Origin of the sequence: Synechococcus sp. BO 8801, assembly GCF_002252675.1 — a bacterium.
Taxonomy (GTDB): Bacteria; Cyanobacteriota; Cyanobacteriia; order PCC-6307; family Cyanobiaceae; genus Cyanobium.
In genome coordinates, this window is record NZ_NQKY01000017.1 from 1 (window position 1) to 55,477 (window position 55,477).

The window sequence follows — 55,477 nt, forward strand, 5'->3', positions numbered from 1 at the left end:
CAGCCGATCCGGACGTCGGACGGTGCGCCGCAACGGCGCCCGCCCCCCCTGGCGCAGGGCGAGGGCGGTGGCGCCGGCACTGAGGGCCGCCCCGCCGCCGGCGGCCGCCGCCATCCACAGGCCGATCGGCAGCGACGGGGTCTGCCAGGTCAGCAGCCGCAGGGCCAGGGGGGGGCTGGGGTTGAGGGCTGCCACCAGCAGGGTCACCAGCAGCGGCGAGAGCAGGGGCAGCAGCAGCAGGCGTTGCAGCACGGTCCGGAGCGTCAGGGGGTAGAGACTTCGTCCGGAGCGGACCGGCCCACGGGCCCCTGCCAGCGCTGCAGGGAGCCGAGCTGGAGGCCGAGGGTGTCGAAGACGCGAATCACCAGGAAGTCCACCATCTCACCGATCGTGGTGGGCTGGTGGTACCAGGCCGGAACCGGGGGGGCGATGCGGGCCCCGGCCTCGGCCAGACGGGTGAGGTTGCGCAGGTGCACCAGGTTCCAGGGCAGCTCCCGCGGTGCGATCACCAGGGGCCGTCCCTCCTTGAGGTGGACATCGGCGGCCCGTTCGATCAGATCCAGGGCTACGCCGGAGGCGATCCGGCCGACGGTGCCCATGCTGGCCGGCAGGATGACCATGCCGCGGGTGAGGTAACTGCCGCTGGCGATGGCGGCGGCCTGGTCGTTCCAGCGGTGGCAGTGCAGCCGGCCGGAGCTGCAGCCGGTGCGTTCACGCCAGAAGCGTTCCTGGGCATCGGGCTCCGATGGCACCCGCAGGCCCATCTCCGCCTGCCAGACCCCGATCGCCCCCCGGCTGGTGACCATCTCGACCGGCAGGTCCTCCTCGAGCAGCAGCTGCAGCGCCCGCTCGGCCAGGGGCTGGGCGGAGGCGCCGGACACCGCCAGGACGACGGGAAGGGAGGAGGGCGCCATCAGCGGCTCAGCCCTCGTCCGCGGCGCCGGGGGCGTCATCGGCATCGTCATCCGGGGTGCCATCGGCGGCACCCTCCTCCACCCGTTCGAAATCCTCGGGCTGGAGCACCGCCAGGTCGATCTGGTGGCGCAGGGCGTCCACCTTCTGGATCTCGACATCGACCCCGTCGCCGACCATGTAGGTGCGACGGAACTTGCGCCCCACCAGGCGGTTCTGGCGCGAGCGGTACTCGTACCAGTCGTCCTTGAGGGAGCTGACGTGCACCAGTCCCTCCACCTGGGAGGGGGGAACCTCAACAAAGAAGCCGTAGCTCTGCACGCCGCTGATCACCCCGGGCAGGGTCTGGCCGACCAGGGGCTCGGTGTGGCGGGCCTGGGCCAGGGCCAGCACATCGGCCTGCAGCTCCTGCAGGAAGCGGCAGCGGCCGTTGAGGCGCTGGGCCAGACCGTGCTCCAGGCCCTGCTGGTAGGGGGCCAGCTGGCCGGGGGTCAGCAGGGGCCAGTCGGTGCTGCCGTGGCAGGCGTCGCTGGCCAGGTCGGTGCTGACCTTGTGGCGCACGCTGGGGCGGTCCTTGCCATCCACCAGCAGGCTGACCAGGAGCTGCTGGTTCCAGATGTCGGCGTAGTGGAGGGCCGGGCAGCACCAGGGCGCCACGGCGGTCTCCTCGCCTGCCACCGCATGGGGACCGGCTTCGGCCGCCAGCTGCACCGGCCGCAGGGCGTCACGCAGCTGCTGCTGCAGGGGCCGGCCGCGATCGGTGGCGGCGAAGACGGCGGCGAGCTCGGCGGCGCTGGCGTTGCCGTCGGCACTGAGCTCCATCGGGATGTCGAGGGCCAGGGCCGCCTTGGCGACGTCGTTGATGTCGGTGGCCTCCGCCGCCGGGTTGAGGGCGAACAGGGCGGGCAGCTCCAGGGCCAGCAGGTGACGGCCCAGGGCCCGGTGGGCCACCAGCACCGCCTCCCGCAGGATCGCCACCGGATCATCGGCCGGCAGCTCCACCAGCCAGCCCTGCAGGGCCGCATCCGGGGCGGGGACCCGCAGGTCGCCGAGGCTGTCGATGGCGGGCATCGGCAGGTCGAGATCGATCGAGCCGGCCCCGAGACGCCGCTGGAGCAGCAGGCCGCTCAGCTGGACCAGCTGCTCCAGCAGGGGCAGGTGGTCCTTGAGGGCCTTGAGGGCGGCGGGCACGGTGCGGGCCTTGGGCTTGCGCTCGGCCAGGGCCTGCATCGCGGCCCGGTCCACCCGGGCATCGGGCGTGATCTGGCTCAGGCTGAAGCGGAAGTGCTCGAGGACCCCCTCGGCGTCCAGCTCCAGGGCGACCGAGACCGCCGCCTGGCTGTCGCCCGGGCGGAAGCCGCAGGCCTTGGCGAGGGCGGAGGGCAGCAGGGGCAGCCAGCGCCGTCCCAGGCAGATCGCCTCGCCCTGGTCCCGCAGCCAGGTGTCGAGGCTGTTGCCCATGCCGATGCGCTCGGCCACGGCGGGACTGTGCACCCACAGCCGCCAGCCGCCCTCACGCTCCTCCAGGGAGATGGCGGGGAGCGCCGGGGCCTCACCGCCCTCCCAGGCCTCCAGGATCAGGGTGGGCAGGGCCGTCAGGTCGGCGCGGCCCTTGGCGGCGGGCTGCTTCAGGGTGGCGCGGGGGGAGGCCGGACGCTCCTGCAGGCGGTGCTTGGCCAGCAGCAGGTCGGTGTCGGCCGCTTCACCGCCGTGCACCGGCAGGCTGCGGGCGACATGGCCGGCCGGACCGAACTGGGCCACGGGGAAGCGATCGATCTTCACCTCCACCACCGCCTCCTCGGCGGGGTCGAGATGGACCGCGTCCTCCTCGGGCAGGGCGACGGCGGTGAGCAGCCGGTCGTCGAGGGGGACGGCGACCAGCTGGCCGTCCTGCCGCTCGACCTGGGCCAGCAGGCTGGGGGTCTGGCGCTCGAGGATGCACTGCACACCCCCCTCCGGCGAGCGGCGGCGGCCGCCCTCGCGGGTGATCTTCACCAGGACCCGATCGCCGTTCCAGGCATGGTTGAGCTGGTGGTCACGGATGTAGATGTCCTCACCGCCGTCCTCCCGCAGGGCGAAGCAGAAGCCCTTGCTCGAGCAGCGCAGCCGGGCAGGGATCAGCTCGGGGGTCTCGCGGGCGCGGAGCCCTTCGCCGTCCTCCTCCACCAGCCCCAGCCGCAGCAGGGCATCCAGACCGATGCGCAGCTGCTGCTTGCAGGTCTTGGTGGTCAGGCCCAGCGACTTCTCCAGCTTGGCCAGGGCCACCGCATCGGTCGTGGAGAGGTGGTCGAGCAGATCGGCGACCGTGAACTTCATCGGATGGGACATACGCGGAGGATGGCACTGCCGGAGCAGCGCGGTGACCAGGGTGGTCCGGAGCGCCAGGGGGGTCGTCGGCCTCCTTGGACGGGGGATGGCCCGGCAGCGCCCGCCGTCACGGCGAACGTCACCCGGGGACTCTAAGGAGCGGGGGTCTCGCCATCCTCGCCAGCGGCCTCGGTGGTCGCGGCGGGGGCCTCGCCGCCGTCCGCGCCGGAGCGCAGGATCAGGCGGGTGCCGATGATCAGGAAGCCGGCGGAGGCCGCCAGCTGCAGTCCATCGGTGGGGATCACGCTCGAGAGAGAGCCCCCTGCCGCCGCCCCCACCAGGCTGGCCAGCACCAGGGCGAAGGCGCTGCCGGCGAACACCGCCCCGGGCCGGTTGGAGGTGCCGCTGATGCTGACGATGGCCAGCTGGGTCTTGTCGCCGAGCTCCGCCAGGAAGACGGTGGCGAAGGTGGAGGCGAGCAGGGCGAACGGCATGGTGCGGCGGGCGACGGACTCAGGCGTTGAGGAGGTGGAGCGGCGCCAGGTGCAGCACCGCCTGGCGGCCCAGCCACAGCCCCAGGGCAACCATCAGGATCCCCGCCGCCCGCTCCAGCTGGTGGGGGGGCATGACGGTGGACAGCCAGCGCCCCAGCAGCACCCCCACCAGGCTGGAGCAGATCAGGGCGAGCGAGGCGCCCACGAACACGACGACCGGTCGGCCCGACTGGGCCGACAGCAGCAGGGCGGCCAGCTGGGTCTTGTCGCCGAGTTCGGCCAGGAAGACGGTGGTGGCGGTGCTCAGGAACACCGTGATCCAGCTGGAGGGGGCTGGAGTTTCGGGGGTGCTGCTCATGTGGGCTGGCGGATCGTCCGCAGGAAACGGCGCATCACCGGGTGGCGGCCGCCCAGCTCGGCGCGGATCTGCTGCCGGCAGGAGGCGATGGCCAGGGCATCGGGATCGTCACCGGGCTGACCGAACAGCGCGACGAGCTGATCCACCCGGCAGAAATCGGGCCGCTCCGCATAAATGCGGCAGCGGCGTGAGCCGGTGTCGAAATGGCGGCACCAGCCGTCCTCCCCCACCATCGAGAAGTACAGCTCCTGCTGGTCGGGATCGAGGGCCTCGATCGCGTCGCCCCGCAGGGCCGGGTCGAGGCGGCAGCAGGAACCGCAGCCGCTGATGCACTGCCAGTGCTCGGGTCGGGGCACGGGGACGCCACGGGGTCGTTCCATTCACTCACACCCGACGCCGTCTTCCCAGCCCGACGGCGTCTTCCCAGCCCAGGTCCGGCGCCAGCCATGACAACCGATCACGGCCACAGGGGCGGGGCCCTGAAGCGGCCGCCGGGCGACCTACACTCCTGGCCGATTGTCCCCCTCGCCGGCAGCCGCACCATGGGTATCGATTTCCATCTCATCTCCAACTTCGGCGCCCTGGCCCTGATCACCCTGGCCGGTCCGGCCGTGATCTTCATCCTCTACTACCGCCGCGGCGCCCTCTGATCGCTCCGGCACCAGCAGGTCGGCCAGGGCGTGGTACACGGGTCGGCGCTGGATGGCCTGGCCCGTGTAGGCCGCGATCACAGCGGCGGCCACCAGGCCGGGCATGAGCTGCTGGTCGCCCGCCATGCGGATGGCGAAGGCGATCGTCATCACCGGCAGCTGGGTGGCTCCCGCCAGACCCGCCGCCATGCCCAGGGCCAGGCCGAGGTGGGGATCCCCCGCCAGGGCCCGCACCACCCCTGAGCCGAACACCCCCCCCACGGCGAAGGCCGGATCGATCAGCCCTCCGGGAATCCCCGTGGAGAGCGCCAGCACCGGTCCGATCAACCGCGAGACCAGGAGAACGACCCAGCCGGCGTCGATGGTGGTGTCCGCGTCCTGATCCAGCATCAGACGCATCAGGGTCTCGCCATCGCCGCCGCTGGCGCCACCGGTGAACAAGGTCAGCAGGGCCAGGGCCAGCCCGGCTGCCAGGCCGAGGCGCAGGGGCTGCCGCCGGGCGATCGGGGTGATCAGGCCCGTGGCACGCACCAGCAGCCAGGCGAACAGGCCGCCGAGGGCCCCGCCGCCGAGGCCGATCGGAATCGCCCAGAGCAGCTGCTCGGTCTCCGCCACCGGGCTGGCGTTGATCCCGAGGGCGAACATCGGCTGGCCGCCGAGGCCGCTGACCAGGGCCGCCGCGCTGGTCAGCACCAGCGCCGGCCACACCAGCCGCTGCTGGAAGCTGCCGGTGAGCTCCTCGACCACGAAAACCATCCCCATCAGGGGGGTGTTGAAGCCGCCGGCCAGCCCGGCCCCCGCCGCTCCGGCCAGCAGGTGGCCCCGGCTGGCCCGGTGCAGCAGGCCGGGCCAGCGGCGCAGCAGGGCCTGACCCACGGCCGCACCCACCTCCACCACCGGGCCCTCGCGGCCCAGGGGCAGCAGGGCCAGGCTGGCGACGGTCCAGAGGCCCAGCCGTTCCCCGGTCGGGGCGGCGGAGAGCAGCTGGGCACCCCGGTGGGGATCCTCCAGGCAGAGCATCACCTGGGGAATGCCCGAGCCGGCCCCGCGGCGCCAGGGTCCCCGCTGGAACCAGAGCAGCAGCGGCACCAGGGGGATCGGGGCCAGGGCCAGCAGCCAGCCACTGGCGCTCCAGCCGCCGCCGCTGAACGCCGGCAGGGTGGAGAGCAGGCGATCCTGGAGCAGGTCGATGCGGTTGAGCGGCCAGCAGGCGAGCCCCACCACGGCCCCCAGCAGCGCCAGCAGCACCAGGGAACGCACCGGTACCAGCGGGGAGCGGCTCATCCTTCGACCATCCCCAGGGCCATGGCCGCCTCCCGCATCAATCCCTGAACGTAGGGGTGGGGCGGATCCCCGAGGGCGGCGGGGCCTGTGCCGTCGGATGGGATGGCGGAGCGCAGCTCCTCGCCGGCGGCGTTGCGGATCACCAGGCTGTCCCCCTGGCGGCGGCACCAGTAGGTGCGGTCGCGGCGCTGCAGAACCACGGTGTCACCGCCGCTGGAGCGGATCGCCTCCAGCTCCAGCTGGAACCGCTCCACCCCCTGCCAGTCATCGCGGCGCAGGCGATAGGCCACATCCACCGGTCCCGCCCACTGGTCGGGACCCTGCCAGCGCCAGCCGATCGCCCGCAGCCGCGTCTCCCCCTGGGCCAGCTGCAGCTGCAGGTGGCCGCCGCGCAGCAGCTTCTGCTCCACCACCTGGCAGCGGCTGCTCCAGAACAGGGGGGTGGGATGGCCGATGCCGAAGGGGGCGAGCCGCTGGAGCTGGCGCCAGAACTCCCGGTCGATGCGCTCCAGCCGCAGCAGGGCCTCGGGCTCCACCATGCGGCCATCGCCCGCCGACTCCAGCCAGCCGCTGGCCAGGGCGTCGAGCCGTTCCTGCAGCGCCGTGACGTTCTCGGCCCGCACCGTGAAGCCACCGGCGGCGGGGTGGCCGCCGTGGCGCTCCAGCAGCTCGGCGCAGGCCGTCAGGGCCCCATCGACGGCGAAGCCCTTCGGGGCCCGCACCGACGCCCGCAGCCGGCCTCCCCCTTCGCCGGCCAGCAGGGCCACGGGACGGCCGAAGCGCTCCACCAGCCGGGAGGCGACGATGCCGATGACGCCGTGGTGCCAGTGGCCCTGGGCCAGCAGCAGGAAGGCGGGCCGGCGGGGACCATCGGCCTCCAGCAGGGCCAGGGCCTCCGCCTCGATCGCACTGCAGAGTTCCCGCCGCTGGCGGTTGAGGGCTTCGCAGGAGCGGGCCAGCTCCAGGGCCTCCTCAGGATCCTCCGTCGTCAGCAGGTCCACCACCAGCTGGGGGTCCCCCAGCCGACCGACGGCATTGATGCGAGGGGCCAGCTGGAAGCCCACCGCCTCGGCATCGACCCGGTGCTTCTCCAGGCCCGCCAGCTGCTGCAGGGCCTGCAGGCCGGGCAGGGGGCTGCGGCCCAGCAGGGGCAGGCCATCGAGCAGCCAGCGGCGGTTGACCCCTTCCAGGGGGGCCATGTCGGCGATGGTGCCGATGCAGAACAGGTTGAGGGCGATCTCCAGCCCGTGGCGGTGGCGCAGGCGCCGGCAGAGGGCGGTGGCCAGGACGTGGGCCAGTCCCACCCCCGCCAGGCCCCGGTAGGGGGAGCCCTCCGGGGTGACGGCCGGGTGCAGCAGGGCCAGGTGCGGCGGCAGCTGGGGGGGCAGGGTGTGGTGGTCGGTGAGGATCACCTCCACCTCCAGGGCCGCGGCGCGCTCCAGGGCTTCGATGGCGGCCACGCCGTTGTCGACCGTGATCAGCAGCCGCACCCCGTCGGCCGCCAGCCGCTCGACCATGGCGGCGTTGAGGCCGTAGCCGTCGTCCATGCGGCTGGGGATGGCGGCCCGCGGGCGGGCGCCGAGCCGCTGCAGGACCCCCACCAGCAGGGCGGTGCTGGTCATGCCGTCGGCGTCGTAGTCGCCGCAGATCGCCACCGCCTCCGCCCCCTGGCAGCAGCGCACCAGCCGCTCGACCGCCAGCGCCAGAGCCGGGAAGTGGGCCTCCGGATCGGGGGCCGCCTCCGGATCCAGCAGCTGGCGCACCGACTCGGCCGTCACCAGGCCGCGACGCCGCAGCAGGGCCAGCAGCTCACAGGGGAGGTCGGTTTCCGGAGCCCCGGCCGCCTCGGCGGGGCCGTCGCCGCCGAGGGGGGAGGGCAAAAGCCAGCGTCGCTCGTCGACGGCAGAGAGCAACGAGGGGCAGGCGGGGCCCCCGCATTGTGGAAGCCGGGGCCGCAGGGCGCACCCCTTAGCCTGACTCCCTACACAAGCGCGGCGTCCGATGGCCCCGGCCCTGTCGGCCCTGCTCTGGGACGTGGACGGCACCCTGGCCGAGACGGAGTTCGAGGGCCACCGGGTGGCCTTCAACCGCAGTTTCGAGGCCTCCGGGCTGCCCTGGCGCTGGGACCGGCCCACCTATGGGCGGCTGCTGGCGGTGGGCGGCGGCCACGAACGGATCACCGCCTTCCTGGAGCAGGTGGAGGGCCGCACGCCGGAGCGGGGGAGGGTGGAGCAACTGCAGCGCCGCAAGCAGGCGATTTATGCCGAGCTGGTGCAGCAGGGCCGCCTCGCCCTGAGGCCCGGGGTGGCCCGGCTGGTGGCGGATGCTGCGGCGGCAGGCCTGCGGCAGGGGATCGTCACCACCAGCGGCCGCAGCGCGGTGCAGGCCCTGCTGGAGGGGGCCCCGCCGGCCCTGGCCCGGGCCTTCGACTTCTGGGTCTGCGGTGACGACGTTGCCCGCAAGAAGCCCGATCCGGAGGCCTACCGGCTGGCGCTGGCACGGCTAGCCGGAGCGTTGGGTGGCGTGATGGTGCTCGAGGACTCCCCGGCCGGGCTGGCGGCGGCCACCGGCGCCGGGCTGCCCTGTCTGGTCTGCCTGAGCGCGGCGACGCGGGAGGAGCCGGAGGCTCGCTTCAGCGCCGCCAGGGCCGTGGTCGAGAGCCTGGAGGAGCCCGGGGCCACGGTCGTGGTGCGCCGGGGGCCACCTTGCCCCGAGGGCCAGGTGACGCTGTCGTGGCTGGAGCGCCTGCTGGACACGCCATGACCCGCCTCCCCGTGCAGCGCACCCGTTTCCAGGGGCTGGTGAGCCGGCTGGGGAACCGCGCGGTCGGCGTGGCGCGGCGCAGCTGGCGGGCCGGCAGCCTGGCCGCCCTGGCGCTGCTGCTGGGCTTCTTCGCCGGTCAGAACCTCACCAGCCTGCTGCTCTTCACCACCCCGGGGGGCCGCCCGGCGGTGGTGCTCGGTCTGCTGCTGACCTTCGAGACGCTGGTGCGGCTGCGGACACGCTTGGTGCGTGCCGAACCTTCCCTGGCCTGGGTGATCATCGACAACCTGCGCATCGGCGCCACCTACGCCATCGTGCTCGAGGCCTTCAAGGTGGGGACCTGAGCGGGTGGTGCCACCAGAGCTCTCCATGCCCTCGGAGCCAGCTCCGGATGCCTGGGACGGGCGGCTGGCCGGGGCAGGGGATCTGGGCCCGGTGCACCCCAGCCTGCTGCGGCTCCTGGCCCTGCCGATGCTGCGGCGGCTGGAGAGCATCCTGCGCGACGGAGTGGTGACAAGGCGGCCCGTGCTCGCCCTGAACGGGCCGGTGGGCGCCGGCAAGACGAGCCTGGGCCGTGCCCTGGAGCGCCTCGCCACCCTCGGGGGCCTGCGGCTGACGGTGGCCTCGATCGACGACCTCTACCTGCCTGCCGCCGAACGCCGCGCGCGGCTGGCGGGCAATCCCTTCGAGGTGGGCCGGGTGCCGCCCGGCAGCCACGACCTGCCCCTGCTGCTGGAGGCGCTGGCCGCCTGGCGGGCCGGGGGGATGCTGCGGCTGCCCCGGTTCGACAAGACCCTCGCCGGCGGGGACGGCGACCGGAACGGCTGGCGGGAGGAGCCCGCCGAGGCGCTGGTGATCGAGGGCTGGCTGATGGGCTGCCGGGCCCTCGGCGCCCAGGCCCTGGGCGAGAGGATGGGCTGCGGAGCGGGGCTGGAGGAGCTGAACGAATCTGAACGCCGCTGGCTGCCCCGCTGGGACGACCACCTGGCGGCCTACGACCAGCTCTGGAAGGCCTGTGACGGCCTGTGGCTACTGCGTCCGGAGCGTTGGAGCCTGCCCCGCCGCTGGCGCTTCCAGGCGGAGGCCCGTCAGCGACGGGCCGGTGGCGGATGGCTCAACGGCCGTCAGCTCGACGCCATGGTGCGGGCCACGCTCCACTCCCTGCCGCCAGCGCTGTACCAGGACCCACTGCTGGGGCCCACCGGCTCAGGGATTCCGTTGCAGGGTGGGGTGATCCTGGACGGCCGCAGGCGTGGCCACCCCCTCGGGATTCAGCTCTCTTCGCCCGTTTCGGCCTCTTCGGCGATCGGATAGACAAAGCCCTGGGCGCGGCCGCTCAGAACAGCCTTGCCGAGCGACATCGCCTTCTGGGCTGCCACACCGGCCTTCGCCTTCCAGTGGGCGTGGCGCTGGTTGCGCTTGCCCTTGGAGGTTTTCTTCTTGGGAACGGCCATCCCGCCAACTCACTGCCAAACGATGATCCTGCTTCGCCGACTCGCCTTTCGTCAAATCGCTACAGTCGACTTCCGATAAGCAACTCCTGAAAAGGACGCCAGGCCTGTGAGCAGCAGTTCTCCTCCGGAGCCGGCCAAGATCTCCGCCGCCCTGGCCGCCCCCGGGACCGTTGTGGCGCAAGGCACCGAGGCCGGAGCGTCCTCCACCCCGGCAGCCCCGGCCAGTCCTGCGCCAGCCAAGCCGGCCCCGCCGGTGCGTCCCGGCTTCAGCCTGGGGGACCAGGGGGCCGGGGCGCCCTCCTACAGCCAGCTGCTGCGGGACATCGAAGCCGGAAAGATCAAGAGCCTGGAGCTCGCTCCTGCCCAGCGCGTGGTGACCGCCACCTTCCAGGACGGCCGCAGCCGCCAGGTGGCGGTCTTCAGTGACAACCAGCAGCTGCTGCGCACCGCCGAGCAGGCCCGGGTCCCGCTGACCGTGCGGGACGAGCGGCGCGACGACGCCATGGCCGGTCTGGTCACCAACGGCCTGCTGGTGGCCCTGCTGATCGCCGGCCTGGTGCTGCTGGTGCGCCGCTCCGCCCAGGTGGCCAACAAGGCGATGGGCTTCGGCCGCAGCCAGCCCCGCCTGCAGGAGGAAGGGGCCATCACGGTGCGCTTCGAAGACGTGGCCGGCATCGCCGAGGCCAAGGAGGAGCTCCAGGAGGTGGTGACCTTCCTCAAAACCCCCGAACGGTTCACCTCCATCGGCGCCCGGATTCCCAAGGGGGTGCTGCTGGTGGGCCCCCCCGGCACCGGCAAGACGCTGCTGGCCAGGGCGATCGCCGGTGAAGCCGGCGTGCCCTTCTTCTCGATGGCTGCCACCGAGTTCGTCGAGATGTTCGTGGGCGTGGGCGCCAGCCGGGTGCGGGATCTGTTCCGCCAGGCCAAGGCCAAGGCGCCGTGCATCATCTTCATTGACGAGATCGATGCGGTGGGGCGCCAGCGGGGGGCCGGAATCGGCGGAGGCAACGACGAACGGGAGCAGACCCTCAACCAGCTGCTCACCGAGATGGATGGCTTCGAGGACAACTCGGGCGTGATCCTGCTGGCCGCCACCAACCGTCTTGACGTGCTCGACACGGCCCTGCTGCGGCCAGGCCGCTTCGATCGCCGCATCAGCGTCGACCTGCCGGACCGGTCCGGCCGGGAGGAGATCCTTTCAGTCCATGCCCGCACCAGGCCCCTGGCCGAGGAGGTGTCCCTGGCCGACTGGGCCCGCCGCACCCCCGGTTTCTCCGGCGCCGATCTGGCCAACCTGCTCAACGAAGCGGCCATCCTCACGGCCCGTCGCCAGAAGAGCCAGGTGGATGACCAGTCCATCGGCGATGCCCTCGAGCGCATCACCATGGGACTGACCGCCGCCCCACTGCAGGACAGCGCCAAGAAGCGGCTGATCGCCTACCACGAGATCGGCCACGCCCTGCTGACCACGCTGCTGCCCCACGCCGACAGGCTCGACAAGGTGACGCTGCTGCCCAGGGCCGGCGGGGTGGGTGGCTTCGCCCGCACCATGCCCGATGAGGACATCATCGATTCCGGACTGATCAGCAAGGCCTACCTGCGGGCCCGGCTGGTGGTGGCCCTCGGCGGCCGCGCCGCCGAAATGGTGGTGTTCGGCCCCAGCGAGGTGACCCAGGGGGCCAGCAGCGATCTGCAGCTGGTGCGCCGCATCTGCCGCGACATGGTGCTGCGCTACGGCTTCTCCAGCCTCGGCCCCCTGGCCCTGGAGGAGGAGGGGGAAGAGGTCTTCCTCGGCCGCGACTGGATCCGCTCCAGCCCCCACACGTCGGTGCGCACCGGCAACCGCATCGACGAACAGGTGCGCCAGCTGGCCTTTGAGGCCCTGGAGAAGGCCGTCGCCGTGCTCACCCCCCGGCGCGAGCTGATCGATGAGCTGGTCAACCAGCTGATCGAGCTGGAAACCATCGACGGGGACAGCTTCCGCGCCTTGGTGGAGGCCCATGAGGCCAAGGGCGGTTCAGCCCTCGCCGCCCAGGCCGGAGGCAAAGCGGATGTCCAGGCTGCGCAGGTAGGTGTGTAACCCGGCGTCCTGAATCGGCAGCAGCCGGGCTGGATGGCCGCTCTCATTGACATGGGAGTGCCAGTGGCCCGGCGGGGTCACGAAGGCGGCGCCCGGCTCCCATTCCATCCGCAGAGGGTTGCGGATCGTGCCGTCGGGGTTGAGGTCGGGACCGGAGAGGGTGGCGCAGCCAGGCTGGCAGTCGATCACCAGGTCGAGGGCGACGGACTGGTGCCGATGGGGGGGCTGGACCGCGCCGGCCGGCACCAGTCCGTACATGGCCCAGAGGGTGTGGGTCACGGTGCGGCTCGCCGGCAGGGCACGGTTGGCCATCAGGAGGCTGAGGCGGTTGCTGCGGGCGCTGCTGGGATCCGCCGCCAGCGCCGACAGCTCCTCATCGAGCCAGGCGGCCGGGTAGTGGCTGGGGGCGAAACGGGGTGATTCGGCCCGCACCCCGAGGAAGGTGAGCAGGGGCCCGTCGTGGATCCAGTAGAGAACGCTCTCTTCGGAAGCCTCCATCCGAGGCTCCAGCCCGGCCGGCAGCACGAAAAGATCCCCGCGGCCCCAGCCCAGATCGAGGGGTTCATCCCCGGCACCGGAGGGGCAATGGCAGCGGCCAGAGCCCCGGTACACGTAGAAAAGCGAGCTGGTGGCGTTGGCGGCCACCCCGATCGATTCGCCAGGGAGGATCCGCACGAAGTTGGCGCTCAGGGCCGGGCTTGTGGCGGGGGAGGGGCAGCCCAGACGGGCGCTGAGATCGAGGGGAAGAACCGCCGTCGGACCCGTGGCGTGCAGATCGGGGCCCCAGCGGCCCTCAGGAATCGGCTCGGTGAGACCGGAACGGATCGGGTTGGCGGCCTGGCGGTAGTCGAACAGCAGGGTTTCAGCGTGCCAGTCGTGGCCCCCGGCGATGGCGGCGGGGCTGGGGGGCCTGGACGCTTGGATCTGCCCCATGGGATCAGGTTGCAATCGTTGACAGATCTTATGGATTTCTTTCCATCGTTGCCGCTCTCCCGGCAGGGGGGCGCTCTCCCGGCAGGGGGTGCGTTCAGCCGCCGGCGACGGCCGGCACGATGCTCACCTCGTCACCGTCGCTGAGGACGGTGGCCTGGTTGTCGAGAAAGCGGATGTCCTCGCTGTTGACGTAGAGGTTGAGGAAGCGGCGCAGCTTGCCGCTCTCGTCGCAGAGGCGCGCCTGGATGCCGGGGTAGCGGCCTTCGAGGGCCTGGAGCAGGCCGTCGATGCTGGTGGCCTCAAGGCTGACGCTGGCCTCGTCGTTGGTGAACTTCTGCAGGGGGGTGGGGATCAGAACCTGGATGGCCATGGAATGGGTCGGTGGGGCAGTGAGAGAGAAACGGGGCGGCCCGATCGGGCGGTGATCAGGCCCGGGGGGCGGCACCGCCGTGGGAAGCCTGGGAGCGCTCCCAGGCTTCGTGGAAGCTGGCCAGCTGGGGCTCGATCGTGTAAGGGGCGCCGATGGAGGAGGCGATCGCTTCGGTGGTCTTGAGGCCGTTGCCGGTGATGTAGGCGACGGTGGTTTCCGAGGGGTCGATCTTGCCCTGCTCCACCAGCTTCTTGAGCACGGCGATGGTGGTGCCCCCGGCGGTTTCGGTGAACACCCCCTCCATCTCGGCCAGCAGCTTGATGCCGTCGATGATCTCCTCATCGGTGACCGCCGCGATCGTGCCGCCGGTGCGGTTGGCGATGTCGATGGCGTAGGGGCCATCGGCCGGGTTGCCGATGGCGATCGACTTGGCGATCGTGTTCGGCTTCACCGGGGTGATGAAGTCACGGCCGGCGGCGAAGGCCTGGGCGATGGGGGAGCAGCCCTCCGCCTGGGCACCGCTGAAGCGCACCGGCTTCTCGTCGACGAGCCCCACCTTGATGAATTCGTCGAAGCCCTTGCGGATCTTGGTGAACAGGGAGCCGGAGGCCAGGGGAGCCACGATGTGGTCGGGAAGCTGCCAGCCGAGCTGCTCGATCACCTCGTAGCCGAGGGTCTTGGAGCCTTCCGAGTAATAGGGGCGCAGGTTGATGTTGACGAAGCCCCAGCCGTAGGTGTTGGCCACCTCGGAGCAGAGCCGGTTGACCTGGTCGTAGTTGCCCTTCACCGCCATCAGGGTGGGGTTGTAGACGAGGGTGCCCAGCACCTTGCCCAGCTCCAGATCACTGGGGATGAACACGCAGCACTCCAGGCCGGCGTGGGCGGCGATGGCGGCGGTGGAGTTGGCCAGGTTGCCGGTGGAGGCACAGCTGACGGTGGTGAAGCCCAGTTCCCGGGCCCGGGTGAGGGCCACCGAGACAACGCGGTCCTTGAAGGACAGCGTCGGCATGTTGACGCCGTCGTTCTTGATGTAGAGGGAGGAGAGGCCGAGACGGCGGGCGAGGCGGTCCGCCTTGAGCAGGGGGGTGAAGCCGGTGCCCACGTCGATGGGGTCACCCTCGACGGGCAGGAATTCCCGGTAGCGCCAGATCGAGGTGGGGCCGGCCTCAATGGTGGCGCGGCTGACGCGGCTGCGGATGGCGTCGTAGTCGTAGACCACCTCAAGGGGGCCGAAGCAGACGTCCTCACAGACGTGGCGGGCGCCGGCCTCGTAGGGATGACCGCATTCCTTGCAGCGCAGGCCCGTGAAGGTGGAGCGGGAAAGGGTGGCGGTCAAGGGAATCCCGGTCACTGGGTGGCACGCTAACAGTGGTGTCCGGTCCCTGGCGGCAAAGCCGACCTTCGGCATCGGGTATGTCATCGAGGCCGGCACTTGTCGCCCGCAGGGTTCTGCCTACGCTCCGTTTGTGCCCGTTCCCACCCCTCTGCCGTCCCACCGGAGGCCCCACCTCGCCATCGGCCTGGCCATCGCCTTCGCTCTGCTGCTGGCCCTCTGGGCGGGGGCCCGGCTGGCCATCGAATGGCTCTGGTTCAGCCAGTTCGACTTCCAGCAGATCCTGCTGCGCCGCTGGATGCTGCAGATCGCCGCCTTCGCGGCGGTCTTCGGCCTCGGTTCGGCCCTGCAGCTGGCCCAGCTGCAGCGCTGCTGGCGGCTCAGGGAGCAGGGGCCCGAGGCGCCCCGGCCGGGGGCGCCCCTGCTGCGGCTGGGCAACGGCGCCCTGGTGGCGGTGCTGATCGGCCTGGTGCTGCTGCTGGCCGGCGGCCTCAGCTACCTGCTGGTGCAGGCCCGGGGACTGATCGCCAACCCCTTCAACGGCGACGTGATCACCGGCTTCTCCGTGCTGCGCGATCTGCCGCCCCTGCTGGTGGCGGGCCTGGCGGGGGGCCTGCTGCTGCCGCTGCTGCTCTGGCCCCTCACCACCCTGCGGATCACCCTGGCGGCCGCCCTGGCGGGCTCGGCCACGGCGGTGGCCCGGGGCTGGAGCCTGTGGCTGCCGGCCCTGCTGGCCACCCCCTTCGGCGAAGGGGATCCCCTCACCGGTCTGGACCTGTCGTTCACGGTGCTGCGCCTGCCGGCCCTGCGGCTGCTGCTGAGCGTGCTGCTGGCCCAGGGCCTGGTGGGGCTGGCGGCCTGCCTGCTGCTGACCATCGGCAAGGGCCGCAGCCTGAGCGATCTGCGTTTCGACGGGCTCAGCAAGGCCCAGCAGCGGGTGCTGCAGCCCCAGGTGGCGGCCCTGGCCGTCGTCATGGCCCTCAGCAATGCCCTGGCTCCCTTCGATCTGATGGTGCAGGGCAGCGGCGTGGCCTCGGGGGCGGGCTACGTGGATCTGCACGTGCGCCTGCCCCTGCGGCTGCTGTTCGCGCTGCTGCTGCTGCTCACGGCCTGCGCCCTGCTGGTGCCCCTGCCCCGGGGCTGGGTGCGCCGTGGCGCCCTGCTGCCCCTGGCGGGCTCGGCCGTGCTGGTGCCGATCAGTGAATGGGTGATCACGCCCCTGGCCCAGCGCTTCTGGGTGCAGCCGCGGGAGCTGGCGGTGGAGGCCCCCTATCTGGAACGCAGCATCCGGGCCACCCGCCGCGCCTTCGGCCTCGAGAATGTGCGAACCATCCGGCTGGAACCCAACCAGGGCCTGACGAAGGCGGATCTGGCCAGGGCCCCCGGCACCCTCGACAACATCCGCCTCTGGGACAGCCAGCCCCTGCTGGCCGCCAACCGCGAGCTGCAGCAGCTGCGGCTCTACTACACCTTCCCGTCGGCGGCGGTGGATCGCTATCCGCTGCAGGGCAAGTCGGCCCGCGACGGCTCCCAGCAGGTGCTGATCTCGGCCCGGGAGCTGGACAGCAGCGCCCTGCCACCCGGCTCGCGCACCTGGCTGAACCGCCATCTGGTGTTCACCAACGGCCACGGCTTCACCGTCTCGCCGGTGAATGCCTTCGGCTCCGACGGCCTGCCCCTGTTCTTCGTCAAGGACCTGGGCAGCAGCGGCCGGGTACAGGGGATCCCCGAACTGGGCATCACCGACAAGGAGGCCCGGGCGGCGCTGCCGGTGGGCAGCCCGAGCCTCTACTTCGCCTCCGGGCCCTCCCCCTACGCCATCGCCCCCACCAAGGTGAAGGAGTTCTCCTATCCCGAGGGGGAACTGAACGTCTACACCCACTACACCGGCACCCGGGGGATTTCCCTCGCCCCTCCCCTCAACCGGCTGGGGGCGGCGATCTACCTGCGGGAACCGCGGCTGCTGTTCACCGGCTCCTTCACCGACCGCTCCCTGCTGCTGCTGCGGCGCCAGGTGAACCAGCGCCTGACGGCCCTGGCGCCTTTCCTGCGCTTCGAAAGCCAGCCTTACCTGGTCACCGCCCGGGTGGCCGGCAGTGAGGGCTACCGACCGGAGCAGTACCAGTACTGGCTGCTGGACGGCTTCACCACCAGCCGCTCCTACCCCTACAGCGATCCCAATCCCCAGGGCCTGCGCTACTTCCGCAACCCGGTGAAGGCGGTGGTGGATGCCCACGACGGCCGGCTCTGGTTCTACGTGAATGACGCCAGGGATCCGGTGCTGCGCACCTGGGTGCGTGCCTTCCCGGAACTGTTCCGGCCGCTCTCGGCCATGCCCCGGGCCCTGCTCGCCCACATCCGGGTGCCCAAGAGCCAGTTCGACATCCAGGCGGAGCGGCTGCTGCGCTACCACGTCACCGACGTGCGCACCTTCTACAACGGCGACGACGTCTGGGCGGTGCCCAACGAGATCTACGGCGAAAGCACCGTGCCGGTGTCGCCGTACCACCTCACCCTGCAGCTGCCCGGCGAGCAGCGCTCGGAGTTCGTGCTGCTGCTGCCCTTCACGCCGCTGAAGCGCTCCAACCTGGTGGGCTGGCTGGCGGCCCGCAACGATCCACCCCACTACGGGGAGCTGATGCTGGTGCGCTTCCCCCAGCAGCGGCTGCTGCTCGGCCCCCAGCAGATCACGGCCCTGATCGACCAGGACCCGACGATCAGCTTCCAGTTCGGCCTCTGGAACCGGCTCGGCTCGCGGCTGTTCCGCGGCAACCTGCTGGTGCTGCCGGTGGGCGAGGGCCTGCTGTACGTGGAGCCGATCTACCTGCAGTCGAAGAGCAACGACCTGCCCACCCTGGTGCGGGTGGTGGTCACCGACGGCCGCCGCTTCGTGATGGAGCGCAGCCTGCGCCGCGCCCTGGAGCGGCTGGTGGACGCGGCCCCCACCGCCAAGGAGGAGGCGGCGACCGCCAAACCGCCGCTCCCCGACGGCACGCCGCTGCCCCTGCCGCTGCCCTGAAGGCCCTGAACAGCCATGAAAAAGGGGGCCCTCAGGCCCCCGATGGATCGATGCTGGATCGCTGGTGAGACGCCGATCAGGCGGCGACAGCGGTCTTGGGATCGAGGGCACCCTTGGCGTAGAGGGTGGCGTAGTAGTTGATGTCGCGCTGCTTGATCTTGCTGGCGTTGCCGGCACACCAGAACTGCTGGTAACGATCCAGGCAGACCTTCTTCATGTAGGCCCGGGCGGGCTTGTTGAAGTGGCGGGGATCGAAGTTGGCGGGATCCTTGGCGGCGGCTTCCCGGACGGCGGCGGTGAAGGCGAGGCGGTTGTCGGTGTCGATGTTGATCTTGCGCACGCCGTTGCGGATGCCTTCCTGGATCTCCTCGACGGGGACGCCGTAGGTCTCGGGGATGGCGCCGCCGTACTTGTTGATCATGTCCAGCCATTCCTGGGGAACGGAGCTGGAGCCGTGCATCACCAGGTGGGTGTTGGGGATGGCCTTGTGGATCTCGGCGATCCGGGAGATGGCGAGCACCTCACCGGTGGGCTTGCGGGTGAACTTGTAGGCGCCGTGGCTGGTGCCGATGGCGATGGCCAGGGCGTCGACCTTGGTCTTGGCAACGAAGTCGGCGGCCTCGGCGGGGTCGGTGAGCAGCTGGGAGTGGTCGAGGGAGCCCTCGAAACCATGGCCGTCCTCGGCCTCACCCTTGCCGGTCTCCAGGGAACCCAGGCAACCCAGTTCGCCTTCCACGCTCACGCCGATGGCGTGGGCCACATCCACCACTTCCTTGGTGACGGCCACGTTGTAGTCGTAGCTGGCGGGAGTCTTGGCGTCGGCCTCGAGGGAGCCGTCCATCATCACGGAGGTGAAGCCGTTGGCGGCGGCGCCGTAGCAGGTGGCGGGGCTGTTGCCGTGGTCCTGGTGCATCACCACCGGGATGTCGGGATAGGTCTCGACCGCGGCCAGGATCAGGTGGCGCAGGAAGCTTTCGCCGGCGTACTGACGGGCGCCGCGGGAGGCCTGCAGGATCACCGGGCTGTCGGTCTCGTAGGCAGCCTCCATGATCGACTGCACCTGCTCCAGGTTGTTGACGTTGAAGGCAGGAATGCCGTAGCCGTTTTCTGCGGCGTGATCCAGCAGCAGGCGAAGCGGTACGAGCGCCATGGGAAATCTCGCGGTTTTTGGGTGGGTACGGTTGCGGAGAACCGTGGTCGAAGGACGGCTGGCGGGGTCGTCCCGCCGGGTCTGCCGGGGAGTCTAGGGGATGCCCTCCAGGGTTCCTGCTCCCTGGCGGGCCCAGTCGCAGCACCGCTGGCTGGCCACCGCCTCCGACAGGCCCGGCAGCATCGGTCGCCGCTCCCGCACCGCCTGGGACCACCAGCCGAGCAGCCGCCGCACCGGCGCGATCCGGCCGTCCTCCCAGGTGCGGCCGTAGGCCAGCGCCGGATCGGCCGCCACGGGCCGGAGGGCCTCGCCGGGGCGGGCCATCCACAGCTGCATGCCGTGGACGTAGTCGGCCTGGTTGCTGGAGCCCAGCACCAGGGTGGCCTCGCTGCCGTAGAGCTCGATCCAGTAGCCCCGTCCCGCCCGTGCCACCGAGGAGAGGGCGAGCTGGGCGGGCACGGGGCGGCCGCGCCGGTCCTCGAGGTCGAGCTGGATCAGGGCGCTGTCCTCGGCATCCACCACCCCCATGGCGCCGGAGCCCGGGATGGGGCGCTCGGCGATGGCGGTGCTGAGCCGGGCGGTGAGACTTCGGCTGGGGCCGATCAGCCAGTGGAGGGTGTCGAAGGCGTGGGTGCCGAGGGCGCCGAGCACACCGCCCCCGGCGGCCGCCTGGGAGTACCAGCTCCAGGGGCGGCTCGGATCGGCGCGGCTGGACATCAGCCAGTCGAACTTGACCAGCCAAGGATCCCCCAGCACCCCCGCCTCGAGCAGGGCGGCCAGTTGCTGCACATGGGGCACGGCCCGGTATTCAAAGTCGACCGCCACCACCAGGCCCCGCGCCATGGCGAGGCGCTGCAGCTCCTCCACCTGGCCGAAGTTGAGGGCCACCGGCTTCTCCAGGAACAGGTGCTTGCCCGCCTCCAGGGCGGCGCGGGCCAGGGAGAAACGGGGCTCCGGCGGCGTGGCGATCACCACCGCCTCCACGGCAGGATCGGCCAGGAGGGCGGCGAAATCGTCGAAGGCGGGCAGCTCCGCCGCCTTGCCCGCAGCGGCGGCCCGCTCCGGCCGGGGGTGCCAGAGCGCCACCGGCTCTGTGCCCGGGGCGTCCCGCAGGGCCGTCAGGATCACCTTCTCGCCGAAGCCGAGGCCGGCGACGGCGACCCGCAGGGGCGCCTCAGGCCGTCGCATCGCTCTCCTGGTTCCGGCGGGCGGCGTCGCAGGCGGCATGCAGCACCCGGATCGTGAGGTTGTCGCCGGCGGCGGCCTGCCAGGTGGCTCCCCAGCGGGGCAGGCCGTTGACGGCGGTGTCGCGATAGAGCTCCTCGTCGCAGTCGAGCTGCATCACGTACAGCTGGCCCACGGGGGGACGGGCGTCCTCGGCCGCATCGGCGGCGGCGGCGGGCTGGAAGCGGCTCAGCACCGAGAGACGGCCCTCGCGATCGAAGCGGAGGCTGCCGGAGTCCCACCACTGGCGGCCCTCAGGGCCGGCCTCCACCTCCTGCCAGTCGACCGGGCCGGCCATGGCGGCGGCGGGAGCCGCCAGCCAGCAGCCCAGCACCAGCAGCACCACCAGCAGAGCGGCGGCGAACGGGGCGCGGCCACCTCTCATGACACCGCTCATGGCACCGCTCATGGCACCAAGGACACGGCCGGCCGCAGGCTGCCGTGCAGCCGCAGCAGGGTGGCCAGGGTGCCGCGCAGCTCAGGCCGGGGCACGATCGTGTCGACGAAGCCGTGGTCCTGGAGGTACTCGGCGGTCTGGAAGCCCTCGGGCAGCTTCTCGCCCAGGGTCTGCTCGATCACCCGGCGGCCGGCGAAGGCGATCATCGCCTTGGGCTCGGCCAGGATCAGGTCGCCGAGCATGGCGAAGCTGGCGGTGACCCCACCGGTGGTGGGATGGGTGAGCAGGGGCAGGTAGAGCAGTTCGGCGCTGCGGTGGCGCTGCAGGGCGCCGGACACCTTGGCCATCTGCACCAGGCTCAGCATCCCCTCCTGCATGCGGGCGCCGCCGGAGGCGCAGACGATCAGCAGCGGGTAGCGGCGGGCGGTGGCCAGCTCCACCAGGCGGGTGAGCTTCTCGCCCACCACCGAGCCCATGGAGCCGCCCATGAAGCGGAAATCCATCACCCCCAGGGCCAGGGGCATACCCTCCAGGCGGCAGAGGCCGGTGACCACCGCATCCCGCAGGCCCGTGGCCCGCTGGCTGTCCCGCAGCCGGTCGGCGTAGCTGCGGCGGTCCTTGAAGGCGAGGGGGTCGGTGGGGGCCAGATCGGCATCGATGGGCTCAAAGCTGCCCTCATCGGCAATCAGGCGGATGCGCTCGGCGCTGTCGATGCGGTGGTGGTGGCCGCAGCCCTTGCAGACACTGGCGTTGGCGATCAGATCCTTGCGGTAGACCACCAGGCCGCATTCGGCGCACTTGCTCCAGAGGCCATCCCCCTCGTCGGCCTCAGGGCCCTTGCTGGCCCGAACGGCAGGGGCGTTCTTGCGGCGATCGGCGAACCAGTCGAACAGGGACATGGGGCGACGGCGGCGACGGGGAACGGAGACCAGTGGCCATTAAAGACCCAGGCCCCAAAGGCGCAGCCAGGGGCCGTGGCCGCCGATCCAGACCGCCAGGGCGGCGGCGGCGAGGAAGGGGCCGAAGGGGAAGGGCTGCTGGCGGCCGAGACGGCCGCTGAGGCGGGCGATGCCCCCGATCAGGGCACCGCCGAGCACCGACAGGCTCACGGCCAGACCCAGGCCCAGGGGTCCGAGCCAGGCGCCCATCAGGGCCGCCAGCTTGGCGTCTCCCAGGCCCAGGGCCGGCCGGCCCATCGCCTTCTCGGCCAGGGCGCTGAGGGCCTCGAAGCCCAGCAGACCGGCGGCCACCGCCAGCAGGTGGGAGAACAGCAGCGCCCGGCCCACTTCGGCCCCCTGCGGGAAGCCGATGCCGGCGGTGGCCGCCAGGCCGAGCAGCACGCCCCAGCGGCAGAGCGGCTCCGGCAGCCAGAGGCTGTCGAGATCGATCAGGGCCAGGGGCAGCAGCCAGCTGGCCAGCAACCAGCCGGCCGCCAGCAGCAGCCAGGGGCTCGGGTCAGGGCCCATCGCCGCGGGACGGGCGAAGAGCATCGCCACCCAGAGGCCGGCGGTGAGCAGCTCCACCAGCGGGTAGCGGACGGCGATGGGTGCCTGGCAGTGGCGGCAGCGGCCGCGCAGCAGCAGCCAGCTGAGCAGCGGCACGTTCTCGAACCAGGCCAGGGAGGCGCCACAGCGGGGGCAGTGGCTGCCGGGGAACACCAGCGACTCCTCCCGCGGCAGCCGCCAGACCACCACGTTGAGGAAGCTGCCGATGCAGGCACCCACCAGGGCCACCAGGGGGGCCAGCAACGGCAGGGCGGCGGTGGGGGCGAGCAGGGCGTCGGTGGTCATGGCAGCGGTCGGCTGGATCCCCCGCGGGCGCTGCGGCCCCGGGCCGAGCGGGGGCGCAGCAGCTCCATGGGCACGAACTGCTCGTCCGGCAGGAGGATGGGCAGCTCGAACACCACCCGCCCCTGGGGGCCGGCACCGAGCAGCACCACCCCCAGCGGTTCGGGGGCGGTGGGGCAGGCCTCGAGGAAACGGAAGTAGACCCGGCGCGAGCAGCGCAGCAGTTCGGCGCTGTTGATGCGATCGAGGCGCAGGGCGCCAGCCGACGGTGAGGCCGAGGACTCGCCGCCCCGGATCTGGAAGGAGGGGCTTCCGGATCCGGGGCCTCTGGATGAAGGGCTCCCGGACGGGTGGATGGTGGGGGGCTGGGCGGTGATGGGATTCACCGATTCCTTTCGGGGGAGCTTAGGGCCGAAAGGAAGATCGAGAGATCGATCTTCAGCTCAGTTGCTTCTTCTCCTCAATCATCTTGTGGATGATCGGGGTGAGGATGATCTCCATGGCGAAGCCCATCTTGCCGCCGTTCACCACGATGCTAGTGGGGCTGGACATGAAGGAGCCGTTGATCATGCGCAGCAGGTAGGAGAAGTCGATGCCCCATTTCTCACGGGCCCCCTTGCGGAAGTGGATGATGACGAAGCTCTCATCCGGGGTCGGGATGTTGCGGCAGATGAACGGGTTGGAGGTGTCCACCGTGGGCACCCGCTGGAAGTTGATGTCGGTGCGGCTGAACTGGGGGCAGATGTGGTTGATGTAGTCGGGCATGCGGCGCAGGATCGTGTCCACGATCGCTTCGGCCGAATAGCCCCGCTCGGCGTTGTCACGGGAGATCTTCTGGATCCACTCCAGGTTGGCGATCGGCACCACGCCGATCAGCAGATCCACCAGCGAGGCCACGTCGTAGCCGTCGCCCTCGACGCCGCCGTGCAGGCCTTCATAGAAAAGCAGCTGGGTGTCGGAGGGGATGGGCTCCCAGGGGGTGAACTGGCCGGGCTCCAGGCTGGTGCCGAGGCGGGCGTTGTGCTCAGCCGCCTCCTCCACCGAGTGGAGGTAGTAGCGGCGCTCGCCGCCGCCGGTCTCGCCGTAGGTGCGGAACAGCTCCTCGAGCTTGTCGAAGATGTTGGCCTCGGGGCCGAAGTGGGAGAAGTTCTCGCCGCGGGCCTGGGCCTCGGCCATCGCCTGCTTCATCGGGCCCCGCTCGAAGCGGTGGAAGCTGTCGCCTTCCACCACCGCCGGGATGATGCCCTCGCGGGAGAAGATGTGCTCGAAGGCCCGTTTGACGGTGCTGGTTCCCGCTCCTGAGGAACCGGTGACAGCCACGACCGGGTGACGCTTCGACATCGACGCAGGGGGGTTGAGAGGCTGTGAGTTTGGCAGGTCGCCGGTCCGGCCCCTCCGCGGCCGTCATCGGAAGGGGGCGATCAGCCGGGCAGGGCCGCCAGCAACTGCTCGCCCATGGCCTGGCAGCCCACGCGGGTGCAGCCGTCCGTCATCAGCAGGTCGCCGGTGCGGTAGCCGGCGGCCAGCACCCGGTCGACGGCGGTCTCGAGATCGGCGGCGGCGGCCTCCTGCTGCAGGCCCACCCGCAGCAGCATGGCGGCTGACAGCACCATGGCAATGGGATTGGCCTTGTCCTGGCCGGCGATGTCGGGGGCGGAGCCGTGCACCGGCTCGAACAGGCCCGGGCCTTCGGAGCCGAGGGAGGCCGAGGGGAGCATGCCGATCGAGCCGGTGAGCATGGCGGCCTCATCCGAAAGGATGTCGCCGAAGAGGTTGCTGGTGAGGAGCACGTCGAACTGGCGCGGCTCGCGCACCAGCTGCATGGCGGCGTTGTCGACGTACATGTGGCTCAGCTCGACCTCCGGGAACTCGGTGTGGATCACCTCCACCCGGTCGCGCCACAGCTGGCTGACATCGAGCACGTTGGCCTTGTCGACCGAGCAGAGCCGGCCGCGGCGGGCCGCCGCCAGGCGGAAGCCCACCCGGGCGATCCGGTCGACCTCGTGGTCGCTGTAGACCATGGTGTTGAAGGCGCGCACGCCGCCATCCACCTCGATGCGCCCCTTGGGGGTGCCGAAGTAGATGCCGCCGATGAGTTCGCGCACCACCAGCAGGTCCACCCCCTCGATCACCTCGGGGCGCAGGCTGCTGGCGCCGGCCAGGGCCGGGATGATCTTGACGGGCCGCAGGTTGGCGAACAGCCCCAGGCCGGAGCGCAGGGCCAGCAGGCCGCTCTCGGGGCGCTGCTCCCGGGGCAGGGCATCGAAGCGGGGGGCGCCGATGGCGGCGAGCAGCACCGCATCGGAGGCCCGGCAGGCCTCCAGGGTGGTGGCAGGCAGGGGCTCGCCGGTGGCATCGATGGCGGCACCGCCGACGGGCTGCGGATCGAACTCCAGGCTGAAGCCATGGCGGCCGCTCACCGTCTCCAGCAGGGTGCGGGCCACCGCGGTGATCTCCGGACCGATGCCGTCCCCCGCGAGCAGGGTGATCCTGTAGCTGGTCATCGCGAAGGGGGCCGGGCAGCAGGCGAGGCTACTTCTGCAGCTGCCGCAGGGTGCGGGCCATCTCGGGCAGCTTGTTGAAGACGGCGGAGCAGCGCAGCCAGAGCCGGTTGGGGATGGCGGGGTAGCCGCTGACCACCTCGCCGGCGGCGATCTCGCCGTGGATGCCGGACTTGGAGGAGGCGATGGCCCGATCGCCGATCACGGCCCGGTTGGCCACACCCACCTGGCCGGCGAGGATCACGCCGCTGCCGAGCACGGCGCCGCCGGCGATGCCCACCTGGGCCGCCAGGGCACAGCCCTTGCCCGTCACCACCCCATGGCCGACGTGGACGAGGTTGTCGATCTTGGTGCCGGCACCGATGCGGGTCTCGCCGACGGAGGGTCGATCGATGGTGGAGCCACAGCCCACCTCGACGCCGTCCTCGAGCACCACCCGGCCGGTCTGGGGCATCTTCACCCACCCCGACGCGGTGGGAACGAAGCCGAAGCCCTCGGCGCCGATCACCGCCTGGGACTGGACCACGCACCCCGCCCCGAGACGGCTGCCGGGATGGAGCACGGCGTTGGCGTGGATCTCGCAGCCCTCGCCGAGCTGCACGTCCTCATAGAGGACGACGCCGGGATGGAGCACACAGCCGGCGGCCACGACGCTGCCGGCGCCGATCACCCCGTGGGCACCCACGTGGACATCGGCGGCCACGGTCGCGGCCGGGTCAACCACGGCGCTGGGGTGGATCCCCGGGGGCTTCGGGGTGGGGGGATGCAGGGCGGCGAGGGCCTGGGCGAAGCCGAGGCGGGGATCCTTGAGGGCCACCCAGGCCAGGCCGCGCTCGCTGGCCAGCTGCTGGATTTCTTCGTCGAGGGGCAGCAGCAGGGCGGCGGCACCGCTGGCGGAGAGGGCGGCCGCCAGGGCGTTGCCGGGCTCAAGGAAGGCCAGCTGGCCGGGGCCGGCGCGATCCAGCGCTTCGGCGCCCGTGATCTCCGGATCCGCCCCCAGGTGCCGCGGGCTGCCGTCCTGCACGGCGCCGATCCGGGTGAGCAGGCTGCTGAAGCGCATTCCCCAGGGGGCGGACGGCCCGGATCGTAGGCCCCACACCCGCCGCCGGGCGCCGGATCAGCCGGCCGGATCGAGCAGCTCCTGCAGGGGCACGAAGCGGTAGCCGCGGCGGCGCAGGTCGGGGATGAGGCAGCGCAGGCTCTCCAGGGTGCGGCCGCTCAGGTCCGGGGTGTCGTGCAGCACCAGGATCCCGCCGGGGTGGGCATTGAGGCGCACGAACAGGCGCACGAACCAGAGGGGCGGCCGCAGAGTGTCCCAGGGAAAGATCGAACCCAGCACCAGGCGGTAGCGCCGGGCCGCGAGGGCGTCGAGCATGGCCCGGTGAAACCAGCCCCGCCCGGGACGAAACCAGCGCCAGCGCAGTCTGGCGGGGGCAGCGGCCCGGGCGATCACCCGTTCGGTGTCGCTCAGCAGCTGCTGGAACACCGCGGGTGGAAAGGCGGCGGAGGACTCGTCGCACCAGAGGTGGTTGCCGAGATCATGGCCCTGCTGCAGGGCCCGGCGGGGGAAACGGGGGTCGCGCTCCAGGTGGGAGCCGATCAGGAAGAAGGTGGCCGGCACCTCAAGCTCCCGCAGCAGGGCCAGCAGGGCCTCCGATCCGGGGCTGGGGCCATCGTCAATGGTGAGGGCCAGCGTCTTCTGCCGGCCCGGACCGCACCAGACCACCTCCGGACAGAGGGGCACCAGCAGCAGGCGGATCAGCAGCGAGGGCAGCAGCACCACCAGCACCAGCAGATCCAGCAGCAGGACCAGGGCCAGAACGGACAGGAGCAGGGTCATGGGCGGGGGCGGCCTCAAGAACGATGACACCGGCGGCGGGCCATGGTCCGGCGGCGGCGGGACTGGCTAGGGCGGGGGGGATGGTCCCCTTCTTGTGCGCCCCCATGACCGCCCCGAAGAAAGCCGCCGCCGCCGGCAGCGCCAGCGCGCCGACCACGCGCGGGCAGGCCCGCACGGTGATCTACTGCCACGGGATCTCCAACATGCCCCCTGAAGGGGTGCTGCGCTCGGAGTGGGACCGGGCCCTGTTCGGCGCCGACCAGGGGGAGCGCACCCGCATGGCCTACTGGGTCGACCGGGAGCGCTACCCGGAGACGGCGGGCTTCTCCACCCGGGCGATCGGTGACGACCGGGCGACGCTGCAGCCGGAGGCGGAGGGGCTGCTGGCCGCCTCGATCCAGGACAGCGATTCGCCGGAAGCGTCGCAGGCGTTCGTGGACGCGCTGACGGCGCAGCTGGACGCGGCCGCCCAGACGGCGGCCCAGCGGGGGGCGCCGATGGGGGGGCCGGCGACGCTCTCGGTGGAAGCGAAGGGGCTGTGGAGCCCGGTGACGGCGATGTTCACCAAGGCGTTCATGGCCGATGTGAACGATTTCCTGTTCAACAAGACGAAGCGGGAACGGATGGTGCAGACGGTGAAGGACCGGATCAGCACCGGCGGGGGGCCCTTCGTGGTGGTGGGCCACAGCCAGGGGAGCATGGTGACCTATCAGGCGCTGATGGAGCTGGGCGCCGCCCTGGAGGTGGATCTGTACGTGACGATCGGCTCACCGCTGGGGCTGCCCCAGGTGACCGACGTGCTGCAGAAATGGCACGGCAAGAAGCTGCCGATTCCGGCCGGTGTGAGGCGCTGGGTGAACATCGCCCAGGACGGCGACATCGTCTGCCTCGACCAGAGCCTGGCCGACGAGTACAGCGCCGCCGGCAAGCCGAAGATCGTCGATGAACGGGTGATGGGGGTGGTGTGGCCGCCCAGCAAGGCCCATTCCGCCAGCCGCTACCTGTCGCGTCAGTCGACCCAGGAGACGGTGATGACGGCGCTGGACCGCTCCCGCTTCCAGCCCGTGAGTCCGATGACGGTGGCCCGCAGCCTGGCCGATGCGCTGGATGTGGAGGCCACGGCCCGGGTGCCGGTGCTGATCGAACTGGCGGATCGCTCCGCGGCAGGGCCGGAGGGGGGCGATTCGCTGCTGAAGGCGCGGGAGTCGGTGCTGGAGTGGATCCAGGCGCATGTGCTGCAGGGTCCGATCACCGCCGAGACGGTGTTCCTGGAGGACCAGCTGGATCGCTACGTGGCGGTGAACCTGACCCGCGCCGAAGTGGAGACGCTGGCGGGGGCGATGAGCCGCCAGTACGGCGCCACCTCGCCGGCGGTGTACCGGATGTTCAGCAACAGCCGCAAGAAGGCGTTGATGCACGATTCGATCCACACGGTGCAGGCCCGCACCGCCCAGCTGGGCTACAACGCCTGTGGCCAGGGCATCACCTGGGCCGTGCTGGACACCGGCATCGACCGGCAGCACCCCCACTTCCACAACGCGACCTTCGCCCCGGACGGCACGATCGCCGCCGAATGGGACTGCACCGCGCGGGGGCCGGTGCAGAAAGGCAGCGGCAACGATGCCAACGGCCACGGCACCCATGTGGCGGGGATCATCGCCGGCGGGCTGCTGTCGGTGGGCGGCGAGGGCGGCCCCGACCTGCTGGCGATGGCCCCCCGGGCCCGGATCGTCAGCTACAAGGTGCTGGCCGATAACGGCGGCGGCTATGACGCCTGGATCATCAAGGCGATCGACCACATCTGGAAGCAGAACCAGGAGGGACGGCGCCTGGCGATCCAGGGGGTGAACCTGAGCCTGGGGGGGCCGTTCGATCCGGCCAGCTTCGGCTGCGGCGATTCACCGCTGTGCGCCTCCCTGCTGCGGCTGGTGCGCCAGGGGGTGCTGGTGGTGCTGGCGGCGGGCAACGAAGGCAGCGGCGACATCGTGGTGGACGGCTTCAGCGCCACCCGCTCATTCGATCTGTCGATCGGCGATCCGGCCAACCTGGACGAGGCGATCGCCGTGGGCTCGGTGCACCCGACCCTGCCGCACCGCTACGGCACCTCCTACTTCTCCTCACGGGGTCCCACCGCCGATGGCCGCCTCAAGCCCGACGTGGTGGGCCCGGGAGAAAAGATCCTGTCCTGCCGCAGCAGCAGCGACCCCAAACGCACCCCCAGCCGCGACAAGGGCAAGAGCCTCGATGAGCTCTACGTGGCGCTTTCGGGCACCAGCATGGCGGCGCCCCACATCTCCGGCCTTCTGGCCTCGTTCCTCTCGGTGCGCACCGAATTCATCGGCTATCCCGACCGGGTGAAGCGGATCCTGCTGGAGCACTGCACCGACCTGCAACGGGACCGCTACCACCAGGGGGCGGGCCTGCCGAATCTGTCGAAGATGCTGCTGGAGACCTGAGGGGTTCTTGGATTCGTGAACCACGGCTTCGATCCTGCTGCAAAAAGATTGAGCAGGTTTGCCCCCTGGGGCATTCAGCCATCGCTACGGGTTGTTGGCTGGTGGTTCACGGAATGGGTAGGGCGCAAGGATGCGTTCATGGAAACCAGCTAAAAACAGGCCAGGCCACACAACACAAACGCTACTCGGAGAGTCAGATGCCATCAACGAAGCATATCCAGTTCAACGTGACGATCAAGTCACCGGCAAGCGTGGTTTGGCGACACGTAACCAATCCTGAAAGCTACAAGCAGTGGGCATCAGCATTCGCTGAAGGCTCGCACTTTCAGGGCACGTGGGAATCAGGAGCAAGGATTTTGTTCTTGGCACCGAATGGCGACGGAATGGTTTCCGAGATCGCTGAGAGTCGGCCCAATGAATTCATCTCAATCCGACACCTCGGCTTCATTACAAACGGGGTTGAAGACACCACAAGCGAAGCAATTCGAGCCTGGGCACCTGCATTTGAGAACTACACGTTCTTATCCACGAAAGAAGGTACAAGCATGGTTGTCGACCAAGATGTCACCGCAGAGTGGGAGGAGTACATATGCCAAGCATGGCCGAAGGCGCTTGAAAAACTCAAAACGCTCTGTGAGTCCTCCCATGTGACCTGACTGGTTGTTAGGCCACACAAGGGCTGTCGATGTTGGGCCACCGCCAAGAACCGCAAAAAGGTAAACACCACGAAACGCGAGCTCCCCTGGCCTCTGCTTGCACCAGCACCATCGAGACATCGTAGAATCATCAGGTGCCATGAATCCGATAGAACACTCAAGGCCTGCCCCAATGCCTACGTACAAGAAATGGGCGATGTGGATCGGCAGGATTGTTCTTGTCCCCGTGTTCACAGCAGCTTGTGCAGGACTTGCCTTTGGCCTCTACCGCTTCGTCACGACGGGGCAGATCAGCAGCCCGAGTAGAAACTTTGGTCCCGCCAGTAGCACGATCCACTTCTCAGACCACCCTGTCTGGTTCCTTGTCCTCCTCCTCTTCTACCTTGTGCTGGTGGCGAACTGTTTCATCGGAACCTTTCTACTCGCTCGATTGTTCTTCAGGCGGGGACCGAATGGCGCGAAGTGACTCCTGACCCCTCGCTCAAGCTGACCAGCCATGGAATGCAGCTTTGAAGAAGTCACACCGGAGCGATGGGATGACTTCGAGACACTCTTTGCGAGCAGGGGTGGACCGAAAAACTGTTGGTGCATGGTATGGCGTGCCATGCCCAGTGAAAGTCGCGGGAATGGTGCCGCCAAGAAGGAGGCCATGAAGGACCGCATTGTGGGCGGGCATCCAGTTGGTCTTCTCGGATACCGAGGAACCGAACCCGTTGCTTGGTGTTCCGTTGCCCCCCGTGACTCCTACCGCCCACTGGGAGGTCTCGACGACGATGGAGCAAACGTATGGTCTCTGGTATGCATGTTCCTGAAACGAGAGCTTCGTGGCGTGGGCTACGGCAAGGAACTCATTCGCGCAGCAATCCAACACTCCCGTCTTCGGGGTGCGGACATTTTGGAGGCCTATCCGGTCGATCCGGAGTCGCCCAGCTATCGCTTTATGGGCTTCGTGCCCATGTTCGAAGAACTTGGGTTCAAAGAGGTTCGACGTGCCGGTAGCCGCCGCCATGTGATGCGCCTTGACTTGCGATGATCGATCGCCTGTGCAGGCGTCCACACTTGCTACCGCCTCTGGTCCTGGCGTTAGATTGAACTTGAATCCGCGTCGATTCGTCCCTAGGAGCTGAAGATGCCCGTTGCCGAGACGTCCAAAGCCGCCCACACCTTTGATTCCCGACTTGCCACGTTAGCGCATCTGCTCAAACTGGGCGCTGCGCGTCGGAACGAAGTGGAGGCAGACTATCTCAGTCACCGTCTAGCCCCCGACATGCTTCCCCTGGGAACGCAGATTGTGTTTACCTGCAATCAGCCGAGAAACTTTGTCCTATGGGTAACCGGAAAGGAAAGCGCTGACCTCAACCCTCGTGTAGAGACACTGGCCGTGGCCGAACAACACATCGCAGATACGCGAACACTTTTGGCCAGTCATCTTTCTGCCGAGGGTGAGCTCCCAGCCCGAAAGCACCTAGAACTCGGCGCGGACCTATACGCAGACCTTACTGGGCGGGAATACCTGGAAGACTTCCTGCTACCCAACTTCTACTTTCATTTGGTAACGACCTATGCAATACTGCGCAATCTAGGCCTCCCAGTCGGAAAGCGAGATTACATGCTTCATTTGCTCCCAAAGGTGCAGGAGCGTGCAAGCTAAACAGCCATTGGAGCTCAGGGTGAAGCAACGAAAGGGGTTGTCATCCGCCATGTAGAGCCCGGCGAGAATCAACCGATCATTTCGGTCGTTGATGCATGGTGGGGTGGTCGGCCGATGGCCGACATGCTGCTCAAACTCTTCTTCGTTAACTTCCGGTCCACCAGGTTCACCGCCGTCGTTGATGGTCAGATCGTCGCGTTACTCATCGGGTTCATTTCGCAGACCTATCCCGACCAGGCCTATGTCCATTGTCTCGGTGTCCATCCGGCACGACGTGGAGAAGGGTTGAAAAGACTCCGCTATGAGCATCTCATTACCACGGCCGCCTCGCTTGGCTGTCGCACAGTGCATGGCGTGACCGCTCCGGCCAATCGCAATTCCCTTGCCTTCGATAGCCGCATGGGATTCTCGCCCCTTGCATCCGATGTCAAGGTCGACGGCGTGCCCGTTGCTGTGGGCTATGACTGGGAAGGTGAAGACCGCGTGATCTTCACGAAGAATCTGGATACTCTAGACATTGTCCGGTGATACCCATCATGCAGATCGAACTGACAAGCGTCTGAGCGGTTGACAGATCATCCGCCAAGCGGAGAACCGCCTGTCCACTTACCTCATGGAGTACAGCCACATGTCAGAGGGAAACAAGCGCATCGTCCGACGACTGATCGCAGAAGGATGGAATGGTCGCAATTTTGCCGTGATCGATGAGCTTTGCTCGGCCAACTTCACCATGCACGATCCATCGGCTCCCCATCTGGCGAATGGACCCGAGGCCGCCAAGGCCTATATCGGAGCGCTCGTCGCAGCTTTTCCCGACCTTCACATGCAGGTCCACGATCTGTTCGCAGAAGCAGACCGAGTCTCGCTGCGCTGGTCTGCCGAAGGAACCCAGCAAGGACAATTCAACGGAATTCCACCAACCAACAGGCGCGTCTGCGTGTCCGGTCAGGCGATCTACCGACTTGCCGACGGCAAGATTGAGGAAGACTGGATCATCGTGGATACCTACGGGATGCTTCAGCAGCTCGGCGTGATTCCAGGCTGACCAGGCAACATCGGGGAGATCTCGATACCGTCATCCGTGTGTGTCCTCAACCATGACGACGGCCCTGTTCAGCCCGGCGATGCTGGTCGATCCCTACCCGACCTACGCCGCGTTGCGGCGTACCGACCCCGTCCACTGGCATGAACCGTTCGGGGCCTGGGTGCTGACCCGCTACGACGACGTGGTGGCAGCCACCCAGGACCCACGGCTGCGCTCCGATCGCGCCGGCGGAATGGGTGAGCGGGCCGGGTGCCCCGAGCTGCAGCGCCTCTTCGAGGTCATCGGTGCCCAGATGAACATCACGGACCCGGAACGGCACCATCGGCTTCGCGGCCTGGTGGCCAAGGTGTTCACGCCACGGGCCGTGGACAACCTGCGGCCGGCCGTCGAGGCGCTGGTCGATGAGCTGCTGGACCGACTGCCGGAGCAGGGACCCTTCGATGTGATCGCCGACTTCGCCTTCCCGTTGCCGGCTCGGGTCATCGCCCGCCTGCTCGGCCTGGAAACGGGCGACCTGGACCAGCTGAAGCGCTGGTCGGACGACTTCTCCGCCATCTTCGGCACCGACCCGTCAGCCGTGACCCCCGAGCAGTACCAGCGGGCGTTGCAGAGCACCCACGAGCTGACCGCATTCTTTGGCGCGGAGTTCGAAAAGCGCCGGGCCACGCCTGGCGACGATCTGTTGAGCCTGCTGGTGCATGCCGAGATTGACGGCGATCGTCTCAGCGAGACGGAGCTGATCGCCAACGCCAATCTGTTCCTGGCGGCCGGCCACGAGACCACCACCCACCTGATCGGCAACGGCCTGCTGGCCCTGCTGCGCCAGCCCGACCAGCTGCAGCTGCTGCGCGACGACCCGTCGCTGATTCCCAACGCAGTCGAGGAGTTCCTCCGCTATGACGGCACGGTGCAGTTCATGTACCGGGAGGCCGGCGAAGATCTGACGATCGGCGGCCGCCCGATCCGCAAGGGGCAGCTGGTGTACCTGATGTTCGCCGCCGCCAATCGCGACCCGGACCGGTTCCCGGATCCCGACCGGCTCGACGTGCGACGCAGGTTCGACGTCCACCTCGCCTTCGGCCATGGTCCCCACTACTGCCTGGGCGCGGCCCTGGCCCGGATGGAGGCCACCATCGCCTTCACCGCACTGCTGCGTCGCTGCCCAGAACTGAACCTCACCGGCGAGCCGCTGGAGTATCAGGACAACCTGGAGCTGCGCGGGCTCAAGTCGCTGCCGGTGGCGTTTGATCAGCGTTCGGCCTAGATGACGGCTGCCTTTGCTGGGCCTTGAGGATCTCCGGCAGGTTGATCTCGATCCAGTCAGTCATCGCTTCGACCTGACGGCCGATGCCCACTCCCAGGGGAGTGAGCGAATACTCCACGTGCGGTGGCACCACCGGATAGGACACGCGCCGGATGAAGCCGTCCTGTTCCAGCTGCTGCAGGGTCTGGGCCAGCATCTTCTCGCTGACGCCCCCGATCCTGCGGCGCAGCTCGCTGAAGCGGTGTGTCCGTTCCATCAGGGCCACCAACGTCAGCACCCCCCAACGACTGGTCACGTGCTTGAGGATCTCCCGCGACGGGCATTCCGGCGCCAGAACCTCCCCGCGCCGCAGGGTCTCGCCAAGCCTGGAGCCCGCATTCATGAGGCTTACCTTTTTGTAAGTACTTACGAAACGAAATTGTAAGGCGTAGGTTGCCTCCGTTCCATCAAGCCACGCCACCCATCGGCAATGACCCAATTCGTCATCACCGGAGCCACCGGCCAACTGGGCCGCCTGGTCATCGATGTCCTGCTCAGGAGGGTGCCCGCTGAGCGCATCGTCACCGCCGTCCGCAACATCGACAAAGCCAGCGACATCGCCGCCCTGGGCGTGCAGGTTCGCCAGGCGGATTACAACCAGCCCGCCAGCCTGGAGGCCGCCTTTGAAGGCGCGGACAGGCTCCTGCTGATCTCCTCCAGCGAGATCGGCCAGCGCACACGCCAGCATCAGGCCGTCATCGACGCGGCCAAGCTTTCGGGAGTCAGACTGCTGGCTTACACCAGTGTCCTGCACGCCGATACCTCGGTCCTCGCCCTGGCTCAGGAGCACAGGGAAACCGAAGCGGCCATTCTTGAATCCGGGATGCCGTTCGTGCTGCTGCGCAACGGCTGGTACACCGAGAACTACACGGCAGGTGTTGCCTCCGCCCTCTCGCTGGGGGCGGTGGTTGGCTGCGCCGGTGAGGGGCGCATCGCCTCCGCGTCCCGTGCCGATTACGCCGAAGCCGCCGCCACCATCCTCACCAGCGACGATCCTGCCGGCCAGATCTATGAACTCGCCGGCGACAGCGCCTACACGCTGAGCGACTTCGCCGCTGCGATCTCACGCCAGGTCGGCAAAACCATCAACTACGTAAACCTGCCCGAAGGTGACTACCGCAACGCCCTGCTCGCCGCCGGCCTGCCGGAGCCTCTGGCAGGTCTGCTGGCCGATTCCGATACGGGCGCCTCCCAGGGCGCCCTGTTCGATGACGGCAGGCAGCTCAGCTCACTGATTGGCCGTCCAACCACGACTGTGGAATCAGCGATCATGGCGGCGCTTTAAGGCGCTCCAGGGCGAAAGGTGGGCCCTAGCGTTCCGTGGTGCTCACCCCCGTCATGACGATGTCCGTGATTGCCGTCTTCACCTACAAGATCCGTCCCGGCCGCTTCGGCGACGTCATGACCAAATTGCAGCAGGCGGGCGGCCCGGAATTCGAGAGCCCGGTGATGCCCAGAGCGGTCCGCCTGTTGCGCAATGCGGTGCCGGGTCCGGACACGACGTCGCTGATTCTCCACATCGAATACGACGACATGGCGGCCTACGGCGCCAGAACGGCCTGGGAAAACAAGAACCCGGCCTGGCAGGAGCTGTTCGCCGCCAGGCCGGATTCTCCGGAGCAGCTGGAGTCCGTTCAATTGCTCGTTGAACTCTGACGGTCGGATGGCATCCAACGCCAATCCCAACCTTCCTCCTACGGCCTGTTGCGCCCCATCCATGCCTAGAAGCCACTGACATAGCCTTCCTCCCTTGCCCTCCCCAACGCCAGGAGCCGTCGCGATGAGGTCATCCCACCAACGACGCACGGCCCTGGCCATGGCGGCCCTGGTGGCCTCATGGGCCGCCTCCGCCTCAGCGCAGACCTTCCGGACGACAACCCCGATTGCGCCTGGGGTGGCCACGCCGGATCGGCTCGAGACGTCCATCGGCCCGTTGGAGCTGATCGATGGGTTCCCGAAGCCCGACACCATCGAGAAGATCTACGACAACCTGGATCGCTCCCGGGCCCTGCAGGCCTACCTGCTGGCGATCCCGATCGTGAATCAGGCCGGCATGCGGGACTCGCTGCGCAAGTTCGGCCCCGAGAACAGCACCAATGTGATCTGGGAAAACCTGGTGGATCCCCGCACGGTGGAGCTGACGGCCAACGACAACACCGTGTACAGCTTCATCTGGCTCGACACCAAGAAGGGACCCCTGGTGGTCGAAGTCCCCCCCAAGGTGCTCGGTGCCGTCAATGATTTCTGGTATCGCTGGGTGGTCGATGTCGGCATCACCGGGGCCGACAAGGGGGCGGGTGGCAAGTATCTGTTCCTTCCCCCCGGCTACCAGGGCGCCATCCCGCAGGGGTATCAAGTCGTCCGGCCAAAGACCTACGGCAACTGGTTGTTCTTCCGCTCCTTTCTAGTGGATGGTTCCCCCAAACCCGGGGTGGAGTCGGTCAAGGCCAACCTGAAGATCTACCAGCTCTCCGCTGCGGCCAACCCACCGGCGATCAGGTTCGCCAACGCCTCCGGGGTGCCGGCCAACTTCGTGGCCCCTGGCGATTATTCCTTCTGGGCACTTCTCAACCAGGTGATTCAGGAGGAACCACCCACCGGCGCCGACCCGACCACACTGGGTCTCTTCGCCTCGGTGGGCATCGTCAAAGGTAAACCCTTCAACCCCGACGAACGCTGGAAGAAGATCCTCAGTGACGCCGCCAACATCGGTGCGGTGACGGCACGGACCCTGGCCCTCAAGATTCGCGAGCCGGACGCCTTCTTCTACCCGGACAGCCCCTGGCGGCTGCCGTTCTTCGGCGGCTACAGGTTCGAAGTGTCCCCGGGTGTGGCCAACCTGGATGGTGCCATTTTCTACTACTACTTCGCCACCGGTGTCACACCGGCCATGGAAGTCAAGAATGTCGGCAAAGGCTCCCAGTACCCGTGGGCCGCACTGGACGCCAAGGGTGAACGCCTTGATGGCAGCAAAACCTATCGGCTACGCCTGCCTGCCAACGTCCCCGTCGCCGATTTCTGGTCCGTGATCGTCTATGACACCCAGACGCGATCGATGCTGCAGACCGACCAGAAGGCACCGAGTGTCAGCAGCCAGGACAAGGGCCTCAAAGCCAATGCCGACGGTTCTGTTGATGTCTGGTTTGGCCCGAAGGCCCCGGTTGGATTCGAAAACAACTGGGTCCAGACGATTCCCGGCAAGGGCTGGTTCACGATTTTGCGCCTCTATGGTCCGCTGGAGCCCTGGTTCAACAAAACCTGGCGCCCCGATCCCATCCAGTCGCAGCCGTGATCCGGCGGTTCGGCGCTCAGCCGGCCTCCGTCTCCACCGAGGCCATGGCGGGGCGTCCGGCCAGCACCCGTTTCAGCCGCTCGCGGAACCACTGCAGGGGGTGGCCCATGTCGGCGTCCTCGAGCAGGCCGCGCTGGCGCAGGCAGTCCTCGTAGCTGCGCAGCACGTCGCTGCGGCGCGCCACCTCCCGGGCGACGTTGTCGGCGAATTCGGGACGCGACGCCAGCAGGGCGCGGAAGCTGCCGCTGGGAACGACGAACAGCGTCGTGTCCTCAGCGGTCACCATGGTGGTGGGGTAGGGCACCTGGAGCAGCAGCGGCAGTTCACCGAAGAATTCCCCGGCGGTGAAGGTGAACAGCTTGCGGCTCACCCGGTCCGTTTCATGGATCGCATCCACCGCGCCACTCAGCACCAGGTGGAAGGAGCGGCCCTCATCACCCTGGCGCACCAGCACCGTGCCGGCGGGCAGGGATCGGCGGGCGCCACTGCCCACCAGTTCCCGCAGGCGTCGATCATCCATGCCGCTGTAGCAGGCATGGTCGGGCAGGGAGGCCCGCAGGGGGCTCCAGTCCGGGCCCGCTTGCTCCTCTTCCACCTTGCGCCGGGAGGACAGCAGCTGGATCTGCTGGCGGGACCCGGCCAGCTCGATGCGGCGCTCCCGCAGCCCCTGCTCGATCGCGTAGTTGAGCGAACTGCGCAGGCTGAGGCTGGCGTGGATCGCCGAGGTCCAGGCCCAGAGCTCGAACGCCATCCCCTGGCCCTGGAGGCCATGCAGCAGCACCTTCGGCGGCGGATCGGCCAGCACCGAGGGTTCGGCGAGGGCGGCATCCAGCAGCACCTCGGTCACGGCCAGGGGGTCGCTGCCGTGGGCCACCGTCACCTCCACATCCACCCGGCCATCGGAGCTCAGGTAGCTGAGGTTCTTCACCGGCGCATTGGTGATGGCCGAATTGGGCACCACGATCTCGGCGCCCTGGAAGGTGCGGATCACGGTGGAGCGGATCGAGATCTCCCGGATGAAGCCGCTGGTGTCGCCGAACTCGATCTGATCACCCACCTTCAGCTTCCCCTCCATCAGCAGGGTGAGGCCACTGGTGAGGTTGCGGGTGAGCTCCTGCAGCCCGAAGCCGATGCCCACCCCGAGGGCCCCGAAGATCACGGCGAGGGCACCGATGTCGAGCCCCATCCCCTGGGCCACCACCACATACCCCAGGGCGGCCAGCCCCATGGAAAGGAGGGTGGCCACCGCCTCGCGACGCCCCTCCGGCAGGGAGAACCAGCGCAGCACGCGTCCGGCCAGCAGCCGCTTCAAGCCCCGCGCCGCCAGGCTCACGGCCAGCAGCAGCAGCAGCACCTCCACGATCCAGAGCAGGGAGAAGCTCTGGCGGCCCAGGGGCAGCAGCGGGGCCGTGAACAACCTCTGAAAGCGCTCGAGATCCACCCCTTGGGCTCCGCCGTTGCTCCCTTCTAGCCCGAGGCGGCGGCGTGATGCCGTGCGTGGCGGGCGGCCGCGCTGACGACCGACTCCGCAGGAAACCGTCCCTACAGTCCGCCTGGCCCCCAGCCATCTCTGGAGCAGCCCATGCGATGCCGACTGCTCCCGATGGCGCTGGCCCTGGCCCTGGGTGCAACACCGACCTGGGCTTCACCAGCAGCATCCCCCTGTGAGGCGGCGCTCGGCACCTGGGACTACGTGGCACCCAGCAAGCCCGGGCGAGCCGTGGTCACCAAGCTGGCCGATGGTCGCCATCACGTGGTGTGGATCGTGTCGGAACGGGGAGGCACCGCCGCCGGCGCCTGGGAGGGAACCTGCGAGGGCTCCCGCCGGACCTGGCGCGTGCTGTTCCCCTCGGATCCAGGCATCGCTGGGCTGAAGGTCGTGGAGGAGTTCGAGGTGGACGGCGATGCGATTCGCTTCTGGCTGCTGGGGCCGGATGGCAAGCGTGGGCCGATGGGAGGCGCCCGTCGTCTGCCCTGAGTGCTACGAACCTCCAGAGAGGCCAACCTGCACACTCTGCTCATTGAGAAAGTAGTTCGAATCAAAGGCCTTCAGCTTTCGATCCATCAGGCGGTCCTGCTTGTCCGGATCATCCAGGCGCAGGCAGTCGGTGGGGTTGCCTTCCTCGCACAGCAACGGAATGACCACGTCGCTCTTGTCATAGCCCCACTCCAACACCCTCCCCCCCAGCAGGGCGTTGCCCTTGGGCGGCTCCCGCGTCAGGACGGGAACCAGCACATCCACCTGGGCTGCATAGGCTCCCGGGGGCAGGGAGACGATCAGCGAACGGTGAATCGTTTCGCCGGGATTGATGTGATCGTCGACGAACAACTTGCCGGCCGCTTCGGTGGGATAGGGCTGGAGCACCGCCCCCCGCTCCACGTGGATGGCATCGAAGGGGCCGCTGGCGCGAGTGGGGAACGTGGATCGATCCAGCACCTGGCGGCGGATCGGGAACAGCTCCCAGAAGCTGCTGAGCAGGTAGAGCCTGCGCGTGCTGGCGTTGGTGGCGCTGACCTTCAGTTCCCGTTGCAGCGATGCTGGCGATGGGCCGCTTGCGCCATCACCGGCCACCGGGGTCAGGCTGATCTCCAGGCTGATGCTGGCGGGCGCCTGGGAAGGCACATAGATCTCCTTCCACACGAAGGTGTAGATCCCCCAGGAGGCGGCGATGATGATGCCCAGCGTCCTGACCCATTCGTGCAGCGACGGCGAGCGCATCCAGGCCGGCAGGTGCAACGATCTCGCCCTGGTCCGGGATCCCGGCATGCCTTTCGGGGGCAGCGTCTCACTGTCTCCATGGGGCGTGATCGGGGGTTCGCTGCTCACGGGTTCCGGGGGTGCCTCACTTCTGGCCGGTGAAGGGGGGCACACGCCTCGGGCAGGGGGAGTTGGGCAGCCTCCTGCAGCGCCGGTTCATCACCGCCATCGTGTTGAACGCGGCCCGGTCTGTCCCCGTGGCCAGGGCGCCCAGCAGCGCTGGATCGGGCACCTGGTCCCTGGCGAGCTGGGCCATCGCCCCATCGGAGCAGCCAGCCAGCTCCGTCATGCCAAAGCCGGTGAGCAGGGCATAGGAGCGCTGGCTGCGGGTTCCCATCTGCTCGGCCGCAGCGGTGCCATAGGCCCCGTTGGCCGGGGCAACGAGTTGGTCGGGCCTGGGGGGGTCCTGGGGCGTGGGTTGGAGGCTGGTGCCACCGATCAACACCCCCGCCAGACAGTTGGCCTGAAGGTTGGCGGCGGCGGCTGAACGACGGGCCGTTGGCCGCTGGCCCAGGATCGCCGTGCCCAGGCCGATCCCGACCCAGTAGGCCACGCCCCACTCCCCATGGCGGCTGGCCTCCTTCGCCAGCCGGGTGCGATCCAGCAGCACCCTGCCACCGGCGGCGCAGTAGAGGGCCGAGCTCTGGACACTCCCGGCCTCGCTGGCCGCGCTGCCGGCCCCGGGACAGGCCGACTGGGGCGTCTGGCCGGCGGGAAGCACCTCGATGGCCGGCCAGGGCAGCCTGGCGGTGCCTGGATCCGCGTTCCAGCTCTGGCGAAGCTGGCCGTCAATGGAGGCCACCATGGCGTCCAGTTCAGGGGCAGCGGCCCCAGGGGCCACCGGCGCGAGCAGCGAGGCGGTGACCAGCAGAGCGCCCAGTACCGCAGACCCCCGGTGATTTCGCATGGGTTGGCAACACCGACACACGGCCGGCTTTCAGTCTGCCTGGTGTGCAGCGCCTGGCTCATAAACCGGGGATCGGCCCCCCATCACCCGTGAGCTGCCAGGCGGCCCAGAACTTGTGGTCGGCCCAGTCCGGCTCCGGCGGATTGCTGCGGAACTCCTGCTGCACCGCCGTCAGCGCCTCCATGCGACCCATTCCCCGCTTGAGCAGGGCGACGTAGCGCTGCATGAACGCCGCCGTGGCGTCATCGTCCACCTTCCACAGCGACAGCAGGGTGGAGCGGGCGCCGGCCACGGTGAGGGCCCGCTGCAGGCCGTAGACCCCTTCGCCGGTCTGCAGGGTTCCGGAGGCGGTGTCACAGGCGGAGAGCACCACCAGCTCGGTGCCATCGAGCTGCAGCTGGGCCGCCTCCTTGGCGGTGAGATAGCCGTCGTCGCTGGCCTGGTGGCTGTGGTTGGCGCCCGCCAGCACGATGCCGCTGTTCAGCAGCGGATCGTCGCTGCCCGTGGTGAAGAACCCGTGGCTGGCGATGTGCAGCACCCTGGGGCCGCGGGCCTCCTGCAGCACGGCGGTGGTGGCGGCGGATCCCTGATACAGGGCAGCGCCGAGACGTTCGGCGATCCAGCGCCCCTCGGCGGCCGTGGCGGGCAGCGGCTGCCATTGACCTGGGCCACCGAAATCGGGGGCAGCGAGCACCAGGGCGCGCTGGCCTCCGGGCCCGGGGCTGCCCAGGCGGAGCAGGTCGCGGCCGCTGGTGAGGATCCGCAGCTCCACCTGCTGGCCCAGGGTGGCCGCCGGCAGCACCGTGAACGGGATGCGGCTCAGCTCGCCATCGGGGGAGACGAACCACCGCCGCCGCCCCTGAACCTGCGGCAGCAGGGGCCCCAGCACCTGCTGGCTCACCTGGGCCCAGAACGGTCCGGCGGGGCGGTTGCGGGCCAGGCTCTCGGCCAGGGCCCGCTGGATCAGGGGATCGATGGCCGCCGCCGGGCCGAGGTCCACCGCGCGGGTCGACCCATCGGGGAACAGCAGCATTGCCAGATAGCGCGCTGCCCCCCAGCTCCTGGCCTCCGGTTGACGGGCGTCATAGGGGCGGAAGCGCTGGAATTCGATCAGCACCCCATCGGCGGGCAGGGCGGCGGCCACCTGGGCGGCGTCCACCAGGCGCGGGGTCAGGGCCGGCAGCTGGCGGTAGAGCTCCTGCTCCAGCCGCTCCCGCTGCCGCTGCAGCGTCCGGCGCTGCGGCTCACTGAGGTTCACATCGGCCAGCCGGGCCGTCAGGGCCGTGAGCTGGCTCACCAGGATCTGCTGGGCTGGGGAGCCACGGCCCAGCTGGGCCTGGCGCCGTTCGATGTCCTGCAGCAGACCGTGGCGGTTCAGGCGGGTGAACAGGGCCAGGGAGGCGCCCGCCGGTGAGCTCACCCCAAGGGAATAGGGGATCTCCCAGACGTTGCCGAGGGCCTTGATCTGCTCCTGTCTCCGGGCCTGGGGCAGCAAGGGGGCCTCCCGCTGCAGGAACAGGGACTGGCTGCCGATGCCGCGGCGCAGCAGGGGTTCGGCCCGGGCCTCGGCCCCCTGACTCAGGTATCCCTTGGCCAGATTGTTGACGCTGAGGGCGGTGGTGGGGTGATCGGGCCCCAGCGCGGTCTCGTAGATCGCCAGAGCCCGCAGGAAGAGGGGTTCCGCCTTGGCGTGGGCGCCCTGAAGGCGGTGGAGATCCGCCAGGTTGTTGAGGCTGCCGGCGGTATCGGGATGGTTGGGGCCCAGGGCCTGCTCCCGGATCGCCAGGGCGCGTCGGTGCAGCGGCTCGGCCCTTTCGGCGGCACCCTGTTGGTCGAGGAGCACCGCCAGGTTGTTGAGGCCCGTGGCGGTGACGGGGTGGGCGGGGCCCAGCGTCTTCTCCTGGATGGCCAGGGCACGGCGCAGCAGCGGTTCGGCGCGGGCGTAGGCGCCCTGATCGCTGTACAGCATGGCCAGGTTGTTGAGGCTGGCGGCGGTATCGGCGTGGCCGGCGCCGAGCGCCTTCTCCCGGATCGCCAGGGCACGGCGCAGCAGGGGCTCCGCCCGCGCATAGGCCCCCTGGTTCCGGTAGAGCAGGCCCAGGTTGTTCAGGCTGGTGGCCGTGGCGGGATGCTCCGGGCCCAGCGCCTTTTCGTTGATCGCCAGGGCCTGTTGATAGAGGGGTTCGGCCCTGGCGAAGGCACCCTGGTTCTCCTGGAGCGCCGCCAGGTTGTTGAGGCCGGTGGCGGTGTCGGGGTGATTGTCACCCAGTGCCTTCTGCTTGATGGCCAGGGTGCGGCGCAGCAGGGGCTCCGCCTCGGTATAGCGGCCCTGGTTGATGTACAGCGCCGCCAGGTTGTTGAGGCTGGTGGCGGTGTCGGGGTGATCGGGTCCGAGCGCCTTCTCCCTGATGGCGAGGGCGCGCCGATACACGGCATCGGCCTTGGCGTAGGCGCCCTGCGCGTTGTACAGAAGCCCGAGGTTCGTCAGGCCCAGGGCGAGTCCTGGGTGCTCGGGCCCCAGCGCCTTCTCGGCGATCGCCAGGGCGCGCCGGTAGAGGGTTTCGGCGTTGGCGTAGCGGCCTTGGTTGAACGACAGCCAGGCGAGGTTGTTGAGGCTGAGGGCAGTGAGGGGGTCATCTGGCCCCAGGATCCGGATTCGGATCGCCAGGGCCCGGGCCAGCAGGGGCTCGGCCCTGGCGAAGGCGCGCTCCCTGACATAGAGCAGCCCGAGGTTGCTCAGGCTGGTGGCCGTATCGGGATGGTCGGGCCCCAGCGCCTTCTGGCGCCAGGCCAGCACCTTCTCCCACAGCGCCGCCGCTTTCCCGTTCGCCCCCTTGGCCTCCAGGGCGTTGGCCTCGTCGATCCACTCCCACACCTGCGCAGGGGTCTGGGGATAGCGCTCGCCCAGCGGCTGGGCCAGCCACTGTTGCTGCCGCGGCACCGGTGGCTGGCCCTGGGGATGGACGGCCTCCGCAGGCGGTCCATCGGCCAGCAACAGCACGCCCAGGGCGATTCCCCACCGGAGCAGAGCCAACGGGGAGCGAGGGGACCACGTCATGGGCAGACGGGGGGTTACCCAGCTTCCGGTACTGGATCCAGCATGGCCCGCACATCGACAAACCCTGCCGGAAAGGATCCATGAAACTGATGGTGGTCGGGGCCAGCCGCGGGCTTGGCCGTGCCTTTGTCGAAGGTCTGGGCAGCGCCGGCGACACGGTGATCGGCGTCTCGCGGCGACGGCCCGATGGCCTGAGGCTGCCGGCGGGCGTCGATCTCGGCTGGATCGAGGCGGATCTGGCGGAGCCGCTGGCGGCGGCCCGGTGGATCGAGCAGCAGGCCCCTGCCCAGCTGGATGTGCTGATCTACAACCTCGGCGTCTGGGAAGCGAACGCCTTCAGCGAGGCCTACAGCTTCCTGGAGGATCCCGACGACAGCATCGCCACCATGGTGGCCATCAACATCACCGGCGCCCTGATGCTGCTGCGGCGGCTGATTCCGCGCCTGCTCGACTCCCCCAGGCCCCAGCTAATCCTCACGGGCTCCACCTCCGGCCTGCGCCAGAGCGGGCAGCCGGAGGTGACCTTCGGCGCCTCCAAGTTCGCCCTCAGCGGCATCGCCGATGCCCTGCGGGAGAGCTTCCGGGACCAGCAACTGGCGGTGACCTGCCTGCAGCTGGGCTACCTGAACACCGACGACGGCCTGGAGGTGACGCCCGAGGCGGCCGCCGGCCGCGGTGAGGGCCGGCAGATTCCGCTCCACGACGTGGTCCGGATCGTCTCGGCCCTGCTGCAGCTCTCGCCGGCGTCCTTCGTGCGCGAGCTGGTGCTGCCCGCCATCGGCGACGAACGGTTCTGAGTTGCGGAGCACCCCTACGGTGCTGCCACCCCGCCGCCGGCACCGGAGCCATGCACACCCTGCGCCCGGGACCGTGGCTGTCCGGCCTGCTGCTGCTGCAGACCGCCCTGCTGCCGGGTTCCCGGGCGCTGGCAGGACCGGCGCCGGGCGGGCCGGCGCTGGCCCAGCCAGCGGATCCGGCGGCGGGCCTGGTGCTGCAGCCGGCCGCCTACCGCACCGTGCTCGGTGAGCCACCCGCCCCCGGCAGCCGCCTGGAGCTCGACGATCTGGCCATCCTGCGCTGGAACCAGCGCAGCCGCACGCCGGCGGGGATCGTCCACAGCTGGCGCTTCCTGAACCGCAATCTCAGCGTCTTCGATGCCGCCGTGGGCGCCGACCTGGCCCGCACCTCCCCCCTTCTCCACGCGGGCCTGCCGGCCTTCCTCGAGCGGGCCGATGGGCTCAAGGATCAGCTCAAGGATGCGGTGGCGCGGCCACGCCCCTTCCTGAGCCACCCCGATCTGAAGCCCTGTCTGCCCCTGGAGAGCTCCTGGTCGTTCCCCAGCGGCCATGCCACCTGGTTTGCCACCGCGAGCCTGCTGCTGGCCGACCTGCTGCCGGAGCGCCGGGAGCGGCTGCTGCCGGTGGGCCTCCAGGGGGGCTACGTGCGTGCCTACTGCGCCATGCACTACCCCAGTGATGTGCTGGCCGGCCAGCGCCTCGCCGAGGCGATCAGCCAGCAGGTGATCGCCTCGCCCCAGTGGCGCCGCTTCAAGCAGCAGGTGGACGGTGAGCGCCGCCTGCTGCTGGCGGTCCCACCGGCCGGCCTGCCCCTGCTGGCGGATTGATCGCGTTCAGCGCCACGGTTCGCGGCGCCCGGCGCAACGGACTGGGGCTGCTGCTCACCCCACTGGTGCTGCTGCGCCGCTCCGTACAGGGGCTGGCCCTGGCCCTGGAGCGCATGATCTGGCGGGAACTGATCGCGGACGAGGTCCCCGCCAACCCGCTCGTCAGCCTGCTGGCCTTCCTGCTGTTCTCCGGCCTCTGCCTGCTGGTCAGCCTCCAGGGGGCCGCCGGCTACGTGCTCGGCCTGCTGCTGTTCCTGCTGCCGATGGAGTGGCTGATGGCCCGGCTGGGCTACGGCGCGCCGGTGCTGCGGCGGGTGCAGCTGCAGAGCTGGGGTGACCGCCTCCACCTGTTCGTGGACACGCCCGGGGGCAGCGAACGGCTGGAGGTGGAGCGGGCCGCCATCACGGCCGTGCTGATCCGCCAGGCCAGCGTCCAGCTGCCGCCGCTGGGGGAGCGGCCCCTTGGCTGGGATCTGGTTCTTGCCGTGGCCGATCCCGCCGGGGAGCACCTGCTGGCCCGGGCCGCCAGCTTCTCCGGCGCCTGGCAGCAGGCCCACGCCCTGGCCGCCGATCTGGCGGTGCCCCTGCGCCTGGCCGGCGCCCTTGAGGCCCGCCAGCTCGCCGGGTCCCGGCCGGAAGGGCCGCAGCCGGACGATGTCTGGATGGTGGAAACGGGAGCTTCCGCCACACGCCTGATCCGCCGCCGCCGCGGCGTGGGCGCGGCCCAGTGGTGGCGCTCCTTCGCCGAGCAGGGCAGCTACCTGCTGTTCGTCGCCGTGCTCAACACCGTGATGGTGAAGTACGGCGGCTTCCTGGTCTGGATGTTCGGGCCGCGCCTGGGCCTGAGCGAACCCACCACCCTGGTGCTGGATCTCTCCCTGCCGGGCCTGCTGTCGCTGGCCCTGCCGGAGTGGACCGTGGTCCAGGCCCTGCTGGTGGTCGCCGCCCTCGGTGCCGCCGGCATCGGCAGCTACCGGCAGTGGTGCCCCCAGGAGCTCTCCCTGACGGGCGACCAGTTCCGCCTCCGTCGCCCGGGCCAGCCCAGCCGCCAGCTGCCGCTGCGGCTGGTCACCGGGGCGCTGCTGCTGGGCGGCCCCGACCCCCGGGTGATCCTCTGGAGCGAACGCCGGCCGCCGATCGTGGTGGACGGCCTCTCCGGTGAGCGGGAGGCGGCCGAGCTGCTGGAGAAACTGGAGGCCATGCTGGATCGGACGCAGGGATGATGGACCCGATGGCCCCCCGCAGCACCCAGTCCCTGGCTGCAGGCCTGGCGGCAGCCCTGGTGGCGCTGCTGCCAGACATCGCCGTCGCGCCCGCCGCTGCCGCGCCCGCTGCCCCGGGGCCCGTCAAGCCGGAAGCCGCAGCGGAGGTCGCGCTGGCGGCGCTGGAGGCCCGCTCCGGTGGACGACTGGGGGTGTTCGCCATCGACACCGCCAGCGGTGCCCGGATCGGCCATCGGGCAGACGAACGCTTTCCCCTCTGCAGCACCTTCAAGGCGATCCTGGCGGGAGCCGTGCTCCACAGGAGCCAGCGGCAGCCGGGCTTCCTGGAGCAGCGGATCCGCTTCGGCCGAGAGGATCTGGTGACCCACTCGCCGATCGCCGAGCAGCACCTCGAAGGCGGCCTGACGGTGGCGGAGATGGCCGCCGCCACCGTCCAGTACAGCGACAACACCGCCGCCAATCAGCTGATGGCACGCCTGGGCGGCCCCGCCGGCCTGACCGCCTTCGCCCGCTCCACCGGCAACCGCACCTTCCGGCTCGATCGCTGGGAAACCGCCCTCAACTCCGCCATCCCCGGCGATCCCCGCGACACCGACACCCCCAGCGGCATGGGCACCAGCTTCCAGGCCCTGGTGCTCGGTAGCGCCCTGGACCTGCCCCAGCGCCGTCGACTGCAGGACTGGCTGATCGGCAACACCACCGGCGATCGGCGCGTGCGGGCCGGGGTGCCGCCGGGCTGGCGGGTGGGCGACAAGACCGGCACCTGCGGCGCCTACGGCACCGCCAACGACGTGGCCGTGCTCTGGCCGCCGGAGCGGGGGCCGATCGTGCTGGCCATCTTCCACACCCAGGTCGATCCGGCCGCCCAGGCACAGGATGGGGTGCTCGCCGCAGCCGCCACGATCGTGGCCGAGGCGTTCAGGCCGGCAGGCAGGTGAGCACCAGCTGGTCGCGGTGCACCACCGCATCCCCCACCGGCCCCAGCCGGCGGCGCACCTCCTCGCTGCTGAGGCCCATGATCCGGCGCAGCTCCTCGCTGCTCAGGGTGCTCAGGCCCCGCCCCAGTTCGCGGCCGTCGCTGGCCAGCACCCGCACCGCGTCACGCCGGGAGAAGTGGCCCTCCACCTCACGGATGCCCACCGCCAGCAGGGAGGCCCCCTGCTGCAGCAGGGCCCGCTCGGCGCCCGCGTCCACCCGCACGCTGCCCTTCACCAGCAGGGCATGGGCCAGCCAGCTCTTGCGGTCGGCCAGGGGGGTGGCGCTGGGCTGGAACACCGTGCCCACCTTCTCGCCGGCGAACAGGGCATCGAGCACCGCCGGATCGCGGCCATCGGCCAGGCGCACCCGGATGCCGCTGGAGGTGGCGATGCGGGCCGCCGCCAGCTTGGTGGTCATGCCGCCCGTGCCCCACTGCCCGCCCCCCTCGGCCACGTGGCTGAGGCGCTCCAGTTCGGCCAGGTCGCGCACCTCCTCGATCGGGCTGGCATCGGCATCGGTGCGGGGGTTGCCGGAATAGAGGCGGTCGACATCAGTGAGCAGCACCAGTTCATCGGCGCCGATCGCCACAGCCACCAGGGCCGAAAGGGTGTCGTTGTCACCGAAGCGCAGTTCGTCGGTGGCCAGGGTGTCGTTCTCGTTCACCACCGGCAGCACCCCCCACTCCAGCAGCTGCTCCAGGGTGCGGCAGGCGTTCTGGTAGCGGCGCCGGGAAGCCAGATCGCTGCGGGTGAGCAGCACCTGGGCCACCGCCATCCCCCGCACGGCGAAGGCCTCCTGGTACAGCCCCATCAACCGGCCCTGGCCGACGGCGGCGGCCGCCTGCAGGGCCACCACCTCGGTGGGGCGCCGGCTGAAGCGGAGCGCCTCGCAGCCCAGGCCCACGGCGCCACTGGTGACCAGGGCCAGGCGGTCGCCCCGGCGCTGCTGGCGGCCGAAGCTGGCGGCCAGATCGGCGATCACCGCCGCCGTGGGCCGCTCGGGGGTGCCCCGCAGCAGGCTGGTGCCCACCTTGATCACACGCCGCAGGCCGCCGGCGGCGGGTGTGCCGGAGGTCCCCATCAGCCCGGGACCGAGCCCACCCAGCGGGCCATGCGCAGCTCCAGGTTCTGCAGCCGGTCCTGGCGGCAGGGTTCACCGTCGGGATCGATCGGCTTGACCAACACCGTGAACAGGCCCATGCGGTTGCCCACCAGCACGTCGGTGAACAGCCGGTCGCCCACCAAGGCCACCGCGGCCGGGGGCAGGGCGAGGTCCTGGAGCACCTTGCGCAGGGCCGCCCGCCGCGGCTTGCCCGCCGAGGTGGTGTAGGGGAGGCCCATGGTGTCGGCCACCGCCCCGATGCGGCGGCGGGAGGGGTTGTTGCTGAGCAGGTGCAGGGGCATGCGCTCACGGGCGTGGCGCAGCCACACCTCGGCCTGCAGGGGCATGGTGGCCTGACGGCGCGGCAGCAGGGTGCGGTCGACGTCGAGGACGAGGGCGCGAATGCCACGATCGACAAGCTCCTGCAGGGGCAGGTGCGCCAGGGACGTTCCCGGCAGCCAGTCGGGCGTGAGCAGATCGCGCAGCATCAGTCGTCGCTCTCCCGTTCGTCGAGCTCGGCCTCGATGCGGGGCTGGACCCGCTCGAACTCCTCCCCTTCCACCATCACCGCGTCGGCGCCGTCCATGCGGGCCACCACGAAGAAGGGATCCAGGGGGATGTAGAGGCCGTACTCCTCATCGCCGGCCATGAAGCTCACGAGCAGCTCGTAGGTCTCGCTGTCATCATCGCCCTCCTCGTCCTCGAGGTCGTCGGGATCGGGCTCCTCCAGCTCACCGCTGACGGTGAGGGTGACGGCGGAACGCACCAGGGTGAGATCGTGCTCCTGGAGCACCACATCCGCCACCGACAGGATCGGCTCGGTGGCATCGAGGGTCTCCACCAGCTCGGGGTCGTCGTCCTCCCGCAGGCGGAACAGGCACACCGGGGTGTCCACCGGGGTCAGCAGGGCGTAGTCGTGGCCGTCGAGGGGGATCAGCTGCTCCAGGAAGCAGAGCAGCTGGCGGCCGCTGCCGTCCCGCACCTGCACGGTGGGCACATCGCCGGAGCCCGTCATCGCAGGGGGGTCGGAGGCCATCAAGAGGAAGCGGGTCTTCTCAGAATGAATCAGCGCCGGCCCGACTGCCCACGGCGATGGCCGCCGGGGCGACCGGATCGGCCGTGAACGCGGCCGTGAACGCAGCGGGATCGAGCGGTTCGGGCCCCTCCCGCAGCCACTGCTCCAGCAGCAGCACCGCCGCGGCGCTGTCGAGCCGGCCGCTGCGGTCGCCGTGTAGGCCGAAGCGCTCGCCGGCCGCCCAGCTGCTGGCGTGCTCATCCACCCAGGCCAGGGGCAGGGGCTGGCCGAGGGCCGCCAGGGCCCTGGCCAGCCGCAGGCCGTAGCGGCGGCAGTGGACCCCCTGGGGGGTGGGCCTCTGGCCGGCATCGAGGGGAAGGCCAACCACCAGCGCCGTCACCCGCCGCTGGCGCACCAGCTCCAGCAGCCGGCCCAGGTCGGCCTGGAACTCCCCCCGGGCCAGGGCCGGCAGGGGCGTCACCGTGACGCCCAGGGGATCACAGCCCGCCAGCCCGATGCGTCGGCGACCCACATCGAGGGCCAGCACCGAACGCGGGCTGGGCGGCGCCATTCAGCGCAGGACCAGGGGGGCGGTGGGCAGGCTGCCGAGGGGGCCGGTGGGGGTGGGCATGGGACGCCGCCGCGGCTGCAGCTGCTCCAGCACCGCCTCGATGCGTCGCGCCGCCCGCTTGGCCGGCTGGCCCTCCTGACGACGCCAGACGCTGCGGGCCATCAGCACCTCCTCGCCATGGGCCTCGGCCCCGAGGGCCTGGAGCCAGCGCTGGCGCTCACCGTCGCTCACTTCGCAACGCAGCCAGAGGCTGCCGCCCCCCTGAGCGATGCGGTGCAGCAACGACTCGGCCGCGTTGCCCAGCAGATGGCCCCAGCCGGGGTGGACGCTCAGCTCCACCGCCTGGCCGCCGCCGGGATGCTCATCGAGCCAGCGCACGCCGGCCACGGCCTCATTGCGGATCGCATCCACCAGCATCCAGCCATGGCTGCGGCTCTGGTCGAGCAGGTCCTCGATGCGGCGGTCCTGCAGCTGGCGCAGGTGGGCCGGGCAGGTGGCCTGCTCCAGATGCCACAGCAGCGGGGCGGTGCGGCGGTTGAGCGGGCGAAGCTGCAGATCGGCTGGAGCGGCGGGGGCAGGCCGGTCGGCTGGGAGCTGCCAGCGCCAGAGGCGATCGGTGCGCTGGGGCTGGAAGCCCTGCTCCCGCAGGGTGGCCAGCCGGGGGGTGTCGAGGCTGGAGGCGGTGGCGATCCAGCTGGCGGCGCCCTTGACCCGGCCGATGGCCTGGCGCAGCAGATCCCCAGCCAGGGGCGCCCCCTCCGTGGCGGCCAGGGCCAGGCGCAGGTGCTGCACCTGCCAGCAGGTGCCGCTGCGGTTGAGGCGGCGGCAGACGATCAGGCCCAGGGCCTGCTGGCGGGTGAGCCCCTGCCGCTGCAGGGCCACCAGCACCTGGGCGGCCACCGGGCGGCGGCTGGTCACCGCCGTCAGCAGCTGCTCCGGCAGGGCGAGCAGCAGCGAACGCTGCAGCAGGGGCTGCAGCGGCAGGAAGGCGGGGTCATCGAGCAGGGGGAGGTGCCAACCCTGCAGGGGTTCCACCGTCCAGGTGGGGGAGGTTCTGCCCTGGGCAGGCACTGGCACGGCAGGCACTGGCACGGCAGACGACGGTGGAGAGGGGGGCGTGGGCGAATCGGAAACGACGCGGCGGGTGCTGGCGACGTCGTATCAGAATTCTACGTGGGACGCACCAGCACCAGAGGCGTGCGCTCGTTGGCGTTGCCGGCGGGATTGGGGCGCAGGGCCCGCATCAGCAGGGCTTCATCGGTGCCGCCGCTGGCGGCCAGCACCTTCACCCGCCCCAGGTCGTTGACGTCCACCACCGCCACCGACACCCCGAGGGCCGCCGCCATCTGCTCGCACCAGGCGGCCGGCTGGTCCGGGCCCAGCACGATCGTCTGGTCGTAGGGGGGCGTGGTGCCGGTGATGTCATCGATCAGGCGCGCCTGCTCGCCCGCCAGCCGATAGAACCAACCCTTGCTGCCCACCAGCTTCAGGGCGGTGCCCACCACCCAGGCACCGAGCACCCGGGCCGGGCCGGACACATCGATCAGGGTCTGCAGGCCGCAGGCCGTGGCCAGGGAGCTGGTGGGGTGGAACACCCGGCACAGCAGGCGGGCCAGGAAGGAGGGCTCCACCGTCGAGGGGTGGTGATAGCGGCCCTGGATCACCGCCAGGGGCGTCTCGCCGATGGTGAGCACATCACCCGGCTGCAGCAGGCCTGAGGTGTAGCGCTGTAGCACCTCCAGCGGATCGTCGAGCACCCCGAGCAGGTGGGTGCGCACCGGCAGCACCCGGCAGCGCTCCCCTTCGCGCCAGCCCGGGGCGGATGGGTCGCCTGGTTCCGGCTTCTGCAGCGGCAGCAGGATCCCCTGGCGCCGCTGCAGCCGGCCGAAGGGGCCGTAGTTCACCCAGTGGATGTCCATCCAGAGGGTGTCGAGCACGCTCTCCAGATCCAGGCCGCCGGGCGCGGTGAGGTTGAGGCGGATGTGGGCGGCGGTGGTCTTGCGGCCCTTGACGATGTAGGCGGCCCAGTAGCCATCAGGACGGGCCTCCTCGTCGGGGTGCAGCGGCGTGATGTGCAGCTCGTGGCGCACCTGGCTGACGTCACTGCGGCCCAGCAGGGTGGGCACCACCGTGATCTCGGGCACCATCACCTCCATGCGGGGGTGGGGGTTGCGGATCCGGATCTCGCCGGTGATCTCCAGGCCCTGGGCCCGGCGTCGCACCTGGAAGGATCCCGGCAGCAGCTGCAGGGGGGAGGCGGGCCGTAGGCGATGGCGCAGTTCAAGCACCACCAGGCCCAGGCCGAGGAGCAGCAGCAGAACCAGCAGGCAGGAAACGGGGAACGGCAAGCCGATACGTCAGGGAATGTCCGGCCGGAGCGTAGATGCGCCCGCGGACCTAGCTTCGGCCCCATGGAACCGGCAGGTCACAGGCATGCGCAAGACCTTCGTGCTCGACACCAACGTGTTGCTGCATGACCCCCAGGCCCTGAACCGGTTCGAGGACAACCAGGTGGTGATCCCGATCGAGGTGGTCGAAGAGATCGACCGTTTCAAGCGGGACCCCTCCGAGAAGGGCCGCAACGCCCGCCAGGTGTCACGGCTGCTCGACCAGCTGCGCGAGAAGGGCAACCTGGCCGAGGGGGTGCCGATCGACGACGTCAGCGGCGGCACCCTGAAGGTGGTGTTCTGCCGCAGCGAGACCCTGCGCCAGCTGCCCCCCGAGCTGAAGGCGGGCAACGGCGACAACAACATCCTGGCCGTGGCCCTGGAGCAGCGCCTGCAGGAGGTGGTGGGCAGCCAGCCGCCGGTGGTGCTCGTCACCAAGGACACCAACCTGCGCATCAAGGCCGATGCGGTGGGCCTGATCGCCCAGGACTACACCACCGACAAGGTGGACATGGCGGACCTCTACCCGGGGTTCTGCGAGCGCTGGATGAGCGCCGAACTGATGGACCGGGTCAAGGCCGGCGACGGCCTGCCGGCGGATGCCATCCCGGAGCAGCCGGTTGCCGTCTCGCCGCTGCAGGCGAACGAGGGGGTGACCCTGGTGGATCTGGCCCAGCCGGCCCACACCCTGCTGGCCCGTTACAACGGCCGCACCGGAACGCTGCAGCCGCTGCAGAAGTCAGCCAAGGCCAAGATGGGCCGCATCCAGCCCCGCAACCGGGAGCAGTCCTTCGCCCTCGATCTGCTGCTCGATCCGGCGGTGGCCCTGGTGACCCTGGTGGGCAAGGCCGGCACCGGCAAGACCCTGCTCGCCCTGGCGGCGGGCCTGCACCAGGTGGCCGATGAGCACCTCTACGAACGGCTGCTCGTGACCCGCCCGGTGATCTCCCTGGGCAAGGAGATGGGCTTTCTGCCCGGGGATCTCGAGGAGAAGATGGCCCCCTGGATGCAACCGATCGTGGACAACCTCGACTTCCTGCTCGGTGGCGACGAGGGCCAGCCCGTCCGGGGGGGACACCGCCCGCCCCGCAGCAACTGGAGCGACCTCAAGGGCATGGGCCTGCTGGAAGTGGAGGCGATCAGCTACATCCGCGGCCGCTCGATCCCCCGCCAGTTCATGGTGGTGGACGAAGCCCAGAACCTCACGCCCCATGAGGTGAAGACGATCGTCACCCGGGTGGGGGAAGGCACCAAGATCGTGCTCACCGGTGATCCTTACCAGATCGACAATCCCTACGTGGATGCGGAAAGCAACGGGCTCACCTGGCTGGTGGAGCGGTTCAAGGGCCAGCTGCTCTCCGGCCACATCACCCTGATGCGGGGAGAACGCTCCGAACTGGCCGAGCTGGCCGCCAACCTGCTCTGAGTAGCAGGTTCTGGATCGATCGAAGGGATCCGTGCCCTCTCCGGGACGATCAATTCAGGAAGGTGCAGGTGACGACACCTGTGACGGTGACACGCAGCCTGGCCTGCCGATGACTCGTGGCGGCCGGCGATCCCATGCACAGGACCCCGGTGGCGTCCCCGGACCAGCGACGGCTGTCGAACTGTCGGGTGGAGGCGCCGTTGCAGAACTGCGTGGCTCCACCGGAGGGTTGGGCGATCATGGCGTGGAGCCCGGACTTGTGGGCCACGGCACATCGCTCGCCGAAGGCAATCGTTTCAAGGACGCGGCTGGAGGCTTCGGCCATGGCCACGGTACGGCGATACTGGGGCAAGGCGACGGCGCTGATGATCCCCACGATGGCCACCACGATCATCAGCTCGATCAGGGTGAACCCAGCCATCCCGGAGTTCCCCAGCTGTAAGGATTCAGGGCGGCTGCGTCGGGCGCTGATCCTGCGGAGCATGGACCACCGGGCGCGGCAGAGAACGTCGCGGGCAGACGGGGGAGGGGGATCGGAACGGGGGCTCTGGGACATTTCAGTCGTAGGGTTCCCCTTCTTCGTCGCCCGGTAGGAAGACCGGGGAACTCAGAGGTGGGCCTCCCGGAAGAAGGCCATCCTTGAATGGATCCTGAAGCCGAAGAACGTCATCAGGGACACAACTCAAGGACCACACCATGGGTATTTCGTAGATCTTACGGACGATCCTCAGAAAATCAACCGGGCCGCTCCCAGACCCTCACCCTCAGACCATCTGCTCGGGCCTGACGAGGCGGTCGAACTCCTCCCCGCTGATCTCCCCCAGCACCAGGGCCGCTTCCCGCAGGCTGAGCCGGTGCTCGTGGGCATGGCGGGCGATGGCGCAGGCCCGGTCGTAGCCGATCGCCGGCGTCAGGGCCGTCACAAGCATCAGGCTGCGGTCCCGCTGGGCTTCGATGTGGGCCACATCAGCCCGCAGGCCCTCGATGCAGAACTCCCGGAACGTGCCGCAGCTCCCCGCCAGCAGCTCAATGCTCTCCAGCAGGTTGTGGGCGATCAGGGGCTTGAACACATTCAGCTCGAAATTTCCCTGGCTGGCCGCCATCTGGACGGCGGTGTTGTTGCCCATCACCTGTACGGCCACCATGGTGAGGCTCTCGCACTGGGTGGGA

The 55,477-nt window shown here is 69.8% G+C and carries 54 protein-coding genes and 2 pseudogenes (1 of these 56 cut by a window edge); 22 read left to right on the top strand and 34 right to left on the bottom strand.

Going from position 1 to position 55,477, the window contains the following annotated elements:
* The 5 genes and pseudogenes from CJZ86_RS12010 to CJZ86_RS12030 all read right to left on the bottom strand — a co-directional run.
* Window positions 1–252: pseudogene (locus CJZ86_RS12010) on the bottom strand (hypothetical protein); the annotation flags it as partial.
* An 11-nt stretch (window positions 253–263) separates the two neighbouring features.
* Window positions 264–914 carry a flavin prenyltransferase UbiX gene (locus CJZ86_RS12015; protein ID WP_094586238.1) on the bottom strand — a complete coding sequence of 217 codons (651 nt, stop codon included), beginning with the start codon at window positions 912–914 and terminating at the stop codon, window positions 264–266.
* A gap of 7 nt (window positions 915–921) precedes the next feature.
* Entirely contained in the window at window positions 922–3,228 is a 2,307-nt protein-coding gene (locus CJZ86_RS12020) for an RNB domain-containing ribonuclease (RefSeq protein WP_094586175.1), read from the bottom strand.
* A 143-nt stretch (window positions 3,229–3,371) separates the two neighbouring features.
* Window positions 3,372–3,713, bottom strand: coding sequence for a TMEM165/GDT1 family protein (locus CJZ86_RS12025; RefSeq protein WP_094586176.1), 342 nt, complete (start codon window positions 3,711–3,713; stop codon window positions 3,372–3,374).
* A gap of 19 nt (window positions 3,714–3,732) precedes the next feature.
* The gene (locus CJZ86_RS12030) at window positions 3,733–4,071 is read right to left on the bottom strand and encodes a TMEM165/GDT1 family protein (protein ID WP_094586177.1); all 339 of its coding nucleotides are present in this window, start codon (window positions 4,069–4,071) and stop codon (window positions 3,733–3,735) included.
* 203 nt (window positions 4,072–4,274) lie between these two features.
* Here CJZ86_RS12030 and CJZ86_RS17645 point away from each other — a divergent pair.
* Window positions 4,275–4,673: pseudogene (locus CJZ86_RS17645) on the top strand (hypothetical protein); the annotation flags it as partial.
* Here CJZ86_RS17645 and CJZ86_RS12045 read toward each other — a convergent pair.
* Together CJZ86_RS12045 and recJ are read right to left on the bottom strand one after the other, a co-directional pair.
* Window positions 4,572–6,005, bottom strand: a complete 1,434-nt coding sequence (locus CJZ86_RS12045; RefSeq protein WP_353615225.1) for a chloride channel protein — start codon at window positions 6,003–6,005, stop codon at window positions 4,572–4,574. The pseudogene CJZ86_RS17645 and the gene CJZ86_RS12045 sit on opposite strands and share 102 nt — an antisense overlap.
* A complete protein-coding gene (recJ, locus tag CJZ86_RS12050) occupies window positions 6,002–7,918 on the bottom strand; it encodes a single-stranded-DNA-specific exonuclease RecJ (protein ID WP_094586179.1) in 1,917 nt (638 codons plus the stop codon). Before recJ ends, CJZ86_RS12045 begins: the two co-directional genes overlap by 4 nt.
* Window positions 7,919–8,006: 88 nt before the next feature.
* On the opposite strand from recJ, the gene CJZ86_RS12055 reads away from it, so the two are divergent.
* From CJZ86_RS12055 to CJZ86_RS12065, 3 genes are read left to right on the top strand one after another with little or no spacing between them, the layout of a single operon-like run.
* Window positions 8,007–8,768: an HAD-IA family hydrolase gene (locus CJZ86_RS12055; protein WP_094586180.1), complete on the top strand. Its 762-nt coding sequence runs from the start codon at window positions 8,007–8,009 to the stop codon at window positions 8,766–8,768.
* Window positions 8,765–9,112, top strand: a complete 348-nt coding sequence (locus CJZ86_RS12060) for a DUF565 domain-containing protein (RefSeq protein ID WP_094586181.1) — start codon at window positions 8,765–8,767, stop codon at window positions 9,110–9,112. Before CJZ86_RS12055 ends, CJZ86_RS12060 begins: the two co-directional genes overlap by 4 nt.
* A 25-nt stretch (window positions 9,113–9,137) precedes the next feature.
* Window positions 9,138–10,082, top strand: a complete 945-nt coding sequence (locus tag CJZ86_RS12065) for a hypothetical protein (RefSeq protein WP_094586182.1) — start codon at window positions 9,138–9,140, stop codon at window positions 10,080–10,082.
* On the opposite strand, the gene rpmF is transcribed toward CJZ86_RS12065, so the two are convergent.
* Window positions 10,040–10,222 (bottom strand): 50S ribosomal protein L32, encoded by a 183-nt coding sequence (gene rpmF, locus CJZ86_RS12070; RefSeq protein ID WP_094586183.1) that lies wholly within the window; start codon window positions 10,220–10,222, stop codon window positions 10,040–10,042. The two genes, CJZ86_RS12065 and rpmF, sit on opposite strands and share 43 nt — an antisense overlap.
* Window positions 10,223–10,475: 253 nt before the next feature.
* Between rpmF and ftsH the strand changes: the two genes are divergently transcribed.
* Entirely contained in the window at window positions 10,476–12,302 is a 1,827-nt protein-coding gene (gene ftsH / locus CJZ86_RS12075) for an ATP-dependent zinc metalloprotease FtsH (protein ID WP_233134000.1), read from the top strand.
* Here ftsH and CJZ86_RS12080 read toward each other — a convergent pair.
* From CJZ86_RS12080 to thrC, 3 genes are all read right to left on the bottom strand, one after another.
* On the bottom strand, window positions 12,240–13,235 hold the full coding sequence (locus tag CJZ86_RS12080; protein ID WP_094586185.1) for a cupin domain-containing protein: 996 nt from the start codon (window positions 13,233–13,235) through the stop codon (window positions 12,240–12,242). The two genes, ftsH and CJZ86_RS12080, sit on opposite strands and share 63 nt — an antisense overlap.
* Window positions 13,236–13,329: 94 nt before the next feature.
* Window positions 13,330–13,605, bottom strand: a complete 276-nt coding sequence (locus CJZ86_RS12085; RefSeq protein WP_094586186.1) for a MoaD/ThiS family protein — start codon at window positions 13,603–13,605, stop codon at window positions 13,330–13,332.
* 55 nt (window positions 13,606–13,660) lie between these two features.
* Window positions 13,661–14,941, bottom strand: a complete 1,281-nt coding sequence (thrC, locus tag CJZ86_RS12090) for a threonine synthase (RefSeq protein WP_094586187.1) — start codon at window positions 14,939–14,941, stop codon at window positions 13,661–13,663.
* 130 nt (window positions 14,942–15,071) lie between these two features.
* On the opposite strand from thrC, the gene CJZ86_RS12095 reads away from it, so the two are divergent.
* Window positions 15,072–17,957, top strand: a complete 2,886-nt coding sequence (locus CJZ86_RS12095) for a UPF0182 family protein (protein WP_094586188.1) — start codon at window positions 15,072–15,074, stop codon at window positions 17,955–17,957.
* A 76-nt stretch (window positions 17,958–18,033) separates the two neighbouring features.
* Here the strand turns inward: CJZ86_RS12095 and fba are convergent, their stop codons facing one another.
* The 10 genes from fba to CJZ86_RS12145 all read right to left on the bottom strand — a co-directional run bounded on the left by fba (window position 18,034) and on the right by CJZ86_RS12145 (window position 26,856).
* Window positions 18,034–19,107, bottom strand: a complete 1,074-nt coding sequence (gene fba / locus CJZ86_RS12100; protein ID WP_094586189.1) for a class II fructose-bisphosphate aldolase — start codon at window positions 19,105–19,107, stop codon at window positions 18,034–18,036.
* Between the two features lie 93 nt (window positions 19,108–19,200).
* Window positions 19,201–20,295, bottom strand: coding sequence for a Gfo/Idh/MocA family protein (locus CJZ86_RS12105; RefSeq protein WP_094586190.1), 1,095 nt, complete (start codon window positions 20,293–20,295; stop codon window positions 19,201–19,203).
* A complete protein-coding gene (locus CJZ86_RS12110) occupies window positions 20,282–20,716 on the bottom strand; it encodes a hypothetical protein (protein WP_094586191.1) in 435 nt (144 codons plus the stop codon). Before CJZ86_RS12110 ends, CJZ86_RS12105 begins: the two co-directional genes overlap by 14 nt.
* Window positions 20,717–20,736: 20 nt before the next feature.
* The gene (accD, locus tag CJZ86_RS12115) at window positions 20,737–21,627 is read right to left on the bottom strand and encodes an acetyl-CoA carboxylase, carboxyltransferase subunit beta (RefSeq protein WP_094586192.1); all 891 of its coding nucleotides are present in this window, start codon (window positions 21,625–21,627) and stop codon (window positions 20,737–20,739) included.
* A gap of 39 nt (window positions 21,628–21,666) precedes the next feature.
* Entirely contained in the window at window positions 21,667–22,518 is an 852-nt protein-coding gene (locus CJZ86_RS12120) for a prepilin peptidase (protein WP_094586193.1), read from the bottom strand.
* Window positions 22,515–22,901 (bottom strand): hypothetical protein, encoded by a 387-nt coding sequence (locus tag CJZ86_RS17370; RefSeq protein ID WP_233133996.1) that lies wholly within the window; start codon window positions 22,899–22,901, stop codon window positions 22,515–22,517. Before CJZ86_RS17370 ends, CJZ86_RS12120 begins: the two co-directional genes overlap by 4 nt.
* Before the next feature lie 52 nt (window positions 22,902–22,953).
* Window positions 22,954–23,856 (bottom strand): phosphoribulokinase, encoded by a 903-nt coding sequence (locus tag CJZ86_RS12130; RefSeq protein WP_094586194.1) that lies wholly within the window; start codon window positions 23,854–23,856, stop codon window positions 22,954–22,956.
* 80 nt (window positions 23,857–23,936) lie between these two features.
* Window positions 23,937–25,019: a 3-isopropylmalate dehydrogenase gene (leuB, locus tag CJZ86_RS12135; RefSeq protein ID WP_094586195.1), complete on the bottom strand. Its 1,083-nt coding sequence runs from the start codon at window positions 25,017–25,019 to the stop codon at window positions 23,937–23,939.
* Window positions 25,020–25,047: 28 nt separating this feature from the next.
* Window positions 25,048–26,076: a UDP-3-O-(3-hydroxymyristoyl)glucosamine N-acyltransferase gene (gene lpxD / locus CJZ86_RS12140; RefSeq protein ID WP_094586196.1), complete on the bottom strand. Its 1,029-nt coding sequence runs from the start codon at window positions 26,074–26,076 to the stop codon at window positions 25,048–25,050.
* A 57-nt stretch (window positions 26,077–26,133) separates the two neighbouring features.
* Complete coding sequence (locus tag CJZ86_RS12145; RefSeq protein WP_094586197.1) at window positions 26,134–26,856, bottom strand: polysaccharide deacetylase family protein; 723 nt, start codon at window positions 26,854–26,856, stop codon at window positions 26,134–26,136.
* Window positions 26,857–26,960: 104 nt separating this feature from the next.
* On the opposite strand from CJZ86_RS12145, the gene CJZ86_RS12150 reads away from it, so the two are divergent.
* The 7 genes from CJZ86_RS12150 (at window position 26,961) to CJZ86_RS12185 (ending at window position 33,928) form a co-directional block, all read left to right on the top strand.
* Window positions 26,961–29,312 carry a S8 family peptidase gene (locus CJZ86_RS12150; RefSeq protein ID WP_094586198.1) on the top strand — a complete coding sequence of 784 codons (2,352 nt, stop codon included), beginning with the start codon at window positions 26,961–26,963 and terminating at the stop codon, window positions 29,310–29,312.
* Between the two features lie 227 nt (window positions 29,313–29,539).
* On the top strand, window positions 29,540–29,968 hold the full coding sequence (locus CJZ86_RS12155; protein ID WP_233133997.1) for an SRPBCC family protein: 429 nt from the start codon (window positions 29,540–29,542) through the stop codon (window positions 29,966–29,968).
* A gap of 649 nt (window positions 29,969–30,617) precedes the next feature.
* Window positions 30,618–31,001 (top strand): GNAT family N-acetyltransferase, encoded by a 384-nt coding sequence (locus CJZ86_RS12165; RefSeq protein ID WP_198960134.1) that lies wholly within the window; start codon window positions 30,618–30,620, stop codon window positions 30,999–31,001.
* Window positions 31,002–31,097: 96 nt separating this feature from the next.
* Window positions 31,098–31,619, top strand: a complete 522-nt coding sequence (locus tag CJZ86_RS12170) for a DUF1993 family protein (RefSeq protein ID WP_094586202.1) — start codon at window positions 31,098–31,100, stop codon at window positions 31,617–31,619.
* Window positions 31,620–31,733: 114 nt separating this feature from the next.
* A complete protein-coding gene (locus tag CJZ86_RS12175) occupies window positions 31,734–32,147 on the top strand; it encodes a GNAT family N-acetyltransferase (protein WP_094586203.1) in 414 nt (137 codons plus the stop codon).
* Between the two features lie 85 nt (window positions 32,148–32,232).
* Window positions 32,233–32,664: an ester cyclase gene (locus CJZ86_RS12180; RefSeq protein WP_094586204.1), complete on the top strand. Its 432-nt coding sequence runs from the start codon at window positions 32,233–32,235 to the stop codon at window positions 32,662–32,664.
* A 52-nt stretch (window positions 32,665–32,716) separates the two neighbouring features.
* Window positions 32,717–33,928, top strand: coding sequence for a cytochrome P450 (locus CJZ86_RS12185; RefSeq protein WP_094586205.1), 1,212 nt, complete (start codon window positions 32,717–32,719; stop codon window positions 33,926–33,928).
* On the opposite strand, the gene CJZ86_RS12190 is transcribed toward CJZ86_RS12185, so the two are convergent.
* A complete protein-coding gene (locus CJZ86_RS12190; RefSeq protein WP_233133998.1) occupies window positions 33,888–34,388 on the bottom strand; it encodes a winged helix-turn-helix transcriptional regulator in 501 nt (166 codons plus the stop codon). The two genes, CJZ86_RS12185 and CJZ86_RS12190, sit on opposite strands and share 41 nt — an antisense overlap.
* A gap of 9 nt (window positions 34,389–34,397) precedes the next feature.
* Here CJZ86_RS12190 and CJZ86_RS12195 point away from each other — a divergent pair, with 9 nt between their 5' ends.
* The 3 genes from CJZ86_RS12195 to CJZ86_RS12205 all read left to right on the top strand — a co-directional run bounded on the left by CJZ86_RS12195 (window position 34,398) and on the right by CJZ86_RS12205 (window position 37,259).
* Window positions 34,398–35,252, top strand: coding sequence for an SDR family oxidoreductase (locus CJZ86_RS12195; RefSeq protein WP_094586207.1), 855 nt, complete (start codon window positions 34,398–34,400; stop codon window positions 35,250–35,252).
* A 35-nt stretch (window positions 35,253–35,287) separates the two neighbouring features.
* The gene (locus CJZ86_RS12200) at window positions 35,288–35,623 is read left to right on the top strand and encodes a hypothetical protein (RefSeq protein WP_198960135.1); all 336 of its coding nucleotides are present in this window, start codon (window positions 35,288–35,290) and stop codon (window positions 35,621–35,623) included.
* A gap of 124 nt (window positions 35,624–35,747) precedes the next feature.
* Window positions 35,748–37,259: a DUF1254 domain-containing protein gene (locus CJZ86_RS12205; protein ID WP_094586208.1), complete on the top strand. Its 1,512-nt coding sequence runs from the start codon at window positions 35,748–35,750 to the stop codon at window positions 37,257–37,259.
* A 16-nt stretch (window positions 37,260–37,275) separates the two neighbouring features.
* On the opposite strand, the gene CJZ86_RS12210 is transcribed toward CJZ86_RS12205, so the two are convergent.
* Window positions 37,276–38,700: a mechanosensitive ion channel domain-containing protein gene (locus CJZ86_RS12210; RefSeq protein WP_143594149.1), complete on the bottom strand. Its 1,425-nt coding sequence runs from the start codon at window positions 38,698–38,700 to the stop codon at window positions 37,276–37,278.
* A 162-nt stretch (window positions 38,701–38,862) separates the two neighbouring features.
* On the opposite strand from CJZ86_RS12210, the gene CJZ86_RS12215 reads away from it, so the two are divergent.
* On the top strand, window positions 38,863–39,237 hold the full coding sequence (locus CJZ86_RS12215) for a hypothetical protein (RefSeq protein WP_094586210.1): 375 nt from the start codon (window positions 38,863–38,865) through the stop codon (window positions 39,235–39,237).
* Between the two features lie 3 nt (window positions 39,238–39,240).
* Here the strand turns inward: CJZ86_RS12215 and CJZ86_RS12220 are convergent, their stop codons facing one another.
* From CJZ86_RS12220 to CJZ86_RS12230, 3 genes are all read right to left on the bottom strand, one after another.
* Window positions 39,241–39,996, bottom strand: a complete 756-nt coding sequence (locus CJZ86_RS12220; RefSeq protein ID WP_094586211.1) for a hypothetical protein — start codon at window positions 39,994–39,996, stop codon at window positions 39,241–39,243.
* A gap of 106 nt (window positions 39,997–40,102) precedes the next feature.
* Window positions 40,103–40,822 (bottom strand): hypothetical protein, encoded by a 720-nt coding sequence (locus CJZ86_RS12225; RefSeq protein ID WP_094586212.1) that lies wholly within the window; start codon window positions 40,820–40,822, stop codon window positions 40,103–40,105.
* Window positions 40,823–40,982: 160 nt separating this feature from the next.
* The gene (locus CJZ86_RS12230; protein ID WP_198960136.1) at window positions 40,983–43,958 is read right to left on the bottom strand and encodes a CHAT domain-containing tetratricopeptide repeat protein; all 2,976 of its coding nucleotides are present in this window, start codon (window positions 43,956–43,958) and stop codon (window positions 40,983–40,985) included.
* A gap of 104 nt (window positions 43,959–44,062) precedes the next feature.
* On the opposite strand from CJZ86_RS12230, the gene CJZ86_RS12235 reads away from it, so the two are divergent.
* Genes CJZ86_RS12235 through bla form a run of 4 tightly spaced genes read left to right on the top strand, consistent with a single transcriptional unit; the run spans window position 44,063 to window position 47,767 of the window.
* Entirely contained in the window at window positions 44,063–44,779 is a 717-nt protein-coding gene (locus tag CJZ86_RS12235; RefSeq protein WP_094586214.1) for an SDR family oxidoreductase, read from the top strand.
* A 50-nt stretch (window positions 44,780–44,829) separates the two neighbouring features.
* A complete protein-coding gene (locus tag CJZ86_RS12240) occupies window positions 44,830–45,606 on the top strand; it encodes a phosphatase PAP2 family protein (protein ID WP_094586215.1) in 777 nt (258 codons plus the stop codon).
* Window positions 45,603–46,829, top strand: a complete 1,227-nt coding sequence (locus CJZ86_RS12245; protein ID WP_094586216.1) for a hypothetical protein — start codon at window positions 45,603–45,605, stop codon at window positions 46,827–46,829. Before CJZ86_RS12240 ends, CJZ86_RS12245 begins: the two co-directional genes overlap by 4 nt.
* A gap of 8 nt (window positions 46,830–46,837) precedes the next feature.
* Window positions 46,838–47,767 carry a class A beta-lactamase gene (bla, locus tag CJZ86_RS12250; RefSeq protein ID WP_198960137.1) on the top strand — a complete coding sequence of 310 codons (930 nt, stop codon included), beginning with the start codon at window positions 46,838–46,840 and terminating at the stop codon, window positions 47,765–47,767.
* On the opposite strand, the gene proB is transcribed toward bla, so the two are convergent.
* From proB to CJZ86_RS12280, 6 genes are all read right to left on the bottom strand, one after another.
* Window positions 47,748–48,887, bottom strand: a complete 1,140-nt coding sequence (gene proB, locus CJZ86_RS12255; RefSeq protein ID WP_094586218.1) for a glutamate 5-kinase — start codon at window positions 48,885–48,887, stop codon at window positions 47,748–47,750. The two genes, bla and proB, sit on opposite strands and share 20 nt — an antisense overlap.
* Entirely contained in the window at window positions 48,887–49,396 is a 510-nt protein-coding gene (locus tag CJZ86_RS12260; RefSeq protein ID WP_094586219.1) for a YqeG family HAD IIIA-type phosphatase, read from the bottom strand. The genes proB and CJZ86_RS12260 overlap by 1 nt, the downstream gene beginning before the upstream one ends.
* Window positions 49,396–49,944, bottom strand: coding sequence for a DUF3727 domain-containing protein (locus tag CJZ86_RS12265; RefSeq protein ID WP_094586220.1), 549 nt, complete (start codon window positions 49,942–49,944; stop codon window positions 49,396–49,398). The genes CJZ86_RS12260 and CJZ86_RS12265 overlap by 1 nt, the downstream gene beginning before the upstream one ends.
* A 19-nt stretch (window positions 49,945–49,963) precedes the next feature.
* Window positions 49,964–50,494 carry a Holliday junction resolvase RuvX gene (gene ruvX / locus CJZ86_RS12270; RefSeq protein ID WP_094586221.1) on the bottom strand — a complete coding sequence of 177 codons (531 nt, stop codon included), beginning with the start codon at window positions 50,492–50,494 and terminating at the stop codon, window positions 49,964–49,966.
* Window positions 50,495–51,571 carry a hypothetical protein gene (locus CJZ86_RS12275; protein ID WP_233133999.1) on the bottom strand — a complete coding sequence of 359 codons (1,077 nt, stop codon included), beginning with the start codon at window positions 51,569–51,571 and terminating at the stop codon, window positions 50,495–50,497. It abuts the gene before it with no gap.
* 92 nt (window positions 51,572–51,663) lie between these two features.
* On the bottom strand, window positions 51,664–52,842 hold the full coding sequence (locus tag CJZ86_RS12280) for a F420-0:Gamma-glutamyl ligase (RefSeq protein WP_094586222.1): 1,179 nt from the start codon (window positions 52,840–52,842) through the stop codon (window positions 51,664–51,666).
* A gap of 85 nt (window positions 52,843–52,927) precedes the next feature.
* On the opposite strand from CJZ86_RS12280, the gene CJZ86_RS12285 reads away from it, so the two are divergent.
* Window positions 52,928–54,307 carry a PhoH family protein gene (locus CJZ86_RS12285; protein WP_094586223.1) on the top strand — a complete coding sequence of 460 codons (1,380 nt, stop codon included), beginning with the start codon at window positions 52,928–52,930 and terminating at the stop codon, window positions 54,305–54,307.
* A 49-nt stretch (window positions 54,308–54,356) separates the two neighbouring features.
* On the opposite strand, the gene CJZ86_RS17545 is transcribed toward CJZ86_RS12285, so the two are convergent.
* A complete protein-coding gene (locus tag CJZ86_RS17545) occupies window positions 54,357–54,728 on the bottom strand; it encodes a type IV pilin protein (RefSeq protein WP_094586224.1) in 372 nt (123 codons plus the stop codon).
* Between the two features lie 343 nt (window positions 54,729–55,071).
* Window positions 55,072–55,477: the 3' end of a class II fumarate hydratase gene (gene fumC / locus CJZ86_RS12295; protein ID WP_198960139.1), read on the bottom strand. The gene runs 977 nt beyond the window's last position; 406 of the gene's 1,383 nt are visible here — the last part of the coding sequence; its start codon lies off the right edge, out of view; its stop codon occupies window positions 55,072–55,074.

Coding starts and splice junctions, on each gene's coding strand:
- CJZ86_RS12015 (WP_094586238.1), bottom strand. CDS start 914: ATGGCGCCCTCCTCCCTTCCCGTCGTCCTGGCGGTGTCCGGCGCCTCC.
- CJZ86_RS12020 (WP_094586175.1), bottom strand. CDS start 3,228: ATGAAGTTCACGGTCGCCGATCTGCTCGACCACCTCTCCACGACCGAT.
- CJZ86_RS12025 (WP_094586176.1), bottom strand. CDS start 3,713: ATGCCGTTCGCCCTGCTCGCCTCCACCTTCGCCACCGTCTTCCTGGCG.
- CJZ86_RS12030 (WP_094586177.1), bottom strand. CDS start 4,071: ATGAGCAGCACCCCCGAAACTCCAGCCCCCTCCAGCTGGATCACGGTG.
- CJZ86_RS12045 (WP_353615225.1), bottom strand. CDS start 6,005: ATGAGCCGCTCCCCGCTGGTACCGGTGCGTTCCCTGGTGCTGCTGGCG.
- CJZ86_RS12055 (WP_094586180.1), top strand. CDS start 8,007: ATGGCCCCGGCCCTGTCGGCCCTGCTCTGGGACGTGGACGGCACCCTG.
- CJZ86_RS12060 (WP_094586181.1), top strand. CDS start 8,765: ATGACCCGCCTCCCCGTGCAGCGCACCCGTTTCCAGGGGCTGGTGAGC.
- CJZ86_RS12065 (WP_094586182.1), top strand. CDS start 9,138: ATGCCCTCGGAGCCAGCTCCGGATGCCTGGGACGGGCGGCTGGCCGGG.
- rpmF (WP_094586183.1), bottom strand. CDS start 10,222: ATGGCCGTTCCCAAGAAGAAAACCTCCAAGGGCAAGCGCAACCAGCGC.
- CJZ86_RS12080 (WP_094586185.1), bottom strand. CDS start 13,235: ATGGGGCAGATCCAAGCGTCCAGGCCCCCCAGCCCCGCCGCCATCGCC.
- CJZ86_RS12085 (WP_094586186.1), bottom strand. CDS start 13,605: ATGGCCATCCAGGTTCTGATCCCCACCCCCCTGCAGAAGTTCACCAAC.
- fba (WP_094586189.1), bottom strand. CDS start 19,107: ATGGCGCTCGTACCGCTTCGCCTGCTGCTGGATCACGCCGCAGAAAAC.
- CJZ86_RS12105 (WP_094586190.1), bottom strand. CDS start 20,295: ATGCGACGGCCTGAGGCGCCCCTGCGGGTCGCCGTCGCCGGCCTCGGC.
- CJZ86_RS12110 (WP_094586191.1), bottom strand. CDS start 20,716: ATGAGAGGTGGCCGCGCCCCGTTCGCCGCCGCTCTGCTGGTGGTGCTG.
- accD (WP_094586192.1), bottom strand. CDS start 21,627: ATGTCCCTGTTCGACTGGTTCGCCGATCGCCGCAAGAACGCCCCTGCC.
- CJZ86_RS12120 (WP_094586193.1), bottom strand. CDS start 22,518: ATGACCACCGACGCCCTGCTCGCCCCCACCGCCGCCCTGCCGTTGCTG.
- CJZ86_RS12130 (WP_094586194.1), bottom strand. CDS start 23,856: ATGTCGAAGCGTCACCCGGTCGTGGCTGTCACCGGTTCCTCAGGAGCG.
- leuB (WP_094586195.1), bottom strand. CDS start 25,019: ATGACCAGCTACAGGATCACCCTGCTCGCGGGGGACGGCATCGGTCCG.
- lpxD (WP_094586196.1), bottom strand. CDS start 26,076: ATGCGCTTCAGCAGCCTGCTCACCCGGATCGGCGCCGTGCAGGACGGC.
- CJZ86_RS12145 (WP_094586197.1), bottom strand. CDS start 26,856: ATGACCCTGCTCCTGTCCGTTCTGGCCCTGGTCCTGCTGCTGGATCTG.
- CJZ86_RS12150 (WP_094586198.1), top strand. CDS start 26,961: ATGACCGCCCCGAAGAAAGCCGCCGCCGCCGGCAGCGCCAGCGCGCCG.
- CJZ86_RS12165 (WP_198960134.1), top strand. CDS start 30,618: ATGAAGGACCGCATTGTGGGCGGGCATCCAGTTGGTCTTCTCGGATAC.
- CJZ86_RS12170 (WP_094586202.1), top strand. CDS start 31,098: ATGCCCGTTGCCGAGACGTCCAAAGCCGCCCACACCTTTGATTCCCGA.
- CJZ86_RS12175 (WP_094586203.1), top strand. CDS start 31,734: ATGGCCGACATGCTGCTCAAACTCTTCTTCGTTAACTTCCGGTCCACC.
- CJZ86_RS12180 (WP_094586204.1), top strand. CDS start 32,233: ATGGAGTACAGCCACATGTCAGAGGGAAACAAGCGCATCGTCCGACGA.
- CJZ86_RS12185 (WP_094586205.1), top strand. CDS start 32,717: ATGACGACGGCCCTGTTCAGCCCGGCGATGCTGGTCGATCCCTACCCG.
- CJZ86_RS12195 (WP_094586207.1), top strand. CDS start 34,398: ATGACCCAATTCGTCATCACCGGAGCCACCGGCCAACTGGGCCGCCTG.
- CJZ86_RS12205 (WP_094586208.1), top strand. CDS start 35,748: ATGAGGTCATCCCACCAACGACGCACGGCCCTGGCCATGGCGGCCCTG.
- CJZ86_RS12215 (WP_094586210.1), top strand. CDS start 38,863: ATGGCGCTGGCCCTGGCCCTGGGTGCAACACCGACCTGGGCTTCACCA.
- CJZ86_RS12225 (WP_094586212.1), bottom strand. CDS start 40,822: ATGGTGGCCTCCATTGACGGCCAGCTTCGCCAGAGCTGGAACGCGGAT.
- CJZ86_RS12235 (WP_094586214.1), top strand. CDS start 44,063: ATGAAACTGATGGTGGTCGGGGCCAGCCGCGGGCTTGGCCGTGCCTTT.
- CJZ86_RS12240 (WP_094586215.1), top strand. CDS start 44,830: ATGCACACCCTGCGCCCGGGACCGTGGCTGTCCGGCCTGCTGCTGCTG.
- bla (WP_198960137.1), top strand. CDS start 46,838: ATGGCCCCCCGCAGCACCCAGTCCCTGGCTGCAGGCCTGGCGGCAGCC.
- proB (WP_094586218.1), bottom strand. CDS start 48,887: ATGGGGACCTCCGGCACACCCGCCGCCGGCGGCCTGCGGCGTGTGATC.
- CJZ86_RS12260 (WP_094586219.1), bottom strand. CDS start 49,396: ATGCTGCGCGATCTGCTCACGCCCGACTGGCTGCCGGGAACGTCCCTG.
- CJZ86_RS12265 (WP_094586220.1), bottom strand. CDS start 49,944: ATGGCCTCCGACCCCCCTGCGATGACGGGCTCCGGCGATGTGCCCACC.
- ruvX (WP_094586221.1), bottom strand. CDS start 50,494: ATGGCGCCGCCCAGCCCGCGTTCGGTGCTGGCCCTCGATGTGGGTCGC.
- CJZ86_RS12285 (WP_094586223.1), top strand. CDS start 52,928: ATGCGCAAGACCTTCGTGCTCGACACCAACGTGTTGCTGCATGACCCC.
- CJZ86_RS17545 (WP_094586224.1), bottom strand. CDS start 54,728: ATGGCTGGGTTCACCCTGATCGAGCTGATGATCGTGGTGGCCATCGTG.